We start from the raw sequence: 56,764 nt of genomic DNA, 5'->3' as shown, positions 1-56,764 counted from the left end.
TTCCTGGTGCCGCCCGACAACTGCGGCGAGGCGCTGGGTGCCGACAACGGCGGCATGCGCCTGGTGAAGGCCACGACCATGCACGCCGCCCTGGGGGCGATCCAGGACTGGGCCGCCGACCCCGGCGCCGACCTTCCTTCCTGCGAGGACGCCGCATGACGCTCGACAACCCCCCGGCCGACCCGCTGGACGCCGACCCGGCGCTGGCCTCGGCCGTGCTCGAGATCGAGGAGCACATCTCCGCGGCCGGCTGGGACCAGCCGGCCCGGCTCTACGCCCTGGTCGACACCGCCCAGCTGGTGGCCCACGAGCCCGCCCTCGCGGCGTCCATGGGCCTGGACGACACGTCCGAGCTGGGCTCGCTGACCGCGATCGAGCAGGACCAGCTCAGCCCCGAGGTCGAGCTCGAGCACGCGCTCGAGTCGATCACCTGGCCGCCCAACGTGCTCGGGTGCGCGGCCGTGGTCGAGCGCTTGGTGCTGCCGCCCGACGTCGACGACGCCATCCCCGACGACGCCGACGAGGCCCTGGAGTTCGCTCGCGAGCATCCGGACCGCCAGGAGGTCCGGATCGTGGCCGGCGCGACCCGCCACGGATCGACGTACTGCGCCCTCCGACTGCGCGCCCACGACGACGACCAGTCGGTCGTCGGCGGCATCGACCTCGTCCCCGGCCTGCTCGCGCTGCTCAGCGCGACACTGGTCGACGAACCTGCACCACAACCACAGGAGAACCCGTGAGCGAGCTTTTCGACAACGACCCGCGCGACCCGGCGCCGCCCGCGACCTCGCGGCGCTCCCGGGCGCTGGTGATCACGGCGGTCGTGCTGATCGTGGCGTTCTTCGGCCTGACGACGTTCGCGGCGATCTACACCGACCGCCTCTGGTACAGCTCGGCCGGCTACGGCAGCGTCTTCAGCACGCTCTTCTGGACCCGCACCGGTCTGTTCCTGGCGTTCGGCGCCACGATGGCCGTGATCGTCGCGGTCAACGTCGTGCTGGCCTACCGGTTCCGGCCGCTGTTCCGGCCCTCGTCGCCGGAGCAGGGCGGGCTCGATCGCTACCGCGACGCCGTCACGCCGATCCGGACCTGGATCGTGATCGGGGTCGCGCTGCTGCTGGGCCTCTTCGCCGGCACCTCGGGCGCGGGGGAGTGGCGCACGTTCCTGCTGTGGCGCAACTCCCAGGAGTTCGGCACCGAGGACGCCTACTTCAACCGTGACATCGGGTTCTACGTCTTCGACCTGCCCTGGTTCCACTTCGTCGTCGACTTCCTGATGGTCGCGATCGTGATCGCCCTGCTCGCCGCGGCGGTCACCCACTACCTCTACGGCGGCGTGCGCCTGCAGGCCACCCGCGACCGGCTGTCCGGCGCCGCGCAGGTGCAGCTCTCGGTGCTGCTGGGCCTGTTCGTGCTGCTCAAGGCGGGCGACTACTACCTCGACCGGTTCGACCTGGTCAACCAGTCGGGGCGGCTGATCACCGGGCTGACCTACACCGACGACCACGCCGTGCTCCCCGCCAAGAACATCCTGATGGGCATCGCGCTGATCTGCGCCGTGCTCTTCTTCCTCAACGTCTGGCGCCGCACCTGGATGCTGCCGTCGGTGGGCCTCGCGCTCCTCGCCCTGTCTGCCGTGCTGCTCGGCATGATCTGGCCCGGCATCGTCCAGCAGTTCCAGGTGAAGCCCTCCGAGGCGGACAAGGAGGAGCAGTACATCGCGGCCAACATCGAGGCCACGCGCGCGGCGTACGACCTCACCGACGTCGACAGCGAGCCGTACACCAGCAACGCGACTGCTGTGGCCAGCAGGCTGTCGGCCCTGACCGGCGAGACCTCCTCCATCCCACTGGTGGACCCGGCGCTCGTGCGCGAGACGTTCGAGCAGAACCAGCAGGGACGCAACTACTACTCCGTCGCCGACGTCCTGGACGTCGACCGCTACGAGATGAACGGCGTCGACCGCGCGCTGGTGCTGGGCGTGCGCGAGCTCGACCAGGCGGGCATCAACGAGGGTGACCAGAACTGGTCCAACCTCCACACCGTCTACACACACGGCAACGGCGTGATCGCCGCCTACGCCAACCAGCGCGGCGCCGACAACAACAGCCTCGACACCGAGATCCAGTGGGCCGAGGGCAACCAGGTCAACCCCGACGGCAGTCGTCAGGACGACCTGAGCGAGCTCACCGGCGGCTACGAGAGCCGGATCTACTTCGGTGAGGACAGCCCCGACTACTCGGTCGTGGGCAAGGAGAAGGACGACTCCGGCAGCGTCGAGCTGAGCCTGGCCAGCGGGACCGAGGACGAGGACGAGACCACGACCTACGACGGTGCCGGCGGCGTCGACATCGGGTCCACGTTGAACCAGCTCATGTACGCCGTGAAGTTCGGTGAGGCCAACTTCCTACTCTCCGGTCGCGTGCACGACAACAGCCAGGTGCTCTACAACCGGACCCCGCGTGAGCGGGTGGAGAAGGTCGCGCCCTGGCTCACGATCGACGACGACATCTACCCCGCGATCGTGGACAACAAGGTCGTGTGGATCGTCGACGGCTACACCACCACCGACCGCTACGCGAGTGCGGAGCGCGAGTCGTTCGAGGAGATGACCGACGACTCCCTCCAGGACGACAGCGGCCTGGCCACCCTGCCCACCGACGAGATCAACTACATGCGCAACGCGGTCAAGGCCACCGTCGACGCCTACGACGGCACCGTCACGCTCTACGAGTGGGACGAGGAGGACCCGATCCTGAAGGCCTGGATGAGTGCGTTCCCCGACACGGTCGTGGAGAAGTCGGAGATCTCCGACGAGCTGGAGCAGCACCTGCGCTACCCCGAGGACCTGTTCAAGGTGCAGCGCTACCAGTACGCCCGCTACCACATCACCGATGCGGCCGCGTGGTACCAGGGCAGCGACCGCTGGGAGGTCCCGGAGGACCCCAACAGCCGTGGCAGCAACCTGCAGCCGCCGTACCGTCTCTTCGTCGACGAGACCGCCGGGGACGAGGGTGCGACGCCCCAAGAGACCTGGTCACTGACCTCGACCTTCGTGCCCTACGGCAAGGACAACCTGGCATCGTTCGTCTCGGTCAACAGTGACGCGTCCTCGGACGACTACGGGAAGATCTCCGTGCGCGAGGTCTCCGACACCACGACCAAGGGGCCGGGCAACATCGCCAACGACTTCAGCTCCGACCCGGGGGTGCGCGATCTGCTGCGCGACTTCGAGACCGGGCAGTCGCCGCCGTTGTTCGGCAACATCCTCACGCTGCCGGTGGCCGACGGGCTCATTTACGTCGAGCCCGTCTACGCCGTGCGCGCCGGCTCCAGTGCGGCGTACCCGATCCTGCAGTACGTCCTGGTCTCCTACGGCGAAAACGTAGGCATCGGTGTCACCATGCTCGAGGCGCTGGCCGATGCCCTCGGTGTCGACCCCAACGCACCGGTCGAGCCGCCGCCGGTCGAGCCCGGTGACCCGGGTGGGCCGGACCAGCCGGCACTGACGCTCAACCAGAAGATCGCGCAGCAGCTGGCCCTCGCGCAGGACGCCTTCGACGCGGCCCAGGCCGCACTCGCCGCGGGTGACCTCGCGACGTACCAGGAGGAGAACGAGAAGGCAGCCACAGCCGTGGCCGAGGCGGTCCGGCTCGCCAACACCCGGCCCACTGGCGCCGGCAACGGTGGCACGGGAGAAGACAACGCAGGGTGAGCTGACGAGGGCTACGATCGCGCACACGGCGTAGAGCGGAGGGGCGCGGGTGGCGGGACCAGAGCTGAGGCTGCCCGCCGCGCCCCGACGCGAGCCCGAGTTCGGCCACGACGCCCTCGTGGTGTGCGACAACCTGGTGCGGATCTACCAGACCGAGAGCGTCGAGGTACAGGCCCTGCAGGGGCTCGACCTGCTGGTGCACCAGGGCGAGATGATCGCGATCGTCGGTGCTTCGGGGTCGGGCAAGTCCACGCTGCTGCAGGTGCTCGCGGGAGTCGACGCGCCGACGGCCGGGCGCGCCCAGGTCGCGGGCCACGACCTGGTGGACATGTCGCGCACCGAGCGCGTGCGCTACCGGCGGCACGTCGTGGGGTTCGTGCGCCAGCAGTCCACGCGCAACCTGGTGCCCTACCTGACCGCACGTCAGGTGGTGGACCTGCCGATGGCCATCGCCGGGGTGTCCCGCAAGGAGCGCCGGTCCCGCGCTGACGGCCTGCTCGAGACCCTGGGGGTGACGCACTGCGCCGACCGTCGGCCGGACCAGATGTCCGGCGGCGAGCAGCAGCGGGTGGCCATCGCCGTCGCGCTCGCCAACCGACCCAGCGTGGTCCTGGCCGACGAGCCGACCGGTGAGCTCGACAGCGAGACCGCCCTGGAGGTGTTCGCCGCGCTGCGCACCGCCAACCGCGAGCTGGACGCGACCGTCGTCGTCGTCACGCACGACAGTGCGGTGAGCGGGCAGGTCGCGCGCACCGTGTCGATCCGGGACGGGCGGACGAGCAGCGAGGTCCTGCGCAACGGGGAGACGGCGGACGCTCCGGGAGGGTCGGAGGAGTACGCCGTGATGGACCGCGCCGGCCGGGTCCAGGTGCCTCGCGAGTTCCGCGAGGCGCTGGCCCTCACCCGTCGGGTACGCCTCGCGCTGACCGAGGACCACGTCGAGATCCGGTCGGACCGCGGCGAGACACGGTGAGCGCCGTCGCCGAGCCGATGGTGGCTGTCCGGGGCCTCACGCGCACCTACGGCTCGGCCCCGACCACCGTGCACGCGCTGAGCGAGGTCTCCTTCGACATCGCGCCCGGCGAGCTGGTCGCGGTGGTGGGCCGCTCGGGCTCCGGCAAGACGACCCTGCTCAACCTCCTGGGCGGGCTGGACCGTCCGGACGCGGGGACGGTGCGGGTGGCCGGCACCGAGGTCACCGCCCTGGACGAGCAGGGACTCAGCCGGCTGCGGCGGGACACGATCTCCTACGTCTTCCAGACCTTCGGGCTGATCCCGGCGCTCACCGCCGCGGAGAACATCGGGGTGCCCCTGCGCCTACGTCGTACGCCGACGCACGAACGCGAGAGCCGGGTCGCCCTGCTGCTCGATCTGGTGGGGCTGCGCGATCACGCGCTGCAACGCCCCGCGGAGCTCTCGGGAGGCCAGCAGCAGCGGGTCGGCATCGCGCGGGCGCTGGCCGGCTCGCCCCGGCTGCTGCTGGCCGACGAGCCGACGGGACAGCTCGACGCCGAGACCGGGCTCGCGGTGATGGCGTTGCTGCGCGCGGTCGTCGAGTCCGAGGGCGTCACCGCGGTGGTGGCGACGCACGACACCGTGACAATGTCCCTCGCCGACCGGGTGCTGAGGATCGCTGACGGACGAGTCGACGGCTGAGATGGCGCACGCGTGCTGACCTTGGTCGTCCGGCGCGCTCTCGTGCAGCGGCGCCTGTTGACGGCCGTCGTGGTGCTGATCGCGGTCGCCGCCAGTCTCGTGGGCATCTGCTCGCTGCTGCTCGGCGTCACCGCCGACCGTGCCTTCCACGCTGAGATCGAGCGGTCGCAGCCGGAGGACGTCGACGTCACGGCGTACGTCGTCGGGGTCGCCGGCTCTGACGCGGTGGACGCGCGCGAGCAGGCGCGGAGCGTGGTCCGGGACGTCCTCGCCCCTATGCAGCCCACCGTCACCAGCACCGCGACGGCCCGGATGCGACGGCTCGGGGACAGCGACCGCCTGGCCTACCTGGAGACCGGCGACGACCTGGCGCAGCGTGCGGACCTGACCTCGGGACGGTGGCCCGACGACGCTGCCGCGGGGGCTGGCGAGGCCCTGGTGCCGGACACTGCAGCGCGCCTGCTTGACCTGAGCCTGGGGACCCGGGTCACGTTCGGGACGGAGATCGGCCTCGACGGGGTCGACAACCGGGTGGTCGTCGTGGTCGTCGGCACCTACCGCCCACACGATCGCGCCGGGTGGGAGACCGACCCGCTGGGCGGGGACGGGTTCGACCCGGCGTACAGCGACGGCACGGTGACCGCACCGGCCTACGGCCCGTTCCTGGTCGGTGACGCGGCGTTCCTGGCGTCCGGGTCGTCGGTCACCGGGCTGCGCGTCGTCGCCCATCCCACCCTCACCCTGGCCGAGGACTCCTCCCTTCGCGACGCCGTGGACTCGCTGGACCACGCCTCCGGCCTGCTGTCGGCGCGGGTCGACGACCGGGCGCGGATCACCCGGGTGGCCTCGGACCTCTCCCGGACGCTCGACCGGGTCCACGCACAGCAGGCCAGCACCCGAGCGGCCGTGCTCGTGGTCCTCCTGCTGGGTACGGCGCTCTCCCTCGCGGCCGCGCTGCTGGCCGGGTGGCTGGTCGCCGGCGTCCGTGACGACGAGCGGGCGTTGCTGGTGTCGTTGGGCCTCAGCCGCCGCCAGCAGGTCGGGGTCGCGCTCCTCGAGTCGTTGCTCCTCGCCGTCACCGCCGCACTGCTGGCCGTGCCGACCGCGGCGGTGGTCCACTCCCGCCTGACCCACCTTCCGGACCTCGAGGCGGCCGGGCTCACTCAGTCGCCCTCCGTCACCTGGGGACTGGTAGTCCCCGTCCTGGCAGGAGCCGTGCTGCTCGCCCTGGCCCTCGTGGTCACCGCCCTGGACACCGGGACGATGCGCACCCCGGTCGGTCGGCGCCGGGCGATCGCCCGCTCCGGCCTCGACCTGGCGCTGCTGGGTGTCGCCGGGGTCGCCTTCTGGCAGCTGCGCTCACAGCCCGCGACGACCGCCACCCCGGGCGACGTCACGCTGACGGTGGCGCCGGTGCTCTGCCTGGCGGCGGTGACCGTGGTGGCGGTGCGCCTGGTGCCGCTGCTCCTGGCCGCGTCCGCCCGGGTCGCCGCGCGGTCGCGGGCGTTGGTCCTGCCCCTGGCGGCGCAGCAGGCAGCCCGGCGCTCGCACGCCGGTACGGCGATGGTCCTGGTCGCCGCGGCGGTCGCGGCGTCGGTCTTCGGGCTCGCCCTGAGGACGACCTGGGAGCGCTCGCAGGACGACCAGGCGGCCTTGCGCGTCGGCACCGACCTGACGCTCACGCTCCCCGCCCCGGCCGGACCGCGTGAGGCCGCCGCGGTCCTCGCCGCGACCGGCGATATCTCGCACGGGCCAGTCGTCTCGGCCGTCATCGACCGACCGCTCGCGCTGGGTCGCTACGTCGGAGAGGCGGGCGCGCGACCGGTGCTCGTGGCGGTCGACACCCGGCACGCGGGAGCACTGCTGCGCGGGCGCCTCGATCCCGGCACCACCTGGGCAGAGGTCGCCGCCGACCTGGACCCGGGCTCACCGGTGGACGGCCTCGTGCTGCCCGATGCCGGCACCGGGCTCGAGCTCCAGGGCGTGCTCGAGGACGAGGCTCCGGCCGGCGTGGCCCTCACGGTGCAGCCCACCGTCGTCGTCCAGGACGCGGCCGGGCTGCGCAGCGCCGTGGCCGCGGAGCCGCTGCCCATGGACGGGCGGTCGCACCCGGTCGAGCTGCTGGAGCCGCTCGGGTCGGGGCTGCGCCTGGTCGGCGTACGCCTGGACCTGGACGGCGGCTCGGGTGTCGGCCCAGGCGTGTCGGCTCCCGAGGTGTCGGTGACCCTGCGGGTCCCAGGTGCGGAGGCGGACAGCGGCTCGTCCTGGGAGGTCAGGTCCCTGGGGCGCGACACCCCGGTCCGCGGCGCGAGGGTCTCGCTCGATCGGACCGATGCCGGCACCGAGGTGCGTACGACGGCGCGCCTCGACCTCACCTACCTCGCCTACACCGGTGCCGTCATCCTGACGACCGCGTTCGCGGCGCCGGCCGAGGTGCCCGTCGTCGTCTCCCAGGAGCTCGCCGACGTCGTCGGTGCCCAGGTCGGGGAGGAGATCTCGGCGATCGTCGGCAGCGCCGCCCTCGCGCTCCGGGTGACGGCGGTCGTGCCGACCGTGCCCTCGGCGCCCGGCCAGGTGGCGGTGCTCGCCGACGCCGACACGCTCACGCGTGCGCTGATCGGCGGCGGTCGGCTGGAGCCGGTGGTGGACGCCTGGTGGGTCGCCGACCCGACTCCGCAGACAGCCGACGCGTTGCGGGCGCTGGGGATCGGTGACGTCACGACCCGCCAGGACGTGGCCGAGGAGCTGGCCCAGGGACCGTTGCGGGTCACGGTGCCCTCCGCTCTGTCGACCCTCGTGGTCGCCGCCGTGCTGTTGCTCCTCGCCGGCGTCGGGCTCGTGCTGAGCGCCGACCGCCAGCGTCGGTCGGCGGAGGTGGCACGACTGCGGGCGCTGGGGCTCAGCCGGCGGGACGCGCGACGCCTGCTCTTCGTCGAGCACAGCGCCTTCCTCGTCCCGCTGGTGCTGCTGGGTGCGCTGGTGGGCCTGGTGGCGGCAGTGTTGCTCGGTCCACTCCTGATCCGGTCCGACCTGGGAGCCGCGCCGGTCCCGGACGCCGTCGTCGCGTGGCCGTGGGCGGCCGAGGGCCTCCTGGTCGGCGGGCTGCTGCTCGGCTCGCTGGCCATCACCGCGATCGTGACGGCGTTCCACGTCCGACGGTCGGATCCCGCTCATCTCCGGGCGGGTGACGACTGATGCCCCGCACCCGGATACACGGGGCGACGATCACCGGGCGCCTGCGCAGCGACCTGGGCCTCCTGCTGCTCATGGGGCTGGTCGTGGCGGTCACGGTCGCGATGACCGCAGCAGCGGCACCGCTCGCCGAGCGCACCGCCGACCGCGCGATCGAGACGACGGTGCGCGACGCCGGTCTGCGGGGTGCGGTCATCGCGACGATGCCGGAGTGGTTCTCCGACCCGCGTGCCAGGACGCGTGCCCCGAACACGCTCGTGGAGATCCGCCAGGACGCCGACTACGCCCAGGACGGGCTGCCTCCGCGGCTGGCCGCCGTACTCCGCCCGGGGGTCGCGACCGTCACCACTCCGGCCCTGCACCTGCTCGACGCCGGCGCGGGCCGCTACCTGCGGCTGGCCTTCGTCGACGCTCCCGACGGTGCGCCCGAGGTGACCTACACGGCCGGGAGCCCTCCGAGGGCCAGCGTGGGTGTCGACGGCGCCGAGCTCACGCTGCCGTCCGACGCGGGTCCCTGGCCGGTGCAGGTCGCTCTGTCGGAGGCCGCCGCCGACGCGCTCGGACTGAAGCCGGGTGACCGGGTCCCGGCCGAGGACGCGCAGCACCGCGCAGTGCTGCTCCGGATCAGCGGCGTCTACACCGCGGACGACGCGAACGACGACGCCTGGCAGCTCGTGACCGAGCTGCTCACGCCTTCGCAGGGCGTCACCGAGGGTCTCCTGCGCACCTCGGCGGCGGCGCTGGTCTCTGCCGAGTCCCTGCCCGACCTGCGCCTCGGCGTACCGGACGACGACCTCACCCGCCGCATCGTCTTCACGCCGCAGCCGCCGCTGATGACGTCGCGCCACTCCTCGGCACTGGAGCAGGAGGTCGTGTCGCTGCAGACCTCCGCCGGGCTGGCCCGGGGCGACATCTCCTGGGACAGCCTGCTCGACCGGGTGCTGGACGACGGGCGGACGCGGGTGTCCGCCGCTCGCGGCCAGGCGCAGGTGCTGCTCGTGGGGCTGCTCGCCTGCGCCCTGATGGTGCTCGTGCTGGCGGCACAGCTGCTGGTGCGTCGTCGTACCGGCTCGGTGACCATGGCCCGGGAGCGCGGGGCGTCGCTGCTCGGCATCGGGGCGGAGCTGCTCGTCGAGTCGGTGGCCGTCGCCGCGGCCGGAGCCGCGGTCGGCCTGGCCGTCGTCCGGCTGCTGGTCGGGAGCGTGGGCTGGTCCTGGCCGGTCCCGGTGCTCGTCGTGGCTGCCCTGGCCGCCCCGGTGCTCGGCGCCGTCACGGCAGGTCGCGCGGCCGGAGCCCGCCGGGTGCCGGCCAACCGCACCGCCCGCCGTACGGCGGCTCGCGCCGTCCGCTTGCGCAGGGTCGCACTCGAGCTGGGGGTCCTGGCCGTGGCCATGCTGGCGTTCGTGGCACTGCGCCAGCGGGGCGTCGTCGGGGGCGAGGACGGCGGCGACCTGACGGCCGCGAGCGCCGCCACGTGGTGGGCGGTCGCGGGCGCGCTGGTCGTGCTCCGTCTGCTGCCACCGGCCGTGCTGCTCTCGCTGCGCGCCGCCCGTCGCACGGCCGGTGGGATCCGGTTCCTCGTGTCGGCGCGGCTCATGGAGACCGCGGCGAGGGCCCTGCCGCTGCTCGTGGTGTCGGTGGCGACCGCCCAGCTCACGTTCGGTGTGGCGCTGGCCGCGACCGAGCGGGAGGGACAGGTAGCGGGAGCGCTGCTCAGCGTGGGTGGCGACGTGCGGCTCACCACCGCTCCCGACCCCGCGCTCGTGGGCACCACCCAGCGGGTCGCCGACGCGCCAGGAGTGCGCGCGGCAGCGTCCGCCCGGGTCGCGGACGGCGTACTGGCCGCGTCGCGCTCCAGCGCCGACCGGGTCCGGCTGGTCGTGGTCGACGCTGACGCCTACCAGCGCCTGCTCGACGAGAGTGCGCTGCCCGACGCGCCCCAGCTCGCACTTCTGGGTGCAGACGGGGGCGAGCGGGTGCCGGCCCTGCTGCTCGGGGGAGATGCCGGGCTGCGGGACGGTCTGGTACTGGCCTGGGACGACGTGCGCGTGCCCCTCGACGTGGTCGGCACCGCCCCGTCCGTGGGTCTGTCGGCGGATCCCGTGGTCGTCGTGGACACCCTCGCCTTCGCGGCCTCCGGGGCCCTCGCGCAGCCCGACACCGTGTGGGCGGTCGGACCGGGCGCCGCGAGCGCGGTCGAGGCGGCCTCGGGCGGGACCGGATCCGTGACCCGGTACGACGACGAGCTGGACGCGCGGCGCGACGCACCGCTGCCCTCGGGCCTGGTCCGGCTGGCCGTGGCGGCATCGCTGATGCTGCTGCTCTTCGCCGTCCTTGCGGTGGTCCTCGCGGCGGCCACGGAGGCGCCAGGGCGTGCGGAGTCGTTGGAACGGCTGCGTGCGCTCGGTCTCCGCGACCGTGACCTGCGCCGGATCCTGGTCGGTGAGCTGCTGACCCCGGTCGTCGTCGCCGCGCTTGCCGGTCTGGCCTTGGGCATCGGCAGCGCCCACGCGATGTTCGGCTCCCTGTCGCTCGAGCGGATCACCGGCCAGACCGGACCGCCCGAGATCGTCGTCCCGTGGTGGATCACGCTCGCGCCCGTCGCTCTCGTGCTCGCCGTCCTGGTGGTCTCCACCATCGAGTGGCGCCGCCTGCGCCGCCGTGTCCTGGCCCAGCTCCTGCGCAGCTGACCCGATTTGGAGCCGTCTCAGCCCATGCCGTAACGTTGTGTTCACCGACGCGGGGTGGAGCAGTTCGGTAGCTCGCTGGGCTCATAACCCAGAGGTCGCAGGTTCAAATCCTGCCCCCGCTACAAAGTAAAACTGCAGGTCAGAAGCGGTTTCCGGAGAGATCCGGGAACCGCTTTGACGTTCCCCGACCGCTGATTGTCCGCATCTGTAAGCAGTCGGCGCGCGCTAGGGCGGGCGCGGCGTCCAGCTGCTCGGCAGCGAGCTGAGCGCGCTGTCCTACACGAATCTGGATGCGCCGGGATATTCGGGCACGAATTGAGCCCTGCGTGGACGTCGTTCTGGCGGCGAAGTGACCACGACCTCTGGGTCAATGCGAAGCAAGTGCGCGCGGTCCTGGCTGCTGGATGACAGCGCGCGCCGGGCGATGGCTCGATGTCCACCGTGCCGGTGTTCGCCGGTGAGGTCGTGCAGCGCAGTTGCCTCAGGGCCGCCAGAGATTGGCATGGCGTACCGTGAACTTCTCGAAGGATGTCGGCTCGCGGCCGGTGACCTGGCGGACGTCGTTGGTGAGCCCGGCAGCTTTGCCTCTGCGGGCCGCGGTGTAGATCGCGGTGGTGACCGCGACCATTTCCCAGGGCATGGCGGGGACTGTGCTGGCCCAATCTTGGAGGCTGTTCAGCGACGTTCGGAGGGTCGCGGAGCGAGGCAACGGTGGACTTGGCCATCGTGCTCAGATGTCGTCCTGGGATGGAGCGCCTTCCTCATGGCAGAGCTCCAGGGTGAGTTGATCGGCAGCCGCGAACTCGCGTACGCGAAGTTGAACGGTCCGCTCACGTGTGACCGTCCTTCCAGACCGGGAAGGTCGCGGCATCTATGCCGACATCCTGAAGTTCATTCGGTTCCAGCTGACCAAGGCGCGGGGTTCGTGCTGATCTTCGTGATCGCGGGCGTCACGGGGCCGGCCGGCGGTGCGAGTTATTCTTAGAACTTTTCCGGCCTGAGTACGTCGACGTCGCTGACGAACAGGATCATGGCGTAGTTGTCGAAGTAGTGCTCCTGAACGTATGCGGCAATCGCTTCAGCCGTTTCTGTGTCGCACACGACCTCGATGCGGATGTTGCTGCTCGCATCCCAGCCGGCGTCGCGGACGCCGTGGGTCCCTCCGCCGCGGGCGTCGGTGATGGTGTATCCGTGGGCAGTCAACTGATCGAGATCCCGGACGAGGGTGCCCTCGAGTGCTGCTTCAGTGACAATGGTCAACAGCTTGCGCGTACGGTTTTGCATCGGTTTCATCCTTTCGCGAATGCGTGCGCCCACACGGCGAGTGCATGATAGATCGGGATGCCGACTAAAACATTGAAGGGGAAGGTGATCCCTAATGCTGCGGCCAGCGACAAGGTGGGGTTGGCCTCGGGCACCGAAATCCGCATGGCGGCCGGCACCGCGATGTAGGAAGCACTCGCTGCCAGGGTCGCAAGTATCACTGTTCCGCCGATAGAAAGGCCCAGCGCCCACCCCAGCCCGGTCCCCACCAGCGCCGAAAAGAGTGGCATCCCAATTCCAAAGGCCACCAGAAATGGTCCATACCGGCGCAGGGTTCCCACTTGTGTTGCCGTGAGCAACCCCATCTCCAGCAGAAAGATGGCGAGGATGCCCTTGAAGAGATCGAAGAACAAGGGCTCGATCGACGACAACCCCTCCGGCCCCGATGCCCAGCCGATGAGGAGCCCGCCCAGTAGCAGCACGATGCTTTTCCCCAGGAACACCTCATGGGCGATCGACCCCCAGCGCGTCTCGCGCGAGAGGCCTCGCGCGAGAACAATTCCAACAAGAATGGCCGGTACCTCCAGCATGACCAGAAGCAGCGGCATGTGCTCCTCGAAAGCGATCTGCCGGCTGCCGAGGTAGGCGACCGCCACGGCGTAGGTGCCCACGCTCACCGAGCCGTAGTGGGCGGCGATAGAGGCCGCATCCGCTCGCTTGAAGCGGCCCAGATAGCGCAGCACGGGGAAGGCGACCAGGGCGAGGAAGAAGCCCAGGGCTACCACGGCCAGCATTTGTGGCAGCAGGCTGCCGAAAGGCTGCTTGGCGAGTTCGATGCCGCCCTTGAGGCCGATGGCGAGCAGCAGCACGATGCTGACGAACTCGTAGATCGCAGCCGGTAGACGCAATTCTGAACGCAACAGGCCGGCGATGGCTCCGAGCAGAAAGAAAAGGATGACGGGATCGATCACATGGTGCCCTTCTGGTTCGTTTCTTTACGTAGTCAAAGGCGGCTGTCACCTGCCTCATCGGATCGCTGACCTGGTGATTGAGACGGGCCTCACCCTTGCCGCGGTCGACGTCTTTTTCCGAGGACGGTGCCTAAGACGACGGCCGCGGGCTCACTCGGTGTCGCGAGGTCGCCCGGTCGCTGACCGATCCCTCAGATTCCGCGGAAGCGGTTGATCCCGTCGATGTGTTTGGCGCGTTTCTCGGTGTCGCGGACACCGAGACCCTCTTCGGGCGCTAGGCAGAGAACGCCGACCTTGCCTTGGTGAAGGTTGTGGTGCACATCGAGTGTGGCCTGACCGGTGTCCTCGAGCCGGTAGACCTTTGACACGGTCGGGTGGATAAGGGCCTTGTCGATGAGCTTGTTGGCTTCCCACGACTCGCGGTAGTTCGCGAAATGCGAACTGAGGATCTTCTTGAGGTTCATCCACAAGTAGCGGTTGTCGTACTGGTGCATGTAGCCCGATGTCGAGGCACAAGTAACGATGGTGCCGCCCTTTCGCGCGACGAACACACTGGCGCCGAAGGTCTCGCGGCCCGGGTGCTCGAACACGATGTCCGGATCGTCGCCACCGGTGAGTTCGCGGATCTTGGCACCGAAGCGACGCCATTCTTTCGGGTCTTGGTTGTTCTCGTCCTTCCAGAATTTGTAGCCCTCGACCGAGCGGTCGATGATGTGTTCGGCGCCCATGCTGCGCACGATCTCGGCCTTTTCCGGTGACGAAACGACACAAACGGGCGTGGCGCCACCGTTTAGGGCGAACTGCGTTGCATACGAGCCGAGGCCACCCGAGGCGCCCCAGATCAGGACGGTGTCGCCCTGCTTCATGGCGGCGCCGTTCTTCGAGACGAGTTGTCGGTATGCGGTGGAGTTCACCAGGCCCGGGCTGGCGGCCTCTTCCCAGGTGAGGTGATCGGGCTTCGGCATCAACTGGTTGGCCTTGACGACGGCGAGGTGGGCGAGGCCGCCGAAGTTTGTCTGGTAGCCCCAGATGCGCTGCTCGGGATCCATCATCGTGTCGTCGTGGCCATCGGGGCTTTCGAGCTCCACTGATAAGCAGTGGGCGACGACTTCACGGCCCGGCTTCCAGTTGTTGACACCGGGACCGGTGCGCAGCACGACGCCGGCCAGATCGGAGCCGACGATGTGATACGGCAGATCGTGGCGCTTGGTGTACTCCGAGAGGCGCCCGTAGCGCTCGAGAAACTCGAAGGTCGACACCGGCTCGAAGATCGAGGTCCAGACCGTGTTGTAGTTGATCGAGCTCGCCATGACCGCCACGAGGGCTTCGCCGGGGGCGAGCTCGGGGATCGCAACGTCGTCGAGGTGCAGGCTCTTGCGGGGATCCTTGTCCTGGCTCGCCATGCCCTCGAACATGTCCACGTCCTCCTTGTGGACCGTGATGGCCTGGAAGGAGTCGGGCAGTTCGATAGTGGCGAATTCTTCGCTACTGGTATCTGCGGCCTGAATGGCATCGAGAATGTTTTGCACGTCGTCCTCAAAGGTAGTTGGTCGGTGAGATCCAGACTTTCGTCGGGTTTGCTGCCGGTGCTGGTGTGGTGCAGCTTGCAGCGCACGCCTGGAGTGCGGTTATCGGCGAGGGTCCACAGGTGGGTCCTGTGATGGGCGTCCTGTCAATGAGCCGGCGTGGGCTCGGGTGCTGGGGTCGCGGCGTACCTTCCAGATGCTCGCCAGGGTTGTCACGGTCAGTACCACCACGATGACCGCGAGGCTCAGGTTCGTGCTGATTTGCGGCACGCTGTCGGCGACGCCGTGTCCCCAGTGCAGCACCAGCTTGACGCCGATGAAGGCCAAGATCATCGCCAGGCCGGTCGAGAGATAGACCAGCCGGTCCAAGAGGCCCTTGACGAGGAAGAACAGTGGCCGAAGCCCCAGCAGAGCGAAGGCGTTGGCCGCGATCACGATGTAGGCCTCGTCGGTGACTCCGAAGATGGCGGGGATCGAGTCCAGCGCGAAGAGCAGGTCGGTGCTGCCGATGGCGAGCAGGACGATGAACAGCGGTGTGACCGCACGGCGTCCGGCACTCCGGGTGAACAGCCGCCCACCGTGGTAGCCGTCGGTGACATTGAGGGCCTTCCGCGCGAGGCGCACGACGCCGTTGTCTGCCACGTCGGGGTCGACGTCACGGTGCCGGTACAGCTGGACGGCCGTGATGACCAGGATCAGTCCGAAGATGAGGAACATGAACGAGAACAGCTCGAGCAGCGCCGCCCCCAAGATGATGAAGATCGCTCGCATCACCAGGGCCATCGCAATGCCGTAGATCAGCACCTTCTGCTGGTAGATCTGGGGCACAGCGAAGGTGGTCATGATGATGACGAACACGAACAGGTTGTCGACCGACAGGCTTTTCTCGACGATGTAACCGGCAAAGTACTGCGAACCGAACTCGGACCCGACCTGCGCGGTGAAGACGGCACCGAATGCGACCGCGACCGCGACGAAGAAGACCGAGGAGATGACGGCCTCGCGGAAACCTACGACGTGAGGTCGCAGCAACGCGAGGCCGAGGTCTAGTGCCAGCAGCGCGACGATCAGTCCGATCGTCAGGACCCACCGCTGCGTCGTGACCTCAAGCATCGTCGGCGACGGCGCGCGCACGTGCTGGCGCAGGGTGCACGATCACCACCGGAGTTACCAGGAGCGAGAGCGCCGGACACTGGGCCGAGACGACCACGATCTGAGCGCCGATATCCCGGCATGCCTGATCCACCGAATCCGCCATCGACTGTTGCCGATCCACAGAGGTTCCGTCGTCGCAGTAAAGGGCTGGCCTCGTACGCGCCGTCAAAGCGAAGCGGTCCAGCGTAGGACGCACCCGACCGGCGATGGCGGCCGCGTCCTGGTCTTCGTGCTCGATACGGTGTGCCCTGGTCCCTGACTGGGCAAGGGGCACGACAAGTACCAGCGGCTGACCGGAAGCATGGGCCAGCTCTGCGCCAGCTTGGGCCACCTTCACGGCCTCGGCGCTGTCAGGCAGGACGACGGCCACGTATGCGTTCGGCTCGGGTACGAGCTCGTCGGCCGACGACTGCGCCAGGTGTCGTTGGCCCTGATCGTGCAGCACGACGCCGCCTCGACGGCGGGCCAGCCGCTCCACCGCGGCGGTAGAGCGGCGCCGGCGCGTCGAGGCAAACCGACTCGACAGGTACCTCACCACGACCACCTCGGCGGTGACCCCAGTCCCCACGCACGAGTGCCGCACCATCCGCTCCACCTCGAGCACCTCCTCGTGCTCACGTGCGGCGACGCGGCGCGCGACGGCGGCGTCCGTGGTGAAACCTCGCCGGGGCAGGGTCAGCGCCACCATCAGGTGAGCGGCCTCCCGCCTGGCCCGCGGCACCGCAGCCGACAACTGCTCGGCCACCTCTGCGCTGCGCCCCACCATCACAAGGAACTCCGCAGACGGTTCCGCGGGAGACACGGTAGGGAGAGAGTGGGTGATCACGAGGGACCTTCCGATAGCCGGCGAAGCTGCTCAATGAGTGGCAGCCACAGCCATACATACGCTACCAGAGTAGCGAATCTAGCTTCGTATGTTTTCGCCGGCGCTATCGGAACCAGGGAGAGCCAAGAGCACATCTACGTCATGTCCAGCGTTGACGTCTTGACGAACGGACCGGTATTGACCGTGCGGGTGGCGTGACCACGGGTTCACATGCGCACCGACGACCTCAGCAATGATCCACGGACTTGTCGCCGAGGGCCTCGGCTGCACGCTCACCACGCAGACTGCGCTGGACACCAGGTTCGCAGTCGAGGTTCGCCCCACGATGCTGGCTGTTGGATGGCGGCTGCAGTCCGACCCGCTCCGGTATAGATCTCCTGCGGATGAGTCATCTGTCGGCTGAGATGCCGCTGCTCTCGGCCTGTTGCAGGCAAGCGGTCGGTGGCGGGTGCCAGTGACCAGTACAAGTTCGGCCCAAGGTTGCTTGCACGGACCGACGGATTAGGAGTCTGAAAGAAGCTCGTGGTCAGAGCCCGACCGGCTGTTCTTCTCGAGGGTCCACGCCCGACGAGAGTAGGTGCAGGTGATGAGTCCCGCGAGCAGCAGCAGAACGGCATCCAGCCACCCCGGCACTCCGCCCAAGGCTGCGACCACCGTGACCCCGTTGACCATCACTACGAGTCCGCCGACCAGCGTGCCCATCGGTGCATGCGGGAGGCGGCCGGCCAGCCGGGCTGCGATCGGGGCGATGATGACGCCGCCGATGACTAGGCCGATGACCGGCAGCCATGGGATCCCGTGCTGCGCGGCTCCGGTGAGGAAGCCGAGCGAGACAGATGCCGCGACCACGAACTCCGCGACGTTCACCGTGCCGACCACCTTTGCGCGGCTCGTGTCGGGTGACGGTCATCAGGCTAGGCGTGACGACGGGACCCCAGCCCCCGCCGCCGGTGGCGTCCACAAAGCCACCGAGGAGACCGATGGGGGACAGTCAGCGCGCGGTGTGGCCGGCCTGTGGTGTCGAGATCAGCCGGATCCCGAGGCCGAAGCGGGCAAAGATCACCAGACCGAAGAAGACCAGCAGCCCTGACATCCAAGGCTTCGACGAGGCGAGGCTGATGTTGGTGAGGACGACGGCGCCGAGGAAGCCGCCCACCGCGCCCGGTAGGGCGACGCGGAGCAGGACCGCTGTGTCGACGTTGCCCACGCGCCAGTGCGAGAGTCCGCTGATGAGCGTCGTGGGCAACTTCGCGGCGTGCGTGGCGGCACTGGCAGTGACCTGCGCGACACCCATGAACAGCAGAGCGGTGGCCGAGGTGACGCCGAAACCCATGCCCAGGGTGCCGCCCACGAGTTGGGCAAGTCCGCCGGCGAGGGCGAATGCGGCGACGATCCACATGAGTAGCCTCTACTGCCGATCCGGGGGCGCCGCCGCGTGCAGTCGAACGGCCACGGTGACTGCGTCTGACGCGTACTTGCGGGCGCACGACGGTGCAAACTGTTCAGTAGTTCCTGGGTCTTCCGGTGCGTCGCGGAGCGAATAGCCTTCTGAGTCTCGGTCGCGACGGACCCTGAAGGCTTCCAGTCCGGCGGATCTGACGAGCAGGTCGGGTCGAGAGCGCGACCCACGGCTGGAGGCGCGCCCGGACGCAGGAAGCACACGTCTCACGCGCGTGGCGGTGCGTGCGCGCTGGCAGCACGCTGAGCGATCTCCCATGACATCTACCCCGTCACGATGCCAAGGTCCCAGCAAAGATCTGCCACGCCAGTGCGGACTTCGCGGTGAGGCTGAGCAGGATGTAGATGCGTTCGCCGAAGAGATAGTCCGACCAGCGGCCGCGGGCGCGGTACTGCAGCCACTGGTTCATTGCGAAGACGTTGAAGAAGACGAACAGCGACGCGAAGATGCCGTAGACGAAGCCTGGCGGGGCCGCCGAGGACGTTGACCCCAGGGACAGCAGGTAGACCGCGATGGCGAGCCACGGCACGACCCCTGCCAGGCACCCGAAGAAGAACGGCAACCAGCCGCCTTCGCCGGGCGCCTCGTCGCGCTCCTGCAGCCAGCCGAACAGGATCATGGAGGCGTTGACACCGAACAAGGCAAGGAGTGCGGCCACGTCGGCGATGCCGACGAGCTGAGCGATGAGCACGATCATCAGCGAGGACGAGACCGAGTACTCCACCCACCGGGCTTGGTTGCGGTGTCGAGCCAGATCGGCGAGGTAGTGGGACCGCCAGGCTGTACCCACCAGGAGGTGGGCCAGAGCCGACAGGGCCAAGAAGCCGGCAACTGCGGCGCCGGTCGGGATGTCGAACAACACCTCGGGATCCGTGGCAGGGGTGCCGGGTGGTCCCTGGAGATAGGCGGCGGTCACCGGCAGCGCGAAGCTCGAGGCGAGGGCGAGCACTGCGGCCGCCTGGAGCAGGTGCACGAGAGCCGCGATCGTGTTGTCGCGCCGCAGGCGTGCTGCGATCGGTCCGGCGATGGCCGGCGTCTCAGCACTCAACGTCGTCTCCCGCGTCCTTGACAGCCGAACCGTACTTCGTGAATACTCTAGCGCACGAGGGGAGTACCCCACCTCGACGCATCGTCAGTTCGGTCGGCTGTGCCCGACCCGGTGCGCCGGCCGACCCGGACAACCGTGTCGGCGGGGGAGACCTCCAACGGAACCGCTGCGCGCGGGCACGCTGGAGGTAACTGACATGGATGTTCCGTTCTGGGCCTGGGCTGCGGTCCTGGCCGTGATCGTCGCGATGCTGGCGATCGATCTGTTCGCCCACCGCACTGCACACGTCGTCGGCGTGAAAGAGGCCGCCGCGTGGTCCGCGGCCTGGGTCAGCCTCGGGATCGCCTTCGGTGGCGTGATCTGGTGGGCCTACGGTGCGCAGGCCGGTGGCGAGTACTACGCGGGCTACCTGATCGAGAAGTCGTTGGCCGTCGACAACGTCTTCGTGTTCGCGCTGATCTTCACCTACTTCGCCGTCCCAAGGGAGTACCAGCACCGAGTGCTGTTCTACGGCGTCCTGGGCGCGCTGGTGTTCCGGGCGATCTTCATCGCCGGCGGTGCCGTGCTGATCGAGAACTTCGCCTGGATCCTCTACCTGTTCGGCGCATTCCTCGTCTACACAGGCTGGAAGATGTTCACCCACCGCAACGACGAGATGGACCTGTCCAGCAACCCGGTGCTGCGTTGGGTCAAGAAGCGGGTCCCCTCCACGGAGGAGTGCCACGGTCAGAAGTTCTGGGTGAGGAAGGCCGGCAAGTGGGTGGCCACCCCCTTGTTCTTCGTCTTGGTCATGGTCGAGACCACCGACATCATCTTCGCCGTCGATTCCATCCCCGCGATCTTCGCCGTCACCCAGGACCCGTTCCTGGTCTTCACCAGCAACGCGTTCGCCATTCTCGGCCTGCGCGCGATGTACTTCCTGCTCGCCGACCTCATCGACCGGTTCATCTACCTCAAGGCTGGCCTGGCCGCGATCCTCGTCTTCGTCGGTATCAAGATGCTGCTCCTCGACGTCTACAAGATGCCGATCTGGCTTTCGCTGAGCGTGATCACGGCCTGCCTCACCGTCGCGGTCGTGGCGAGTCTGCGAGCCACGCGCGACCTGGTGGCGCCGCGGCCCGCCGAGTCCAAGGAGCCCTCTGAGTCCTCCCCTCTGACGTCTCGGCGGCCCGCTGGCCTCGCCACTGGGGAGGGCGTCGACACGAGTGAGGGCACGACCGAGAGCGACGAGACTAAGGCGGCAGCTCGATGACGACGACCTTGGCGCGAGACGCGTCCCGGGACCGGAACCCATCGGACCAGCCGGAGCGTGGGGGTCTCCCGGGCATCTGGGTCGAGGAATCCACCAGGCAGCTGGGACGGCGCGCCGCCCGGCTGGTGCTGGACCCGCACTTCGTCCTCGACGAGGTCATCGCGCGTCTGATCCGGGGCGAGTTAGCCCGAGGCGGCACGGTACAGGTGGTACTCGTGCTGCCGCGACTTCGGTGGTCGCTCGCTGCGGTCGCCGTGGTCGCGCGTCGGGGACGGATCGACCAGGTGCGGAAGGAGCGGATCGTGGAACTTCTCCGCATCGCCGGCGACAGGTCGGCGCAGGTCACCATCAGGACGCAACGGTCCTGGTGCAGGCAGCCACCAGAGCGGGCTCTCAGCTCCTAGCAACCCCGCCACCACGACTCTGAGGAAACATCCATGACCCCGACACCTGCCCGCCCCCCGGTCGCGCTACGGCCGCGCGACGTGGCCGAACTCACCGTCACGTCCGGCCATCCCTGCATCTCGGTGCTGATGCCAACTCAACCTGGTCCCCGGATGACCCCCACGGACGTCCAGCGTTGCACACACTGATGGCTCAAGTAGACCGTGAGCTGAGTGAGCACGGAGTCACGAACCGGGCACCTCTCCTGCGCAAGCTCGCCGAGCAGGTATCGCGGGTCGCCGTCGGACCCACCGACCAGGGGTTGGTGATCTACGTCAGCCTGGCAGTGACCCGAAGTTTCCGGCTGCCCCAACCCGTACCGGCGCGTGCCGTGGTGGAGAAGACCTTCGCCACCCGCCCGCTGATCTCGGCCCTGTATCGGATGCCACCGCACGTTCTGCTCATGCTCCGTCCCACCTGCGCCCACCTCTACGCCGGGGCCGACGGGGGACTGCGGCCCGCAGGACAGCTCGACCCCTTCAAGGGCAAGAGTCCTATCCGGATGCCTCCCGCCGGATCGTCGGGCGCCACGGACGTGCGAGACGAGCTGGCAGAGTCCTACCTGCGAGGCGTCGACCGGATGCTCGGGGACTACCGCTCAAAACATCCCAGCGCTCTGGTCCTGGCGGGCCCGCCGCGACTCCTGGACCGCTTCTGCGCACTCAGCCGCGACCTCGAGCGGCTGGCAGGGCGACTCGACGCCAACCAGTACACCACCGCACTGGATCTCGCCCTGGCCAGTACAAACGCGATCCAGGACTCCTTGCGTACGCGCCGTGCGGACGCACTCGGCCAGCTGCACCAGGCGATGCGAGACCGACCCGGTGATGTCGCGACCGGGATCGACGGGTGCTGGCGGACCATGGGCGCGCGCAAGCCGGCCATGTTGCTGGTCGAGGAGAGCTTCATCAGCCCAGGCACCCATCGCCGTGCGAGCGTGAGCGAAGGCGCGAGCGAGTCGACGAACCGGCAGGCGGACCGGTGCGTGCATGACCTAGTGGCCGTAGGGCCAAGTCAATACGTCAAGGGCGCAGCCGTCAGTGTCGTCGGCGGTGTTCGTCGACGATGAGAGGGCCGGTCGGGCTGGCAGCGATGTGGTGGCGACGGGTCGCGGTGCGCTCACACTGACGTATGCGACCTCGGCGGGTCAGGTGGCCACGTTCGAGCTGCACAGGGGCGAAGGGCCGGGCGCCACACTAGATTCGGCGTAACCCATGACGGGTCCGCCATAGTCGAAAGGGCGTCTGGTCCGGCCCTTCGTCACCACCCAGCGTGCACCCGATCGGGAGCGGATGGAAGAGCTCGGGTCTGCTCAGCCCTCCCCGGGATCGGTGGCCCAGTCGCTGCCCAGTGCCGGGTGTCGTAGTTGGTCTGGTCGCGGACCATGGCGTAGGCGATGCGGTTGGCACGGTTGGCCATCGCGCAGCCGATGACACCACCCTTCTTGCCCCGGGCCCGTAGCCCGGCGGCATAGATCTTGGCGGACGGTTCGTTGAGCCACAGCCCGATGCCGAGGTCGATCAAGGCCCGGCGCAGGTCGACGCTGCCCTCGCGGCTGATCGCCCCGTCGCGGCGGTTCCCGGCCGACTCGTACTGCGCCGGGGACAGCCCCGATGCCCGGTAGACCTGCCGCGGTCCGGGCCACCGAGCCGGGTCGCCGACCGCGGCGCCATAGCCGGCCGCGCGGACCACAGCCCACCCAGGAACACTGGTCAGCACCGCGAACGGGCTCAATGGCAGCACTTGGGCAAGATGCTCCTCGGCGGCAGCGACCTGGCCCTCCAACACACCCAGCAGGGCCAGATCCTCGGTCAGCATCGTGCGCGCCACGGCCGCGTCGCGGGTGGGCAGGGCGTCCCTGGCCGCGGCGACCAGCCTGGCCGCGACCGGACCGCGCACCATGAGTCCACGGTGGGCGGCGAACCGGATGAACCGGGACTCGCCCAACGCGGCCAACCGGGCTGGGTCAGCGAAGTGCTCGGCGACCAGTCGACCGACCAAGGTCCCCAGCACATCGGGCAACGCCAACGTCAACCCGGGGAAGGCCCGGTCGAGCTGGCCCAGCAGCTGGTTCTTCGTCGAGGTCCGGGCCTCGACCCGGCGCCGCCGATGCGTCACCCAGGCTCCCAGCTCACCGAGGACTTCAGCCCGCGCAGTCACCGGCTGCCCTGACCGGACAGCACCAGCTCGGTGATCGCCTCCAGATCGACCGCGTCGGTCTTGACCCGGCGCCGACCCTGGACCCGACGCTGCTCGGCCACGTGACCCGGGTTGAGCTCCCGCAGCTCCCAACCAGCCGGCCACGAGGACGGCACCAACAACGGCTGGTGATAGTGACCAGCCGCCTCAACTCCGACACGGACCCGCGCCCGCGCCGGCACGACCGCCTCGATCTTGGTCACCGTCGCGGCCAGGCCCGGTCGGGTCATCGCGAAGTCCAACGGCCCCAACAACCGCCGACGCTGATCGGTCACCGACAACGCGACCGTGTTCTTCCCGACGTCGACAGCCACCACGACCATCTCGACCGGTCTTGCGACATCATGAACAGACACAACCCACCTCCGGGGGTCGCCAAGAAGAACCGGCGCAGCCACGCCAGTTCCTCGAAGGAATCGGACAGATCCCTTCTTGGCACCTCCGGAGGTGTCTTGTGAAGGACTACCGACCTATATCAGTCGACGACCTGATGGAGCAGGTCATCCTGCACGGCGGCCAGTTGGCACTCGTCCACGACGGTGACCTCGACGAGCACGACCGCATCGCCTTGCTCAGCCGGCGCGCAACTGATCGGCGGGCGCGCTCACGCCCACGCGGTGAAGTCGCCCGCCCGCCGGCGACCGACGCGATTGCGGACTCCGCTCGCCTTCAGGCCCGTGAGTTCTGTCGATCGGCACCCTGCGCCACCAGCTCGAGGAACGCACCCAGGGTGACTGCCGACTCCAGGTCATGACGGAAGTGTGCGTCCTGTGCCACGAAGTACCGGTTCCGACGCCCGACCTTCTCCTTGCGCAGATACCCCTGGTCCAAGAGTTCGCGCACGATGTGTTGCACCGCCCGCTCGGTGATCCCGACCGCGTCAGCGACATCGCGCATGCGCGCGTCCGGGTCCAGCGCCACCGAAACCAGGACATGTCCATGGTTCGACAAGAATGTCCACCCGCTACTCATGGGAAGCACGGTACGTGATTTCGATTTCGCAAGGGGATTGTGCAGACGACCCCGGCAAGTCTTGCCAAGTCGGGATCGTCTCCTCGCAGGTGTCTCGTCCCTCTGTTGCTGCGAGACCGTGGTGTGAGTGGACGGACCGGTGGCTGAAGCTTTGGGGCTCGTTGATGCCGGGCTGCGTTTTGTCTCGACGCACCGTCAGGCGCTGAAGTAGTCACCCTCGCCACCGCATGAACACGGCTAGAGGTCAGGACCTCGTCTGCGCGCAGCACGACCAGTCGATGCTTTTCCAGTGCAGCCTGCTCAGCTGCCCAGAGGACGGCTCGCTCGGCGTGGTCGGATCCGTCGACCCCGACGATGATGCTTCCTCGGGTGATGTGATCGCCAGTCATACCTACAGACTGCACCGATAGTCGCCTGATGCGACACGGTCTGACGTCTCGGGGGTTCTCCAGGGAACGGGACGGCCACAGGGCAGCGGAACCCACTTAGGTGTGGCAGCGGCAATGTATTCGACTGGTTGACATCCGAACCGTACTTCGTGAATACTGTAGCGCACGAGGGGAGTACCCCGCTTACGTTGTCACCGTCACCCCGGTCGGCTCTGCCCGACCCGGTGCTTCGGCCGCCCTGGCTCAAAGGGCGGTGGGAAAGACCTCCAACCGCCCGGCTGCGGCTGGGCACGCGGAGGTTTCCAGTGGATGATTCACAGTGGACCTGGCCCCTGGCCCTGCTCGGTGACCTTGCTGAGGTCGTCGCCCTGGTCGTGGTCCTCGGAGCGCTCGGCCTCCGGGTGCTGCCCTCGACCCGGAGGTGGGCGCCTCGAGGTAACGCAAGGCCCGCACGACCCGGATCAGCGACCAGAGTCAGCGAGCCTGGGAGTCCACAGGAACCGGCGCGGGGATTCCACCCCGCCCCTTCCGACGGACTGAGCCAGCGGGCCCATAGTTGGAGCCCCACACCGGCAATTCGTCCCTGACGATCAGGACTGGGTCATGGACGTTTCTCCCCTCGTGTGGGGGCTGACGATTGCTGGCATCGTGGGCCTGCTGCTCTTCGACTTCTACTTCCACGTACGCAAGGCCCACGTGCCCACGTTGCGTGAGGCGGCGATCTGGTCCTCGCTGTACGTGGGCATCGCGATCGTGTTCGGTCTCGGCGTGCTGGTGTTTGGCGGGGCCACACCGGGTGGGGAGTATTTCGCCGGCTACATCACCGAGAAGGCACTCTCGGTCGACAACCTGTTCGTCTTCCTCATCATCATGTCCAGCTTCCGGGTCCCGCGTGAGGACCAGCAGAAGGTGCTGCTGTTCGGCATCGCCTTTGCCCTGATAGCACGCACGGGCTTCATCTTCCTCGGCGCGGCGCTCATCAATTCCTTCGCTTGGGTCTTCTACCTCTTCGGGCTGATCCTGATCCTCACCGCGGGCAACATGCTCAAGTCGGAGGACGAGGAGTCCGAGACCGCCGACAACTTCGTGGTGCGGCTCTCGCGCAAGGTCATCCACACCACCGAGCACTACGACGGCGACAAACTCTTCACCGTTCACATCGGCAAGCGGGCCATGACCCCGATGCTGCTGGTCATGGTGGCCATCGGCGGCACCGACATCCTTTTCGCCCTCGACTCGATCCCGGCCATCTTTGGCCTGACCCAGGACACCTACCTAGTCTTCACCGCCGTGGCGTTCTCGCTGCTCGGACTGCGCCAGCTGTTCTTCCTCATCGAGGGGCTGCTGGACCGGTTGATCTACCTCTCGTACGGCCTCGCGGCCATCCTCGCCTTCATCGGCGTCAAGCTGATCCTGCACGCCCTGCACGAGAACAACCTCGGCTTCATCAACGACGGCGAGCCGATCCCGGTGACCGAGATCAGCACCAGCTTCTCGCTGAGCGTCATCCTTGGTGTCCTGGTCGTCACCGTCCTTGCCTCGCTCTACAGCCCGGCGGGCAAGGCCCAGAACGCCATCAGCAACGCCCGCCGTCACGCCAGTGCCTATCTCGACTCCGAGTACACCCAGGACCCCGCGGAGCGGGAGCGGATCTATGGGCTGCTGCTCTCCGAGCACGACCAGATCGTCGCGCTGGGGCCTAAGTACCGGCAAAGAGCGCGCGACGAGGAGCCGCTCATGGAGTTGCTGCAGCATGCGCGCGACAGCCACGACGCAGCCGTCGCCCGCGGCCAGGCCAAGCCCACGGGACCGTCGAAGCTGCTGTCGCCGCGCTCCTGACCCGGTCATCGTCTCGCCTGTAAGCAGCGTCCCCCAATCTGTCAGCCACCACCCCCGCGCGACCGTCCCAACTCGGCATGCTGCTGCTTTCGCTGTCGCAGCTTCGGACGCGCCTGCTGGTGGAGTCGGGCGTGACCCGATGCTCGAGTCGGCTGCGTCCCGCGGCATGACCGGTCCGCTCTTGGAGGTGCGCCATGAGCGCCCTGTTTGCCGGGCACGCCCCATGCTCCACCGATCAGCAAGATCCAACCGCCCAATCCAACGCCCCGACCGGCCTCGATGTCGAATCCGACCGAATCTACGTTGACCACGGCCTGTGAAGCGCCTGTAAGTGTTCGTGGAGGCTGGCCTGAGGCTGGCTGGCAGGGTTGACGGCGGTCCTCCGGATCGGGCGTGACTCGTGAAGCGCCTGACCCCTCGGGGTGTCTTGCCTGGGATCTGTCCGTCAGGTCCGGGGGCCGGCGTTGACCCTGGCCCACCACGATGGCTTGATGAGAAGCATCTCCAACCGGTGCCGCTGAAACGACTCTGGCTGTGACCCGTTACAGGCCTGCCTCGTAGTGATTTCACTCCCGGGCCGACGTCGGCAACGACGCCATCCCCCGGTTGAAGCGAAGGAGACATCGCAGTGCCCAGTGTGACAAACAAGAGCGCGCCGATCACCCCCGTGACGGTCGCGTACGTCCGCCGCGCGCCCACGCCTGCCTTGCCATTCTCGTCGGAATCGCGGCTTGTGCGGTCGTCGCGCTGACTTTCGTCTGACCGGGGGGTGTCACGTCGAGGGCAGAACGGGTCGCCCACGGGGGCGGGCATCGCCCGGTGCTGGCCGCTCGCTCTGTCTGCCGTTAGGAAAAGACGCCGATGCCTGCCGGGCCGCCTGTCAGGAGCTGGCTAGCCGCTTCAGTCGGCTTCCTCGGCGCCGCCGGCGTCCTTGGTGACGGTCGCGGTCTGGGGTGCGCTGTCGGTGGCGCTGACCTCGACTGTGAGGTCGAGGGCGTTTGGGTCGGTGTAGTAGAAGCTGTACTGGTTGACCGGGAAGTGGTCGGTAGCGCCGGTGTTGTCGAAGTGGATGACCCGGTTGTCGCCGCCTTCGATTACGAAGTCGGCCGGGAGCTGGGAGTAGTAGCTCTCGGTGTCGGAGGTCTTGGGGTCGGTGATCGTGTAGTAGACCTCGAACCCGGAGAGCTCGGTGGTGCCGGTGTTGGTGACGGCGATCTCGAGGTGGTCGTCGACGGCCTTGCCGGAGGGGTCCTCGTTGTTCTCGACCAGGACGCTGGCGATGGTCAGGGTCTGGGTGGTCGAGGTGTTGGTGATCGGGTTGCCGGTGACGGGCAGGACCGCGCCAGCCGACTGACCCGTCGAGGCTGCCGGTGTGCCGGAGGGATTGCCGCCGGTCCCGGTGGTGGTGGAGCCGCCGCAACCGGTGGCGAGGGCCAGGACGGCGGCGAGGCCGACTGTGGTGAGAGCGGCCCTGCTGGTGCGGCCGTGGCGGGGTGTCGGGATGTTCATGAGTTTCCTCCGGTTTCGATGGGCTGTTGACGGCTCAGAGTGCGGCGCAGGGCAGCGAAGAGCACCGCTGCGTAGGCGAGGAGCCATGCGATGTTGTTGCGGGTCTCGTTGAGGAGCCAGGACAGGCCGTATGGGCGGTAGCGCTCCTTGACGTCGGTCATGGCGAAGGCGAAGCGCTCGAAGTGCTTGGCGAGAGAGGCCTCCTCGATGCCGGTGCGGACGCGTTCGTAGCCGGTGAAGTGGGTGAGGACGGCCAGCTCTCCGTCGTGGTCGAGGCCCAGGGCTTGGAACAGCCCTCCGGGGAGCTGGTTGTCGGCGTCGAGGGTGTCCCCGATTTGAGGCAGGACGAGGACGACCACGAGCCAGATGCCCAGCGCGATGGTCAGTCCGTTCACAGGGACTTTGGCCCTGGCGGTTGCGATGGCGCCCAGGCAGTAGAAGGCGCTGAGGTAGAGCAGTGCGGCGAGGCAGGCCAGGGTCACACGCAACACTTGGATCGGGCTGATCCAGTCGTGGCCGATCAGACCGAGGGAGACGACGCCGACGAGCGCAGTGGCGACGATCAGCGTGGCGAAGATGCCGAGCGCGCCCAGATAGCTGCCGGTGGCGAGCTCGGCGCCGGTTAGCGGCCGGGACCGCATCAGGGGCAGGGTCCGGTTGACGCGTTCGCGGGAGACCGAGAGGTAGCCGAGGGTGATCGCGATGATCGCGCCAAGGATCTCGATGTACTCCAAAGCACCGCGAAGCAGTGCGAGCACGGCCAGCGGAGAGGGGGCGATACGGGTGAGCCCTTGGGCCTCGGCGGCCGCACGGTAGGTGTTGTAGTCGGCAAGCTGGGCGGCATAGTCGCTGGCGCCGATCAGCACCGAGCCGATGGTGGAGGCGACCAGGATGGCGATCAGGATGACCAGGACGCGGCTTCGCAGGGCAGCGCGGTACTCGTGGCGCGCCACCTGGGTGATCCGGCGGGTGGACTCACTCATCGCTGGCGCTCCTGGAGTAGTCGTGTCGCTGGATCCGCCAGAGCACGAGCAGCGCGAGGGTGGCGGCGGCGATGAGGGTGGGCAGCACGCTCAGGGCCGTCTCGGCGGCGGTGGTGGCGGGTGTCGTACGCAGGATGCTTGAGGCGGCGTCCTTATAGCCCTCGACGAGCGAGATCGGTTGGGCGAGGTGGGTGATGCGGAAGAAGCCCTGGGACAGGCCGGCGGGTTCGCTGAGAGGGTTCAGGGATTGGGTCGGGCGGAGCCCGGAGACGAACTGCGGCAGCACGAAGGTGACGACGATCCAGACCGCGATCGCCGAGAGTAGGGCCAGGGACCTGCGTCGGATGAGCAGCGCAGTGAGCATGCCGATCAGGGCGAAGACCACCAGGTAGGCCCAGGACAGGGCATAGAAGCCCGTGAGTCTGGCCAGGTCGGGTCCGTTGAGGGTGCGATTCACGATCAGTAGCGCGACCAGGCTGAGTGCCCAGCATCCTGCGAGGGCAGTGGCCAATAACCGGACCGCACTGAGGATCTTGCCCAGGGCGTACTGGGTGCGGGCGATGGGCCGGGTGAAGATGAGGCGCCCCATCCCGTTGGTCTGGTCCTCGGCCATGGCCAGGTGGCCGACCATGAGGGCGATCAGGGCCCCGATCAGGGGGATGTAGACCACCATGTTGGACAGCAGCGACAGGCTCGGTTTGAGCAGGAACGGGTTGGCCGGTGCGGGATTCCCGGCTGCGGCTTGCAGCTGGACGGCTTGGTCGAAGACCCGCACGATCGTGTGGTGGCTTGACCAGCCGAGGATGCCGGCCATGGCGGTGACCATGATCAGGGTCGCCACCCCGATCAGGCGGACTCGCTGACGTCGGAAGGTCAGGGCCTGCTGGGCCGAGACCGTGCCGATCACGGCCCGGCCGCTGGTGGAGGTGGCGGTCATGGTGTTGGGCCACCGACTCGGACGTAGATGTCTTCCAGTGACGATTCGTCGGGAAATCGGAGCGTGGTGTTCTCGATGCTGTCGTTGTAGATGAGCTCGCCGTGGTTGAGGACGCCGATGGTGGTGCACACCTTGGAGACCTCGCTGAGCAGGTGGGTGTTCATGAAGACCGTCATGCCGAGCTCGGCGTTGAGCTGGGTGATGGTGTTGCGGAGTTGGCGTACGCCCATGGGATCCAGGCCCGAGGTGGGTTCGTCGAGCAGCAGCACATGGGGTCGGTGCACGATCGCCTGTGCGATGCCGATGCGTTGCCGCATGCCGGTGGAGAAGGTGCCGACCCGGCGCTTGGCGAGGTCGGCGCACCCCAGGAACTCGAGTGCCTCCATGGCCGCGGCGCGCGCATCGGGTAGCCCGGAGAGCTTTGCGAGGAACTCAAGGTTCTCCAGGGCGCTCATGTGTCCGTACATGCGCACGTCGGCGGGGAGGTAGCCGATGCGTCGGGTCACCTCGCTGCGTTCGGTGACCACGTCGTACCCGCAGACCGCGGCCGTGCCGGCCGTGGGGGTGATCAGGGTGGTCAGGATGTTCATGGCGGTGGTCTTGCCGGCACCGTTGTGGCCGAGGAACCCGAAGACTTCTCCGTGCTCGATCCGCAGGTCCACGCCACGCAGGACGAGGTCGGTGTCGTAGCGGTGCTGAAGTCCGCGTAGCTCGATCGCGGGTTCGTTCATGACGTGGGTCCTCGCAATGCTCGGGGTGGGGACTAGCCCCATGGGCGCCCTGGGTGCTCCGGGCAGAGAGGTGGGGCCTGTTGCGGGTGGCAACAGGCCCCACCGTGGTGCCGACAGCTGCCGGCGAGTTCAGCGACCTGAACGGGGGACGAGTCGCTTACTCGGTCTCGCCGGACTCGTCGGCGTCCTGGTGGCCGGGCTCGTTGGGGTTGGCGTCCGGGCCCTGGTCGGCACCGTCGTTGGCTTCCTCGGCGCCCTCGGTCTCGCCGGACTCGTCGGCGTCCTGGTGACCGGGCTCGTTCGGGTTGGCGTCCGGGCCCTGGTCGGGACCGTCGTTGGCCTCCTCGGCACCCTCGGCGCCTTCAGGGCCCTCGGTCTCGCCGGACTCGTCGGCGTCCTGGTGGCCAGGCTCCTTGGGGTTGGCGTCCGGGCCCTGGTTGGCGCCGTCGTTGGCCTCATCGACCTCGGTGGCGTCGTCGACCTCACCGTCGCCATCGGACTGCTGCACGATCGGGGCCGGGTCATTGGTAGTGGCCTGGGCGGTGACTGCGCCGCCGATGCCGAGTGCGGCCAGGATCGCGGCGGCGCCGGTGATCGCGGCGTTGCGCTTGAGGTTCCTCATGCTGTGTCTCCTCGGTGGGTGGTCGCCGGTTGCGACCTCGTAACTAGAGAGTGCCCGGGGGCCACTGTGAGGAGGCTGAGGAATCCTGAGGACTCCCTCAGCACCAGCGCGGTCGCGGCTGCTGCATGGCTAATGGGACAGCTCGACGGAGTCGAAGAGCATGCCGGACTGGTCGATCGCGCGCAGCGTCAGGCGGTCGTCCTCGGCGAGGAGATCGACGTAGTGGAGGGTCGAGGTGCTGACTTCGGTGAAGTCCTCACGCCCGGTGGGGCGGAGCGTGGCCGCGCCGCCGGAGACCACGTAGGTGACACCATCGATCGGTTTGGACCGCTGGTAGTCATGGTCATGGCCCGCGAGCACCAGCGGGACGTCGTACTGCTCGAAGAGCGGCACCCATTGTCGCTGGATCTCTTGGTCTGAGCCGTGGTAGCCGGCGGAGTAGGCCGGCTTGTGCATCGCGACGATCGTCCAGGCAGCATCGGTCGGGGAGGCGAGCGTTTCCTGTAACCAGGTGGTCTGGGCGGGATTGTCGACCTGCTCGGTGTCGAGGACGAGGATGCGGACGATGCCGACCTTGTCGGCGTACCAGGTCTGCTCGCGCCCGACCTCGGTGAGGATGGCGGACGGTTCGTCGCTCAGGTAGTCGTGGTTGCCCAGCACTGGCACCAGGCGGGCACCACGACCGAGGATGGGCATGAAAACGTCGGTGATCCTGCTACGGGCCTGGTCCGCGTCGCCCTCGGGGTAGATCAGGTCGCCCAGCAGGACGAGCCCGTCGTAGCCACGCTGGCGACTCTGGTCGACCATGGTCTGGACGGTGTCCTCGATGGCGCTGCCTGGCCCGGTACCGGTATCGCCCGCCACGGCGATACGTGTGAGCGTCATTGTCGAGACCGCTGGGGCCGGGCTTCTCGGGAGTTCCCGGGCTGGGGTCGAGTCACCCACGATCCCGAACCCGAACAAGGCCGCTGCACCACATCCCGCGGCGACGACCCCTCCGACGAGGCCGATGATGGCGCGCCTCGTCACGTAACCGGGCCTATCACAAAGCGGCGTCCGGGACGCCCGCGTCCCGACATTGCGGAGCCCCTTCGCTCGGGAGGACATGAGTTGCCTCAGCATGCGCCCGATCGGCTGTGAGGAACCTGAGAAGGCCCTGCCCGAAGTGTCTTCACAGCGTGTCCTCAGCCGCGGCCCGCCAAGATGGGAGCTGACAGGGAAGGCAGGTCGACTGGTGCGGATACTGATGGTTGAGGACGAGGTCCGTCTCGCGGAGACCGTGAGACGGGGTCTGGTCGCCGAGGGCTTCGTCGTCGACCTCGTTCACGACGGGGCCGAGGGGCTCGAACACGCGCGGTCGCGCGACTACGACGTACTCGTCCTCGACATCATGCTGCCGTCCCTGAACGGCTACGACGTCTGTCGGAGCCTCCGGGAGGCCGGTGTCTGGACGCCGGTGCTGATGTTGACAGCCAAGGACGGCGAATACGACCAGGTCGATGCCTTCGATCTCGGTGCCGACGACTACCTGACCAAGCCGTTCTCCTTCGTGGTCCTCGTGGCACGGTTGCGGGCACTGGTGCGACGTGGTGCGCCCGAGCGTCCCACGGTCTTGAAGGTGGGGGACCTGACGCTGGACCCGGCGACCAGAATGGTGCACAGCGGCGTAACCGAGATCGACCTGACCCCGCGGGAGTTCGGATTGCTGCACTTCCTGATGCGCCACCCCGGGGACGTGGTCTCCAAGCTGGAGATTCTCCAGGCCGTGTGGGACCTGAACTACGAAGGCGACGAGAACGTCGTCGAGGTGTACGTCGGCTACCTCCGCCGCAAGATCGATCAGCCCTTCGGCCGGCAGTCGATCCAGACGGTTCGTGGCGTGGGCTACCGCCTGTCCGGGCAGGGGGCTAGTCAGCGATGAGGAGATTTCGCGGGGTGCGCTGGCGGACCACCGCGGCGGCCACCCTCGCCGTCGCGGTCTTCCTGGCTGTCGCAGCGCTGGCGTTCGCGTTCGCGCAGCGCCAGCAACTGGAAGCCTCCATCACCGAGGCCGCCCAACAGCAGGCCACCGACATCGCCGCGCAAGTCGTCCAGGACGGGGCCGGCGCGGACCTTGCCGCCGGCGCCGGGGACCAGTCGCTGGTACAGATCGTCGACGCAGACGGGAACGTCCTCGCCGCGAGTCCCTCCGTAGACGGCGAACCGGCAGTGGTCGACGCCCGACCAGACCCGGGATCGACCAGCACCATCCGCTCAGGGGCGCTGCCCATCGGTGAGGGTGAGGACTTCGTCGTGGTCGCCTTGGGAGTCACAGGGCCTGACGGCCCGGTGGTGGTCCTGGTCGCGCAAAGCCTCGAGTTGGTCGGGCAGTCCACCGCGGTGGTCGTCACCCTGTTGCTCATCGGCTATCCCGTGGTGCTGCTAGGGGTCGCCCTGACCTCCTACTGGCTGGCGGGTCGAGCCCTTGCCCCGGTGGAGGCCATCCGGACCCGGGTCGCCACGGTCCAGGGAACCACGGAGCTGGATGCGCGGGTGCCTGTGCCCGATGGCGACGACGAGATCTCCCGGCTGGCGGTCACGATGAACGCGATGCTAGAGCGGCTGGAGACCGGCAGTGACCGACAACGTCGATTCGTCGGGGACGCCTCGCACGAGCTGCGCAGCCCACTGGCCACCATCCGCGCCGCCCATGAGATCGCCGCCCTGCACCCTGAGACCCGCGACTTCACTGCGACCAGCCGCGACGTGCTCGCCGAGCTCGACCGCCTCGACCACCTGGTCGCGGACCTGCTCCTGCTCGCGCGCGTCGACGAACACGGACTCAGGGTCCGATCTGTCGACGTCGACGTCGACGACCTGGTCAACCAGGAGGCGGAGCGACTCCGCAAGCTCGGCACCGTGACGGTGACCGTGACGGCGCCGCCAGCGCGTATCCACGGTGACCCCGTCCAGCTCGCCCGGGCGTTGCGCAACCTGGCTGACAACGCCGCACGCCACGCCGAGGGTCACGTCGACCTCACCCTGCAGATCCGCGGCGACAACGTCGAGGTCGTGGTCGAGGACGACGGACCGGGCATCCCTGAGGCCGACCGCGAACGGGTCTTCGAACGCTTCGTGCGTCTGGATGAGAGCCGCACCCGCGCCAGTGGTGGCACTGGTCTGGGGTTGGCGATCGCCCGGGAGATCAGCACCGCGCACGACGGGAACCTCAACGTCGAGGTCGGCACGCGCGGAGCCCGTTTCGTGCTGGTGCTTCCCTATCAACGAAACGAGCGCGAGGCTGCCGACCAGTGAGGGGAGCAATCGCCCAGGCAGGCAAATCAGGACTCGTGCGGGCTACCGTGAGGCGTCCAGGCCGGGCCACTCAGCATGGTGGCCTACTGCGAAACGACGGGCCAGCGACGAGAGGCAGAGCGCGGTGAGAAACGAGGATGGCTCGGCACTCGCCCCCGCTCTGAACCGGGCCGCCATGTCGGTGGACCGAAACCTCCCGAGCCGCGACGGAGGGGAGTGCTGATGGCCGTCGTCGGGGTTTGCGAGGACGACGTGGCGCTGCGGGGGGTGCTGGTTGCGGCGTTGAAGGGTGCCGGGCACGAGGTCATCTCGACGAGCACTGGAGAGCAGGCGGTTCGCCTGCTGGGCAAGGACTCGGGTGTGCAGGTGTGCGTGCTCGACATCGGGCTGCCCGACGCGGACGGCCGGGATGTGTGCTTGGCGTTGCGGGCGGCGGGCCAGCCGGCGCCGGTGCTGTTCCTGACGGCACTGGGTGCGGTGCACGAGCGTTTGGCCGGGTTCCACGCCGGTGGCGACGACTACCTGACCAAACCGTTCGCGGTGAGCGAGCTGCTGGTCCGCCTCGATGCTCTGGCCCGACGAGGAACGACCCCGGTGGCGTCGGAGACGGGACTGCGGCTCGATGCCGGCAAGCACGCGATCACGTTCGGTGCCCAGGAGGTGCGGCTCTCGCCGACGGAGTTCCGGTTGTTCGCGACGATTGCTGGTCGCGACGGCGAGGTGGTGCGGCGGGGCACGTTGGTGGCGGCCGGTTGGCCGGACGGGGCGATGGTCAGCGACAACACCCTGGACTCCTACATCCGACGGCTGCGAACCAAGCTGGAGGGCATCGAGGCCCCGGTCGGGATCGAGACGGTCCGTGGCGTCGGGTACACACTGCGATGACCACCGACTCGCACCCGGGCGGGGCACCGCAGGCGGCACCAGACCACGCATCATCCGAGGCGCCTGAGACATCATCAGGGGTTGGGCTGATCCTCGGGTCCCGGCTGCGGCAGCAGGTGGTGGGGACGACGGTGGCGCTCACCCTGATCGCGATGGCGGCGTTGACGTTGTTGGTCCACGAGGTCCTGGCCTCCACGGTCGAGGGCGATGTCAGCGGGCTGCTGCAGGATCGGGCGGACGCCGTGACCTCGACCCTGATCGTGCGGGACGGACAGGTGGTGGCCCAGGAAACCCCCACCGAGACCCTCGACCGGTCCACCTGGGTCTACGACGACACCGGGCGTCTGGTCGAGGGGGCGCCGGCTGAGGGCGCGCTGCGCCGCACGGTCGAGGAGCTGTCGACCAGCCAGCAGCGGTCCACCGCGAGCGTCGATGATGAGTATCGGCTGCTCGCGGTGCCGGTGCAGCTGGGGGCTGCTGGCGAGGTGTCGGCGGTGGTGGTGGTCGCGGTCAACCTGGCGCCGTATGAGCGGACCGAGCACTATGCGCTGTTGGTGACCCTGGCCCTCGGGTTCGTCGTCGTACTCGGGAGCGCGGGCGTGGCGGCGTGGAGCCTGCACCGCGCCCTGAAACCGGTCTCGTTGATGGCGGCCCGGGCCCGGGAGTGGAGCGAGCAGGACCTGGACCGGCGTTTCGCCCTGGGCGAGCCAAACGATGAGATCTCCAGCCTGGCCACCACCTTTGACACCCTGCTGGGCCGGGTCGCGGAGGTGATCCGCTCCGAGCAGCGGTTGTCCCAGGAGATGGCGCACGAGCTGCGCACCCCGCTGACCACCGTGCGCGCCGAGGCCGAGATCGCGGCCCTGCATCCGGACCTCCCCGAGGAGCCACGAGCGGCCCTGACCCGGATCGTCGCGGCCTGCGACACCATGTCGGATGCGATCACGGCGCTGATGGACCTGGCTCGCACCGGTGGCGTGGTCGGTCGCAGCACGCCGGGTGACGTGCTCGCGCCCCTGCTCGAAGAGTCGCAGCTGCGCCCCGGTGCGCGAGTCACGGTGACCTCGGTGCCCGACGGGGTGCTGATCGCCGGGCCCTTGGACCTCGTGCAGCGCGCCCTGTCCCCGTTGCTGGACAACGCGGTCCGCCACGCTGCTTCCCGAGTCACGCTGCGCGTGGTGGCACGCGGTGCGCTGGTCGAGTTCCACGTCGAGGACGACGGCCCGGGTGTCGAGCCCGGCGAGGTCGAACGACTCTTCGTACCCGGCCACCGGGGCGCGACCAGTGACGGCGCCGGCCTGGGTCTGCCGCTGGCGCGTCGGGTGGCGCGCTCCCTCGGTGGCGACGTGGAGGCCGTGGCGCGCCTCGACAGTCGGCCGGGTGGCGGGCACTTCGTGCTGACCCTGCCCTCGGTCCCGAAAGGACCGGCCCGGTCACCCGAGCAACCGGAGTAGCCCTTCGGTAGTCAGGTTGTCGGCAGGCCGCCTGAGTCACGATCCCTTCAATCGACGCACACGACTTGAAGGGACACATCAGATGAGCGCCATCACCCGAGGGATGACGGGGGACCGTCGAGATATCGCCAAGGCGATGCTCAACAAGGTCCCCGAGGTCACCTTGTTCTTCTGGATCGTCAAGATCCTGGCCACCACCGTGGGCGAGACCGCCGCGGACTTCCTGGCCACCAACCTCAACCTCGGCCTCACCACCACCAGCCTGATCATGGCCGGCCTGCTCGCCGTGGTCCTGACCGTCCAGTTCCGCACCCGCCGCTACGTGCCCTCGGTGTACTGGCTGGCGGTGGTGCTGATCAGCATCGTCGGCACCCTGATCACCGACAACCTGGTCGACAACTTCGGCGTCAGCCTGGTCACCACCACCGTGGTGTTCGCCGCCGCCCTGGCCGCCACCTTCGCCGCCTGGTACGCCAAGGAGCGGACGCTGTCGATCCACACCATCGTCACCTCACGCCGTGAGGGCTTCTACTGGCTGGCGATCCTCTTCACCTTCGCCCTCGGCACCGCCGCCGGCGACCTGGTCGCCGAAGGATTCGCCCTCGGGTTCGGCGTCTCGGCACTGATGTTCGGCGCCCTGATCGGCGTGATCACCCTGTCCTACTACAAGTTCGGCACCAACGCCGTGCTGGCCTTCTGGATCGCCTACATCCTGACCCGGCCCCTGGGTGCCTCGATCGGCGACCTGCTCTCCCAGCCGACCAGCGCCGGTGGCCTGGGCCTAGGGACCACGGTCACCAGCGGCCTCTTCCTGACCACCATCCTCGCGGTCGTCATCGGGTTCTCCCGGAGCGAGAAGCACCGTCAGCCGGCCGAATCCGACACCGACGCCCAGGCTGCCGCGGCCTGAGGCACCCCCGACGGTGGGGCGGGTCGAGATCCCCCGACCGGCCCGTCCCACCCCACCGCATCACCCGCCACCACCCCGCAGTGACCCGACAGTGACCTGAGAGAGAGGAGACAGTGAGATGACGACGACCCTGGCCCACCCGATACCCACCCCCGAGTCCGCGCGGGCCAGGGGGAGTCGCCCCGCCCGCCGCACGGTGAGTGAACGCGGACTGCTCACCGTGGTCCTCGCTGGCACTGCGGCCGTCCTGGGACTGTGGTGGCACGACACCACGATCCTGGCCGGCCTGGGGGAGTGGCTCACCTCGGCCGGGCGGCTCACCGGTCTGCTCGGCGGCTACGCCGTCGCAGTCATCCTGCTGTTGATGAGCCGTGCACCCTGGATCGAGCACGGCCTTGGCTCGGACCGGCTGGCCCGCTGGCACGCCATGGGCGGCCGCTACCTGCTCAGCCTGCTGATCGCGCACGCCGTGTTGATCACCTGGGGCTACGCCATCACCGCCCAGACCGGGTTCCTTGCGGAGGCCTCGACCCTGTTGGTCGCGGTCCCCAACGTCTTGCTCGCCACCATCGGGCTCGGCCTGCTCGTCGTGGTCGGGGCCATCTCGGCCCGCACGGTGCGCCGCCGGGTCAGCTACGAGACCTGGTACCTGATCCATCTGCTCACCTATATCGCCGTGGCGTTGAGCTTCCTGCACGTGCTCTCCGCCGGCGCTGACTTCCAGACCGGCTGGGCCAAGGCCGCCTGGATCGCCCTGTACGCCGCGGTCGGCGCCGCCCTGTTGTGGTACCGGTGGCTGGTCCCGGTCCGCGACGCCCTGCGGCACCGGCTGCGGGTCGCCTCGGTGACCACCGAGGCACCCGGCGTGGTCTCGATCACCGTCGCCGGTGAGGGCCTGGACCGGCTCGGCGCCCAACCCGGACAGTTCTTCCGGTGGCGGTTCCTCACCCCGTCCGGCTGGTGGCAGTCCCACCCCTTCTCCCTGTCCGCGACACCGACCGACACCGAGCTGCGGATCACCGTCAAGGACCTCGGCGACCACAGCCGCGACCTGCAGCGCCTGCGTCCCGGCACCAAAGTGATCGCCGAAGGACCCTACGGGGCCTTCACCCCGGCACGCCGACGCGGCCACGGCGTGCTCCTGCTAGCCGGCGGCATCGGGATCACCCCGCTGCGCACCATGCTCGAGCACCACGCCCACGACACGGGCGCTGACACCGAGCTCGATGCTGGTCCAGTGACGTTGCTCTACCGCGCCAACCACGCCGAGGAGATCATCCTCGCCCATGAGCTCGACACCCTCGCCCGAGCCGAGCACATCGAGGTGCACTACGTCCTCGGTGCACCCGGCAGCGACACCGACGTCCTCGTCGACCACCGCCTGCGCCACCTGATCCCCGACCTGGAGGACCGCGACGCCTTCGTCTGCGGCCCACCCCGATTCATGGACGCCGCCCGCGACAGCCTGCTGCGCTGCGGCGTCCCAGCCCGACACATCCACACCGAACAGTTCACGTTCTAAGAAGGCGGAAGAGCCATGAACCGTCCCGCACTGGCCACCGCCGGCACCGTCCTCGGACTGCTGCTGCTGATCGGCGGGAAGGCCGCCACCTCGGCCGACCCGCTCGCGTTCGGCGGCCAGTCCAACGTCGCGCTGGCCCCGACCGCGCAGGGCACCGTGACCGGACCGTTGATCACCACCCGCTACGGACCGGTCCAGGTCCGCGTCACAGTGAAGGGTGGGAAGCTGACCGACGTCCAGGCCGTCGCTCTGCCCACCGGTGGGAAGTCGGGCAGCATCGCCGACTACTCCGCCCCCATCTTGCGCCGCGAGGCGCTGGCCGCCCAAGGGGCCGGCATCCACGCCGTCTCCGGTGCCACCTACACCAGCGAGGGCTACGCGAGCTCGCTGCAGGCGGCTTTGGACCAGTTCGCCAACCAGCCAGCCCAGGCCGCGCAGACGGGCCAGGGCGCATGATCCCCCCGACGACCTCACCACCGGCCTCACCCCCGGCACCGGCAAGAGCCTCTGGGCCGCCTGTCGACCGCATCCAGGGCACCCGTCGGATCGTCGAGGTGATGGGCACCGTGTTCACCCTCGATGTGCGCGACCTCGACCCCGCCGCGGCTGCGGTCGATGAGGTGGTGGCCGGGTGGCAGTGGGTGGACGACACCTTCAGCACCTACCGACCCGACAGCCAGATCACCCGGCTGGCCAACGGCTCACTGCTCCTGGACGAGTGCGCACCGGAGGTGCGGCACGTGCTCGACCTGTGCCAGCAAGCCGCCACAGCCAGCGGCGGCTACTTCACCGACCACCCCGGAGGACGGCTCGACCCCTCCGGCATGGTCAAGGGGTGGAGTGTCGAGGTGGCCAGCAACCTGCTGCTTCGTGCTGGTTCCGAGCACCACTGCATCACCGCCGGCGGTGATGTGCAGTGCGTTGGAGTCCCCGGACCCGGTGATGCCTGGCGGATCGGCATCGTCGACCCCTCCGACCGGCACCGGCTGCTCGCCGTGGCCAGCCCGTCGGCGCAACACGCTCGCCTGGCCGTGGCCACCTCGGGGACAGCCGAACGCGGCCCGCACATCATCGATCCCGTCGCCGGCACGTTCGCCAGCGAGCTCGCCTCCATCACCGTCGTTGGGACCGACCTCACCCTCGTCGACTGGGCCGCGACCGCCGCCTTCGCCATGGGGCACAACTCCCGGCCATGGCTGGACGGGCTCGACGGCGTTGATGCCTACGCAGTCACCCCAGACGGCGAGTACTGGTGCACCGACGGGTTCGAGGCCCTGGCACAGATCCTGACCGACCCTCTCGGTCGCTGAGGGGCGCGGGTCGCCATCCGAGCCCGTGCTGGTGGAAACCCGGCGGCCCCGGATCACCACCCACCGCACCCATCGGTGCGCGACCTCGCCCCCGACTGCCCCGACTCCGGTCGCCCCCGTGAGCGCTGAGGTCGTGGATCGACGACATGGTCAGCGTGGCCCCGGGCCCTCGACCAGTTGAGGCCAGGGACTTGCGAACCAGGGTGAGGGGAGTTCAGCGTGACTTCAGCCATCGGCTGACACTCTGGACACCATCGATCACCAGGAGCCGACATGAACCGGAAGACCAAGACAGCAATCGCGGCAGGAGTGCTCGTGGTCGCGACCGGCGCAACCACGGGGGTCGCCGTCGCCACGGGCGGCGACGACACCGAAGGCCCGATCACCGGTGACGCCCTGAAGCAGGCCAGCGACGCAGCCCTCGAGTTCACCGGCGGCGGCAAGGTCACCGGCACCGAGGTCGGCGATGAGGAGAGCTACTACGAGGTCGAGGTCACCCTGGGCAACGGCGACCAGGTCGATGTCCAACTCGACAAGGCCTTCCAGGTCGTCGACTCGAAGAACGAAGGTTCCGAGGACCCGGCCGACGACTGACACGACCCGGGCAGGACTGCGCCTCTGACGACCGAGCCGCAGCTTCGGTGCCCGCTCCCAGACTCGACACGGCGCCTTTGACCTGCCCTCACGACCCTGAGGCGGTCGTGGTGCCGTCGCCATCCAGCGCCGCGGCAGGCAGCCATCCAAGCGTGCAGTTTCGACCGCTGGCCGAGGGCTGGCCCACGGAGCGACCCCACCCGGGAGCAACCCACCTCCGCTCCGATCCAACGAGCCACCGGCTCCGGGTCGGTGCCCCCGCGATACCGGGTGGTGCCGCTGATGGGTCGCGATGTGCGCCGCGCTGCAAATGCGCCGAGGTGTGCGGCGACGTGTGCGGCGCGACGCACTCCGTGGTGTCCCGTGTGGTGTCCGCCCGGGTTGGACGCTGGGGCTGGATGCTTCAGTCAGGTGATCGGCAGGTGACCGCGCCTACCGTCCGAGTCATGATCGCCGCCCTGACACCCTTCCTGCTCGTCCTCGGTCCGGTCGCACTGCTGGTCGCGATGGGCATCGTGTTCGCCGAGACCGGGCTGTTGGTCGGGTTCTTCCTGCCGGGTGACTCGCTGCTGTTCACCCTCGGCGTCCTGGCCGCCGGGGGGCTACTGCACCTCCCGTTCTGGCTGGTCGCGGCGGGCCTGCTGCTGGCCGCGGTGGCCGGCGACCAGGTCGGATACCTCCTCGGGCGCCGGTTCGGTCCCCGGGTGTTCTCCCGCACCGAGTCGCGGTTCTTCTCCCGGTCCCATGCCGAACGAGCCCAGGCGTTCTTCGCCAAGCACGGGCCCAAGGCGGTGGTGCTGGCCCGGTTCGTACCCGTGGTCCGAACCTTCACCCCGGTGGTCGCCGGCGTCGCCCGCATGCCCCGGCGCCAGTTCACCGCCTACAACCTCCTCGGCGCCATCGCCTGGACCACCGGCTTGTTGACTGTGGGGTTCTACCTCGGCGGGGTCCCACTGATCGCGGCGCACGTGGAGCTGTTCGCGATCGGCATGGTCGCCCTGTCCCTGATTCCCGCGGCCATGGGGCTCGCCCGGAGCCGCAGGACCCGGGCCCAGCAGACGTCGCCGACGCTGGAGCACACCAGCCCCAAGGTCGCGGCATGATGCCCCGGCGGACCGCCGTCGCGGTGTCGCTCGCCGGACTTTTCGCTGGACTGCTCGCCCTCCCGCTGTCGGCACTGCTCAACACTTCAGAGCCGACCACGCGAACCGTCAAGACGGCGCCCAGCAACGCGGTCGTCACCGCGCGATCATCGCGGCCCGCGAACGTGATGGTCATCGCGCACCGCGGATTCTCCGACATCGCGCCCGAGAACACCGTGCCGGCCATGCGCGCGGCGGCCACCGCGGGCGCCGACCTTGTCGAGTTCGATATCCAACGCACCGCCGACGGGCACCTCATCGTGATCCACGACCCCACGTTCGCCCGCACGACCGACGTCGCGACGGTCTTCCCCGGCCGCGAGGCGGACCCTGTCGGCAACTTCACTCTCGCGGAGGTCTGGCAACTGGACGCGGGCTCGTGGAAAGGCCCCCAGTTCGCGGGCACCGGCGTCCCGACACTGGACGAGCTGCTGACCGCCGTCCAACCCACCGGCTGCGGGTTGCTCCTCGAGCTCAAAGACCCCGCTCTGTATCCCGGCTACGAACGCCAAGTCGCCCAGGCGCTCTCCCAGCACGGCTTCATCGGCTCCGGCCGGATCTACGTGCACAGCTTCGACGCGTCCTCGCTGACCGCCTTCCACCAGGCGGCGCCTTCGGTGCCACTGGGCCTGATCACCGAGGACGGCACCAGCGCCGGCACTACCGGCCAGGACACCTGGCTCCGCACCGTCAACACGGCCACCGGCTCGATCACCGACGCAGGCGTCGACGGCGCCCAGGCCCTGCACCTGAAGGTGTTCGCGTGGCCACTGGATCCCAGCCAGAGCAGCGCTGCCCAGGTCGAACGACTCGTCGACGACGGGGTCGACGGCATCATCACCGACAACCCGATCCTGGTCCGCCACGAGATCGCCGCAGCCGGGTCGACCACGACGTAGCGCCCGCGGCAGCAAGGCAGGATGTGCCCGCGAGTAGCACGCCGAACCGCCACGGTGTCCGGCAGCCAAAGCCGGAACCGGCGCACCACGCCTCGCGGCGGCCACCGGCGGCATCCTCATGGTTGGGCCAAGAAGGGCCTGGCGGACCTGACGTGGTTTGCGTCTCTTCGTTCAGGGTGGCTTCAGGTCCCGGGGCGCAGGATGAACGCATCCACACTTTCAACCGACGGGATACGACCATGAGGAAGCAAGCCAAGTACCTGGCAGCCGGTGGCGCCATCGCCGTCGTGTTGGGTGGCGCAGGGATGGCCACCGCGACCGGTGGCGCTGACGACGACGCCAGCGACACCCCGATCAGCGGGACCGCTCTCGAGGAGGCTTCCGAGGCCGCGCTGGCGCACACCGGTGAGGGCAAGGTCACCGAGACAGAGGTCGGCGACGAGGAGAGCTACTACGAGGTCGAGGTCACGCTCGATGACGGCTCCGAGGTCGATGTGCAGCTCGACAAGGGTTTCAACGTCGTCGGCTCCGAGTCTGACTCCGGCTCTGAATCCGAAGGCTCCGGCGACGACTGACCTCGGTCTAGATCGTCTGCCAGAACCGCTTCTACCGGCCTCTGGATGTACCGGCCCCTGAATCATTTGGCGTCGCGCGTCGTAGCAGCCCTAGATGCACCTCGCCACCCCGGCGGCCCGCTTCCTACCCCCAAAGGAAGCGGGCCGCCGGCGCCTTTTCCGGTTCGCCGGGCACTCCGCACCCTGTGGATATCTCGTCGCCCGAAGGGCGCACTCGACCCCTCGGGGCCGGGGGTCTTGGGGAGCACTGGGTACGCACAACAACGAGAAGCGACGGCTGACGCTGGAAGGCGTTGACAGACCTTTCCGCAGCCGACGCTTTCGGCAACTACTGAGGGGGTCGAGAACCCCGAATTCAGATGTCGTAGTAGAGCTCGAACCCGCTCGCGGTTGCCATGCGCGCCTCATCCCTCGCCGGGTCCCTGAGTCATGGGTCCCTTCGTGTCTGGACACGCGTAAGCGCATCGAGATTGCGTTGGTCGGTGTCGGGGAGGGTGTGGAGGTACTTCTGGGTGGTCTGGATCTGGGAGTGGCCCATGCGTTCCATGACCGACATCAGGTCGGCGCCGCCGGCCAGGAGCCACGAGGCGTGGGCGTGCCTGAGGTCGTGGACCCGGACAGGGAAGTCGACCCCGCTGGCTTTGACCGCGGGCAGCCAGATCCGGGTCCGGAAGGTGTTCCGCGAGATCGGGGGTGCCTGCCTTGGTGGGGAACAGTAGGTCGTCGTGCCCGATGCCGTTGGCTTTGATGTGCTCGGCGACCGCGTCGAGCCAGGTTTGGCGGACGCCGAAGGTGCGGGGTTCGTTGTCCTTGGGGTACGGCTTCGCGAGGTAGCGCTGGCCGGTGGGGGAGTGCTTCTTGGAGACCTCCACGATGGTCTCCTCCACGGTCAGGGTGCGGCGGAGGAAGTCGATGTGGCGGGGTTTGAGGGCGACGAGCTCGCCCCATCGCAGTCCGGCCTCGATCAGGGTCTCGATCATCAACCGGTGCTGGTCGGGGAGCGCCGGAAGGAGGCGCTCGTACTCGCCCGGAGCGAGGGTGCGGGCCTTGCCGGTGATCACCTTGGGTAGCTCGGTGTGGTCACACGGGTTGTAGACCAGGACCCCGTCCTTGACCGCGCGGACGAAGACCGAGGACAAGAAGACGTGGTACGTGCGGATCGAGCGGGGTGCGAGGCCGTCGGCCTTGGCCTGGGTGACCCAGTCCTGGACCAGCGAGGGGGAGATCTTGTTGAGGCGACGGTGTCCGAAGAAGGGGTGGAAGTGCTTGTCGAGGTAGGAGATGTAGGCCGCTCGCGTACTGGCCTCGACGTGCTTGTTGGCAACCACTCCTTCTCGACGTAGGCACGAAACGTGATGTCGCCGTGGGCGTTGTCGTGCCAGGCCCCGGCGAGCACCTTCTGCTCCTCACGGTTGGCCGCGCGCTGTAGGAGCGATGACCGGGACAAGGTTTCTGGGTCACAAAACCGCGACACATCGGTCGTGGGAGGCAGAGTCATGGTGAACGGGCCAATCAACGGTCAGTTGCGACATCGTGGCGATGGGTCGAATCGTCGATTGCACCCGGATTTGGCGTTCTGAGTCAGCGCACGACCCGGCCACAGCCCGCGAGAACTTCGGGCGCATCCCTCGCCGCCTACGGCGGTGTCTTCGTCGCCGGCTCCCTGGCCTGGGGATGGCGCTCGACGGGTCCCGGTCGGACCGCTACGACATCGGGGGAGCACTGATCTGTCTACTCGGAGTCGCGGTGATCATGTACTCGCCCCGGCCCGCGTGAACACGCTTGACGCAAGCGCGACAAACTCGGATATCATCGCTAAATGGCGATAAATATGACGAACGTCGATAGCGCCCTACCCGACGAGAGCGCCGCCCTGACGGCAGCAGCATGCCTGTTCCACGGGTTCTCCGACCCGTCCCGGCTGGCAATCGTTCGGCACCTCGCGCTGGGCGAGCGCCGGGTGGTGGACCTGACCGCTCACCTCGGGCTGGCGCAGTCCACCGTCTCGAAGCACCTGGCCTGCCTGAAGGACTGCGGCCTCGTGACCTCTCGCCCGGAAGGTCGGGCCTCGATGTGGTCACTGAACCACCCCGAAACCGTCATGGAACTGCTCGCCGCGGCCGAGCGACTGCTCGCGCTGACCGGTGACGCCGTCACGCTGTGCCCGAACTTCGGCGCAGCCACCCTCGAAGGCGCCTCATGAGCACCCACGTCCACACTCACGCGAATCTCGACGCGACCGAGAAGGCCAGGCTCGGCCGACGGGCGCAACTGCTGGCCGCTGCCTCGGTTTCGTACAACGTCATTGAGGCGATCATCGCGATCACCGCCGGCATCGTTGCCGGATCCGTCGCCCTGGTCGGATTCGGCCTGGACTCAGTGGTCGAGGTCTCCAGCGGGCTGATCATCCTGTGGCAGTTCCGCCACAAGCTCCCCGAGTCGCGGGAACAGCAGGCACTGCGACTGATGGCGTTCTCGTTCTTCGCGCTCGCCGCCTACGTGACGTTCGAATCGATCCGAGCCCTGGTGAGCGCGCACGACCCCGACCCCTCTCCGGTCGGCATCGGGCTGGCAGCGGCCTCGCTGGTGATCATGCCGTTCCTGTCCTGGGCACAGCGCCGCACCGGCAAGGCGCTGGGGTCCAACGCGGTCGTGGCCGACTCCACCCAGACCCTGCTGTGCACCTACCTCTCGGCCGTGCTGCTCGTCGGCCTGGTCCTCAACGCGACACTCGGCTGGTCATGGGCCGACCCGATCGCCGGACTGGTCATCGCCGCGATCGCGATCAAGGAGGGCCGCGAGGCGTGGCGCGGCGAGGGCTGCTGCGCGCCCACTACGAATTCCCACGCACACACCCCCGTCGTCGATACCTCTGCCGCCTGCGGTGACGGCTGCTGCAGCAACGACGACAGCACGCTGCTGCAGATCTCGACCGGCAAGCCAGAGGAGCACAACCGTGAACTCGGCTGAGCTGCGTCGGGTGCCACCCTTGGGATGGCTGGCGTTCGGGCTGCTGGCGCGCAGAAGTTGCTGCCCGGCGGCCGTCGCCCGAGCCGCACATCACGCGGCCTTGCCAGGATGATCGTCGCGTTGAGTCTCGGGCTCCTGGCCTGGGCCGTGACCGCCTTTCGGCGCCACGAGACAACCGTCGACCCGCTCGCCCCGGAGCGCGCCAGCCGCCTGGTCAGCGACGGGCCGTTCCAGGTCACGCGGAACCCGATGTGCGTGGCGATGGCCGGCGTACTGGTGGCTCACGCGATCGCCAGGCGCTCGCCCGCTGGCCTCATCTCCGCAGCCGGCTTCGTCCTCCTCATCAACAAGGCACAGATCGAAGCCGAGGAGCGCGCGATGGCCGCCAGATTCGGCCCGGAATGGGACCAGTACGTTGCAGCCACACCCCGATGGCTGAGCCTCCGCTCGCTCCCGCACCGGAAGTCGTGTGCATGAAACGCCCCTCGTACGCCGCCCTCGCACTCACCACGCTCATTGGTCTCAGCGGCTGCGCCAACGACCCCGACCCCATCGACCCCAGGTCAGATCCGAGGATGTCGACACCCAGCTCCAACGGCGCTGCGACAGTCGACGACACCTCGATGCCGCCGTGGCCGGCGCCTACCGACGTGTCCGCCCGCGCGGCAGCCGCCGGACTCGACCTGGGCCCGATGGGAACCGCCGAGCACTACCACCCCCAGCTCCGCATCATCATCGACGGCACCGACGTACCGATCCCGCCCAACATCGGCGCCGACCCCAGCACCGGTGCCATGTCAGCGCTGCACACCCACGAGGGCGATGGAACCCTCCACATCGAGGCCGACTCAGTGGGCGAGGTGTTCACCCTGGGCCAGTTGTTCACCCAGTGGGGCGTGGCGCTGAACCGGCAGCAGATCGGCGGCGCACGTGCGAAACCCGGGGAACAAGTCCAGCTCACCAGCAACGGCGCCAAGGTCACCGGCGACCCGGCCGACCTCCGCCTGGAGCCGAACCAGCACATCGTGCTGACGCTGCGATGAGGTCCTCGAGATTCGAGCTGTGGCGGCATCGGACGCAGATCGCTTAGTCGAAGGAGGCCGCTGCCTGGCGGGTTCAAGCTCGGCCCCAATTGCAACCGAGGACTTCGGCCGCGGGGTTCGACCAGGGCTCGTTAAGGCTGGAGATTGGCGATCACGAACGAGATCTCCGTGGGGGCGCTGGGTGTTGACTTGGTCTCGATGTCTGTGAAGCCTGCGTCGAGCAGCCACGTCTCCACGTCGTTGGTGGTCACGGATCGGTAGATCGTCGGGTCGAGGCGCCCAGGTAGCGGATGCTCGCGACCGCGGAAGACCAGGAGGACCCGGCCGCCGGGTCGAAGTACTCGGGCGATCTCGTCGATCGTGGTGCGCGGCTCGGCCCAGAAATAGACGTTGTGCACGGACATGACAGCGTCGACTGAGTCGTTCGGTAGGGGGATGGTCGCGCCGTCGCTGACGCAGAGTCTTAGAGCCCCGGTCCGGATCTGGTCACGGTTGCGTTGGCCGGCCAGCGTCACCATCGCCTCGGAGACATCAATGCCGGTGGCGGTGGCCCCTCGCGAACTGATCATGCCGAGGGCTCGTCCAGGGCCGAAGCCGATCTCGAGGATGTGCTCACCGTGGGTCGGAGCGAGAAGAGCGATTGCCGCATCGTTAACGGTTGCGGTCTCGGTGATCCACAAGCGACCGATGAGCCGACCACCGATCCCGCGCGGACGAGCAGCCTGCTCCGAGAGGTACCGCTTGAGCGGCCGAGCCGCGGCGGTGGCGGCGCGCTGCGGCAGTGGGCGACGGTCAATGGGGCACTGGCGTACGGCAACTCTCATGACGGGTACCTCTCGTCGAGCGCGGTGGACCGCGCGATCAGGGCTGCCGTGGTGGCAGCCAGGCTGTCGTCGCTCGGCTTGGGTCGGGCGGCTGGGGCGGGGTCGAACTGGTAGTGCACCGCCCACAGGACGCAGAGCTCGACAATCGTTCGCGCCACGATGGGGGTCGGCCCGGGCATGGTCAGCAAGCCGGCTGATTGTCGTGAGTCGAGGTAGCCCTCCATCGCGGACATCTGGGTGCTGCGCCCGGTTTCGAACCAGACCCGCGCGAGTTCGGGAAGCTCGGGAGCGCACCGGTCGACCAGCTTGATCGCGACCCGGTGCCGGGCGAGGCGGTGGAACAGATCGGTGACGATGCTCGCCAGCTCGGCCGAGGCCTCCTCCGGGCTGGCCGGGAGGCTCGCCCGTTGCAGCGCACGGGTAAGCGCCAGGTTGGGCAGTTCGGCCGCAAGTCGTGAGGTCACCAGATCCGCCAGCTCGCCTTCGCTGGCTGCAGGCAGGGGAAGCTCGCTCAGGGCGGGGAGGGGTTCCAAAGCATCCCCCCACCGAACCGCCGCTGCAAACAGCGCGTCCTTGGAGGCCGCGTAGCCGTACAGGGTGCCCTTTGCCAAGCCCAGGACATCGGCCACGTCTTGCATCTGGGCCCGCCGGAACCCGTGGGTGACGAAGACCTGGGCCGCCGCGTCAATGACCGCAGGGAGTCGTTTGGGAGGAATGGAGCGCGCCATCCTCAGATGATAACTGACTGACTGGGTCAGTCAAACATGAATCATCAGGCGGTTCGCCTCTCCGGTCCGTGGGTCTCGTACATCCGCACCGCGACGAGCAGGCCTGAAGCTGCGGTGATGGCCGCGACGATCCAGATAGCCGGACGGATTCCCCAGGCATCCGCTAGCACTCCGGTCAGCAGTGCGCCGACGGCGAAGCCAAGGTCGCGCCAGAGGCGGTAGACGCCGACCGCGCGGGCGCGCCAGGCGGGATGGGCGACGTCGCCGATGACGGCGAGCAGTGTCGGATAGACGAGCGCGGTACCGATGCCCAGGGCAGCGGCTGCTGCTGCCCACGCGCCGAACGTGTCAAGAGCCGCAATCCCGGCGAGCGCGATGGCCTGGATCAGCATTCCTGCGGTGATCAGGTGCTTGCGTCCCCAGTGGTCCGAGAGGCCGCCGGTGACCAGTTGGCCGATTCCCCAGACCGCGGGGTAGATCGCAACCAGTACGCCGGTCTGGGTGAGGGTGAGGCCGGCCGCGGTGAACAGGACCGGGAAAAGGCCCCAGGCCAGGCCGTCGTTGAGGTTGTTGACCAGGCCGGCCTGGCTCGCGGAGGAGAGTGCGGGTTCGCGGAGACTGGTCCGCGCGAAGACTTCACGAGGTGTCAGCTCTCGTTCGTCGGGCAGCAGGCTCGCTTCGTGGTCGGCGTGATGGCGGGTCTCCCGCACGGCGAGGGTGGAGAGCCCCAGCCCCAATGCTGCATAGGCGAGGCCGATGAGGAACGGCTCGGGTCGCAGACCGCTGTTGGCCGCGACGTACCCCGTCAGCAGCGCGGTGCCCGCGACCGCCAGGTAGCCCGAGGACTCGTTGAAACCGAGCGCCAAGCCGCGCCGTTCGGGTCCGACGAGGTCGATCTTCATGATCACGGTCGTCGACCAGGTGAGGCCCTGGCTGATTCCCAGCAGCACGTTGGTCGCGACCACGATCCACCAGTGCGGCGCCCAGATCAGCAGCAGAGGAACCGGAATCGCGATCAGCCAGCCGGCCACCAGCACGGGCTTGCGGCCGTACCTCTCCGACCAGGCTCCGGCGACGTAGTTGGTCAGGGCCTTGGCGATGCCGAACGCGAGGATGTAGGCGAGTGCAGCGGTGTATGACGCCAGCCCGAAGACGTCAGTTGCCAGCAACGGGAGGACGGTGCGCTCTTGCCCGAGCATGCCGCCGACCAGTCCGTTGACCGCGACGAGCAGGGTGAACTGGGCGATGTTGGGCCGCAGGCCGAGTGCCGTTGGGGATCGAGTCCGGCCCGTCACCGACCCCGCTCCATCTCGAGGTCCAGGGCGCGGGCGACGTCGTCGGGTCCGCCATCGAGGACCCGGACGTCGGCTGCGCCGGCGCGGGCCAGCAGGCTGGCCGCGCTCATCGCTCGTTCGCCGTGACCGCACATGACGACAACCGGGCCATCGGCGTACGCCGCAGCGTGCTCGGCGACGTCGCCGAGTTCCAGGTGGGCGGCACCCGGCAGGTGTCCCGCGGCGTACTCACCCTCCTGCCGGATGTCGAGCACCCGCACGCCGGACACGTCGGTGGGGGAGAGGAGGTCGATCGCTGCGGTCGGAAGGCCAGCCGTCTGCCACGCGTCGATGCCGCCGGCGATCTCCCCGACGATGTTGGCGTAGCCGATCTTGAGGGCCTGCCACAGGATCTCCGCGGCGTCCTGATCTGCTTCTCGGAGTACGACGAGGGGTCGGTCGTCCGGGGCGAGCCAGCCCAGCCAGGAGGCGAACGCGGGACGCAGTGGGATGGACAGGGCGCCGGCCGGATGCGCTTGCGCGAACGACGTCACCGGTCGTACGTCCACGATCTCTGCGCCCGCGGCGACGAGGTCCGCAACAACCGTGGGCTGGATCCCCTCGAGAGCTGGGTCGTCGGCAAGGACTTCCGGGCCGCGACGGTTCATCTCGCCGAGGCGGTGGAAGTACGGAGGGTGGCTCCCGAGCGACCCGAGGAGCAGCCTCACAAACGTGTCCTCGTCGGGTGCCCGCAGGAGCTCGTTGGCGGCGAGCTCGTCGCCGATCGTGGTGGTGGCGCCCACCGGCGCCGCCGCGGTGGAGCAGAACGAGCCGCCACCGTGGGTGGGCCAGAGAGCGGTGGCGGGATCGAGCGCGGCGAGCCGGTGCAGCGAGCGGTACTGCGCCCGGGCGAGCTCCTCGGTCCGTTCGGATGCGACGAGGTCGACGCGGGCCGCCGAGCCCGCGATCAGGGAGCCGCCGCTGAAGACGCCAATCTCGCGAGATCCGTCGAGCAGCAGGAAGGCCAGGTGCTCGTCGGTGTGCCCCGGGGTGTCGATCGCGCGCAGGGTGAGCCCGCCGAGGTTGACCTCCTCGCCTTCCTCGAGCCCGCGGTGCGGGAACTCCCGACCACCGGCTCGCGATGCGAGCACTTGGGCGCCGTCGGTGGCCGCGAGTTGGACCGCGCCGGAGAGGAAGTCTGCGTGGAGGTGGGTGTCAGCGGCGTAGGCGACGTGCAGGCCCCGGGCCTCGGTGGACCTACGCAGCGAGCGGAGGTCGCGGCTCGCGTCGACAGCCAGGGCGCGGCCGTCGCCGAGGTCCAGGAGGTACGCCGAGTTGCCGAGCCCGGCGTCCGGGACGACGGAGAGAAGCGGATCACCCACGGGCGCCCGCGGCCTCGACAGCAGCCTGCAGTGCCGCAAGGGATGTCGGCACCTCGGTCCTGATGAGCTGGCGCTGGCGAATCCGGCCCAGCAGCACGCGCCGCCAGAAGGTCTGCGGGTTGAGGGTCCACGTCACTGTGACCTCGCATCCTCCCGGTGCCTCGGCGACGGTCCAGGTCCACTCAGCGTAGGACGGGTTGCCGTCGTCGGTGGCGGAGCGGTAGCTGAAACGCCGGGCGTCCCGGTCGAACGCGATCAACCGCGAGCGGCTCGACCAGGTCTGCCCCAGGGCGGACATCTCCACGACCCACTCGTCGCCGACCGTCAGTGGGGTGGGTACGTCGAGGACCCGGGTGATGGCCGTGTTCCAGCTGGGCAGTGCGTGGACGTCGGCGATGAAGCGCAGGGCGTCATCGGGTGGGACGGAGAGGTGCCGCGTCAAGGAGTGAGGCTTCATGGGGATCTCCTGTGTCTGGGGCGACTTCCAGCTTTGCCGCGACGGCTTCAAATATTCAATGGAGTCCTTGAATATGACACCTGATGCTAACCTCTTGTCAAGAAACTTCTTGAATATGGCTGATTGGGAGGTTCGGAGCATGGCGGATCACGCGGCGAAGCAAGCACTCTTCGATGCGCTGGCCGAGTCCGCGAAGGCGCTGGCGAATGGTCGTCGTGCCGAGCTGATCGACGTCCTTATGCAGGGTGAGCGGTCCGTCGAGGACCTTGCGTTGGAAATCGACCAGACGGTCGCGAACACCTCCCAGCACCTGCAGCGGTTGCTCCGGGCGGGCTTGGTGCGCACGCGTCGCGACGGCACCCGCATCTTCTACGACCTCTCGAGCCCGCTCGTATCCACGCTGTGGCGGACGATGCGACGGGTTGCCGAGGCGCACGTCGAGGGGCTCGAGCGGCTGGCCACGGCCTACGTCGGAGACCGGTCAGGTCTCGACACGATGACCAGGGACCAGCTTCGCGAACGACTCCGGGCAGGTGACGTCGTGGTCCTTGATGTGAGGCCGCCCGCCGAGTACGCCGCCGGGCACATCCGGGGGGCGGTATCGGTGCCGCTCGGTGACCTGCGGGCCCGGCTGCGGGACATCGACAGTGGCGCCCGGGTGGTCGCCTACTGCCGCGGCTCCTACTGCGTGTATGCCGACGAAGCCGTGCGACTCCTGACCGCGGCCGGTCGCGACGCTGCGCGGTTGGAGGACGGGTTCCCCGAATGGGCGTCGGCTCGTCTGCCGGTGGAGCGCGGGGTCTGAGCGACGGTGACCTTGGCAACGGAGAACGCAACATCCCTCCCGCCGGGACCTCGGTGGCCGGATGCGATCCGGGCTTACCTGCTGATGCAGAGCCGGCCCACGATCATGCGGCGCCTGCAGAAGCACCGGGTTGCCGTACCGCGGCTGCGCTCCCGCTGAAGCGGCCTATTCAAGAACACTCTTGACAAGCAGGGCGGCCCTGCGCTACACCTTCCTCAAGAAAAGTCTTGAATATGCCGAGGAGGCAGCCATGACGGAAACAGCGAACCCGAACAAGGCACTGTGGGAGAAGGGCGACTTCACCCGGGTCGCCGAAACCATGCGCGCCAGCGGAGAGGCTCTGGTCGCCCGTCTCGGCGTCACCCCGGGACTCAAGGTTCTTGATGTTGGTTGTGGTGACGGCACCACTGCGCTTCCTGAGGCCCGGCTCGGCGCCGATGTTCTCGGCGTCGACATCGCCAGCAACCTCGTGGCCGCGGGCACTCGCCGCGCCGAAGCCGAGGGCTTGACGAACTGTCGCTTCCAGGAAGGCGACGCCTCACACCTCGACGACCTCGCCGACGACACGTTCGACCTCGTCGTGAGCATCTTCGGAGCGATGTTCGCGCCGCGTCCGTTCGACGTGGCCAAGGAGCTGGTGCGCGTGAGCCGTCCCGGCGGACGCATCGTCATGGGCAACTGGATCCCAGGGGACCCGACCCTGGTTGCCCAGCTCCTCAAGATCTCCGGCTCCTACTCATCGCCTCCGCCGGAGGGCTTCATCAGCCCGGTGACCTGGGGAGTGGAGGAGAACGTGATCGAGCGGTTGGGGCAGGCCGGCATCCCAGCAGACAAGATCAGCTTCTCGCGCGAGACCTACGCCTTCGAATACCCGGGACCCCCCAGGGAGCTGCTCGCCGTATTCCGCGACTACTACGGCCCCACCATGAATGCATTCGCCGCGGCGGCGGCCAATGACAAGACTGAGCAGCTCCAGAAGGAGCTGGATGATCTCTTCACCAGCCAGAACACGAGCTCGGACCCACAGAGGACCTCTGTCGCGGCCACGTTCCTCCAGGTCACCGTCAACGTCTGACGAGGCGCATCGGTCGGCACCGACGACCAGGCGTCGCCCGCTGGTCCTGGAGATCCGGAACAGGTCGTCGGCCTGGCCGATGCGACCAACCGGGATTCGACACGTCATCGAATAGTCATCGGAAACGACGGGCAAGCGTACCGAGACGTTCCGATAGAGTTGACGCTGTCCGATGGGGAACCTCCTCAACAACCCGAGGTTTCCAGAGGGACCCGAAGTTTGAGGTAGTGCGATCAGGCCCCGATCTTGCCCAGAGGTCGCAGGTGCAAATCCTGCCCCCGCTACAAATCGAAACACCAGGTCAGAGGTGATTTCCGGAGAGATCCGGGAGCCGCCTTTGGCGTTCCCGGCCGAAACTTCTCAGCACGTGTAGGCAGCCGGAACGCGGCTCGCAGCTCGCGGGGCCGTGGAGGGGACGCACGCCACAACCTGGAGGACCTGCGACAGGCAGGGACGAGGTGGGTCCTGCGTGGACGTCGCCCTGTCGACGGATTGGCCACGACCTCCGTCAGCCAGAGGTTCGAGGTGGGCAGTCGGGGGTCGTGCGCCGCGACATCCGCTCCAGCATCGGCTCGGCCGACGGGAGTGCCGGAGGATTCCCGTTCAAGATGGTCTTCGCTCTGGTCGACGCAGCGAGCGAGAAGCCGGTGAAGGGCCTGGCTCTATATGCCTGGCACTGCACCCGAGGCGGCACGTACTCGATGTACTCGGAGGGCGTCGAGGACGAGAATTTCTTGCGCGGCGTGCAGGTCAGCGACAGCTTGGGCAAGGTGCGGTTACCAGCATCTTCCCGGGCTGCTACTCCGGTCGGTGGCCGCACGTGCACTTCGAGGTCTATCGCAGCCGCAAGGACGCTACGTCCGGCGGAGAGATCCTGGCGACGTCCCAGCTCGCGCTGCCGCGTGCCGCGTGTGCCGCCGTCTACCGGACCCAGAGCGGCTACGGCGCCTCGACGAACCTGAACCGGGTCAGCATCTCCTCCGACGGTGTCTTCGGCAAGGACGACGGGGTCCGGCAGATCGCCACTATGCGCGGTGGTGTCGCCAAGGGGTTCTACAAGGCGAAGCTCGTCGTCCCCGTCGACCTGTAGCGACCCGCGTGACTTCCTTCGGGCCGGTTGGTCGAGGCTCAGCCGAGGAAGCGGATCGCCTGCTCCAGCGAGGCTCGGCCTTCAGGGATCGGGAGCATCGACCAGTCGTGGATCATCCCGGCGGCGATGCGGAGGTCGACCTCGGTCCCGTCGACCCCCTCGGCGGCCGCGAGGTCGGCGAGCTGGCAGCACTGCGCGAGGAACATCTCACGGGTCCCTACCCAGACCTGAACCGGCCCGAGACCTGAGAGATCGCCGAAGATCGGTGACAGCAGCGGGTCGGCCAGGTCGCGGCCCGCGGCGTAGAGGTCGGCGGCGCCGCGCAGCCCGGGCAGCGAGAGCACCGGGTCGTGCCGGGCGGACTCAACTGTCACCGGGTCGCTCATCACCAGGTCGATCCAGGGGGAGAAGAGCACCGCTCGACCGGCGCGGGTCAGTGCGAGGTCGCGGATCTGCTGGAGGACGACCAACGCGAGCCCGCCGCCCGCGGAGTCGCCCAGGACGTCGACTGGTCCGGAGGCGCCGTCGGTCACGCTCCGCCAGGCGTCGAGGACCATCGGGACGGTCTCTGCGACGGTGTGCTCGGGCGCCAGCGGGTAGTCGACCAGGGAGACCGTCCACCCGCGGTCCAGCAGCGGCTCGGCCACGCTCCAGTGCGTCAGGCCCAGCGTGTAGGCCCCGCCGTGCAGGTAGAACGCGTGCCGTGACGAACCAGCGGAGCGGGGCCGGGCGGTCGCGACGCGCCCGGCCCCGATCTCGGTGACGTCGACTTCGTACCGCTCGGCGACCGACGGCGCCACCAGCGGCATCAGCTCCCAGCGCCGCGAGGGCTTGGCCAGGGTGCGTGCGACCACTCGGTCCGGTACGGCGCCGGCGATCGCTGCGACGGCCCGGGCCTGCCAGCTCGGGCTCATACGCTGAGCACTAGCGCCGGCATGAGGAACGTCGTGAAGGCCTTCTCCAACGAGTCACGGTCGTCGATGTCGACCGACACGCTCGGGACACTGACGAAGGAGACGACCAGGCGCATGACCCACTCCGCCGCCGCCTCGAGGTCGAGGTCGGGCCGTAGCTCGCCGGAGGCGACTGCTTGCTCGAGCTGGTGCTGCCAGAACCACGACATGCCGGGGATGATGTCCTCGACGTAGGTGCC

At 68.6% G+C, this 56,764-nt stretch carries 56 protein-coding genes, 1 tRNA gene and 2 pseudogenes (2 of these 59 cut by a window edge); 31 read left to right on the top strand and 28 right to left on the bottom strand.

All coding sequences use genetic code 11. The annotated features are described in order from the left end of the window. The 8 genes from BLR90_RS17635 to BLR90_RS17600 all read left to right on the top strand — a co-directional run. Positions 1-159, top strand: the 3' end of a protein-coding gene (locus tag BLR90_RS17635; protein WP_091026540.1) for a YlbL family protein. The gene continues 930 nt to the left of window position 1, outside the view; the window shows 159 of its 1,089 coding nt (coding positions 931-1,089); the start codon falls outside the window, past its left edge; its stop codon occupies positions 157-159. Further along, positions 156-740: a PPA1309 family protein gene (locus BLR90_RS17630; protein ID WP_091026539.1), complete on the top strand. Its 585-nt coding sequence runs from the start codon at positions 156-158 to the stop codon at positions 738-740. Before BLR90_RS17635 ends, BLR90_RS17630 begins: the two co-directional genes overlap by 4 nt. After that, on the top strand, positions 737-3,715 hold the full coding sequence (locus BLR90_RS17625; RefSeq protein ID WP_091026538.1) for a UPF0182 family membrane protein: 2,979 nt from the start codon (positions 737-739) through the stop codon (positions 3,713-3,715). The genes BLR90_RS17630 and BLR90_RS17625 overlap by 4 nt, the downstream gene beginning before the upstream one ends. Before the next feature lie 49 nt (positions 3,716-3,764). Then, complete coding sequence (locus BLR90_RS17620) at positions 3,765-4,688, top strand: ATP-binding cassette domain-containing protein (protein WP_091026537.1); 924 nt, start codon at positions 3,765-3,767, stop codon at positions 4,686-4,688. Then, positions 4,685-5,371, top strand: coding sequence for an ABC transporter ATP-binding protein (locus BLR90_RS17615; RefSeq protein WP_218029441.1), 687 nt, complete (start codon positions 4,685-4,687; stop codon positions 5,369-5,371). Before BLR90_RS17620 ends, BLR90_RS17615 begins: the two co-directional genes overlap by 4 nt. A gap of 12 nt (positions 5,372-5,383) precedes the next feature. Next, on the top strand, positions 5,384-8,566 hold the full coding sequence (locus BLR90_RS17610) for an FtsX-like permease family protein (RefSeq protein ID WP_091026536.1): 3,183 nt from the start codon (positions 5,384-5,386) through the stop codon (positions 8,564-8,566). Beyond that, the gene (locus BLR90_RS17605; RefSeq protein WP_091026535.1) at positions 8,566-11,253 is read left to right on the top strand and encodes an FtsX-like permease family protein; all 2,688 of its coding nucleotides are present in this window, start codon (positions 8,566-8,568) and stop codon (positions 11,251-11,253) included. The genes BLR90_RS17610 and BLR90_RS17605 overlap by 1 nt, the downstream gene beginning before the upstream one ends. 48 nt (positions 11,254-11,301) lie before the next feature. Next, positions 11,302-11,375 (top strand) — tRNA-Met (locus tag BLR90_RS17600). 359 nt (positions 11,376-11,734) lie between these two features. Here BLR90_RS17600 and BLR90_RS21140 read toward each other — a convergent pair. From BLR90_RS21140 to heR, 9 genes are all read right to left on the bottom strand, one after another. Further along, positions 11,735-11,893 (bottom strand): hypothetical protein, encoded by a 159-nt coding sequence (locus tag BLR90_RS21140; protein ID WP_170254362.1) that lies wholly within the window; start codon positions 11,891-11,893, stop codon positions 11,735-11,737. A gap of 341 nt (positions 11,894-12,234) precedes the next feature. After that, positions 12,235-12,537 carry a P-II family nitrogen regulator gene (locus BLR90_RS17595; protein WP_091026534.1) on the bottom strand — a complete coding sequence of 101 codons (303 nt, stop codon included), beginning with the start codon at positions 12,535-12,537 and terminating at the stop codon, positions 12,235-12,237. A gap of 5 nt (positions 12,538-12,542) precedes the next feature. Then, positions 12,543-13,487 carry a sodium-dependent bicarbonate transport family permease gene (locus BLR90_RS17590; RefSeq protein WP_091026533.1) on the bottom strand — a complete coding sequence of 315 codons (945 nt, stop codon included), beginning with the start codon at positions 13,485-13,487 and terminating at the stop codon, positions 12,543-12,545. Positions 13,488-13,678: 191 nt separating this feature from the next. Further along, on the bottom strand, positions 13,679-15,016 hold the full coding sequence (gene ccrA, locus BLR90_RS17585; protein ID WP_091026532.1) for a crotonyl-CoA carboxylase/reductase: 1,338 nt from the start codon (positions 15,014-15,016) through the stop codon (positions 13,679-13,681). Between the two features lie 99 nt (positions 15,017-15,115). Next, positions 15,116-16,147, bottom strand: coding sequence for a TerC/Alx family metal homeostasis membrane protein (locus tag BLR90_RS17580; RefSeq protein ID WP_245715375.1), 1,032 nt, complete (start codon positions 16,145-16,147; stop codon positions 15,116-15,118). Then, positions 16,119-16,994 (bottom strand): hypothetical protein, encoded by an 876-nt coding sequence (locus tag BLR90_RS17575; RefSeq protein WP_091026531.1) that lies wholly within the window; start codon positions 16,992-16,994, stop codon positions 16,119-16,121. The genes BLR90_RS17580 and BLR90_RS17575 overlap by 29 nt, the downstream gene beginning before the upstream one ends. Before the next feature lie 501 nt (positions 16,995-17,495). Further along, positions 17,496-17,861: a hypothetical protein gene (locus BLR90_RS17570; RefSeq protein WP_143016256.1), complete on the bottom strand. Its 366-nt coding sequence runs from the start codon at positions 17,859-17,861 to the stop codon at positions 17,496-17,498. 124 nt (positions 17,862-17,985) lie between these two features. Next, on the bottom strand, positions 17,986-18,393 hold the full coding sequence (locus tag BLR90_RS17565; protein WP_091026529.1) for a TSUP family transporter: 408 nt from the start codon (positions 18,391-18,393) through the stop codon (positions 17,986-17,988). A gap of 331 nt (positions 18,394-18,724) precedes the next feature. Next, a complete protein-coding gene (heR, locus tag BLR90_RS17560; protein ID WP_281245422.1) occupies positions 18,725-19,573 on the bottom strand; it encodes a heliorhodopsin HeR in 849 nt (282 codons plus the stop codon). A gap of 124 nt (positions 19,574-19,697) precedes the next feature. On the opposite strand from heR, the gene BLR90_RS17555 reads away from it, so the two are divergent. After that, the gene (locus BLR90_RS17555; RefSeq protein ID WP_091026528.1) at positions 19,698-20,753 is read left to right on the top strand and encodes a TerC family protein; all 1,056 of its coding nucleotides are present in this window, start codon (positions 19,698-19,700) and stop codon (positions 20,751-20,753) included. 592 nt (positions 20,754-21,345) lie between these two features. Continuing rightward, the gene (locus BLR90_RS17545) at positions 21,346-22,266 is read left to right on the top strand and encodes a baeRF3 domain-containing protein (RefSeq protein WP_091026526.1); all 921 of its coding nucleotides are present in this window, start codon (positions 21,346-21,348) and stop codon (positions 22,264-22,266) included. 191 nt (positions 22,267-22,457) lie between these two features. Here BLR90_RS17545 and BLR90_RS21335 read toward each other — a convergent pair whose 3' ends face one another. The 4 genes from BLR90_RS21335 to BLR90_RS21795 all read right to left on the bottom strand — a co-directional run bounded on the left by BLR90_RS21335 (position 22,458) and on the right by BLR90_RS21795 (position 24,757). After that, positions 22,458-23,315 (bottom strand): transposase, encoded by an 858-nt coding sequence (locus tag BLR90_RS21335; RefSeq protein WP_218029439.1) that lies wholly within the window; start codon positions 23,313-23,315, stop codon positions 22,458-22,460. 38 nt (positions 23,316-23,353) lie between these two features. Further along, positions 23,354-23,719, bottom strand: coding sequence for an IS110 family transposase (locus BLR90_RS21330; RefSeq protein ID WP_245715381.1), 366 nt, complete (start codon positions 23,717-23,719; stop codon positions 23,354-23,356). 346 nt (positions 23,720-24,065) lie between these two features. Continuing rightward, positions 24,066-24,317 carry a helix-turn-helix transcriptional regulator gene (locus BLR90_RS17535; protein ID WP_218029437.1) on the bottom strand — a complete coding sequence of 84 codons (252 nt, stop codon included), beginning with the start codon at positions 24,315-24,317 and terminating at the stop codon, positions 24,066-24,068. Positions 24,318-24,364: 47 nt separating this feature from the next. Next, positions 24,365-24,757: a universal stress protein gene (locus BLR90_RS21795; RefSeq protein WP_091026524.1), complete on the bottom strand. Its 393-nt coding sequence runs from the start codon at positions 24,755-24,757 to the stop codon at positions 24,365-24,367. 603 nt (positions 24,758-25,360) lie between these two features. Between BLR90_RS21795 and BLR90_RS17525 the strand changes: the two genes are divergently transcribed. After that, positions 25,361-26,596, top strand: a complete 1,236-nt coding sequence (locus tag BLR90_RS17525; protein WP_091026523.1) for a TerC family protein — start codon at positions 25,361-25,363, stop codon at positions 26,594-26,596. Positions 26,597-27,496: 900 nt separating this feature from the next. Here BLR90_RS17525 and BLR90_RS17520 read toward each other — a convergent pair. The 6 genes from BLR90_RS17520 to BLR90_RS17495 form a co-directional block, all read right to left on the bottom strand. Further along, a complete protein-coding gene (locus tag BLR90_RS17520; RefSeq protein WP_091026522.1) occupies positions 27,497-28,105 on the bottom strand; it encodes a hypothetical protein in 609 nt (202 codons plus the stop codon). Further along, positions 28,102-29,088 (bottom strand): ABC transporter permease, encoded by a 987-nt coding sequence (locus BLR90_RS17515; RefSeq protein WP_091026521.1) that lies wholly within the window; start codon positions 29,086-29,088, stop codon positions 28,102-28,104. The genes BLR90_RS17520 and BLR90_RS17515 overlap by 4 nt, the downstream gene beginning before the upstream one ends. Further along, complete coding sequence (locus BLR90_RS17510) at positions 29,081-30,025, bottom strand: ABC transporter permease (RefSeq protein WP_091026520.1); 945 nt, start codon at positions 30,023-30,025, stop codon at positions 29,081-29,083. Before BLR90_RS17510 ends, BLR90_RS17515 begins: the two co-directional genes overlap by 8 nt. Beyond that, entirely contained in the window at positions 30,022-30,756 is a 735-nt protein-coding gene (locus BLR90_RS17505) for an ABC transporter ATP-binding protein (protein WP_091026519.1), read from the bottom strand. Before BLR90_RS17505 ends, BLR90_RS17510 begins: the two co-directional genes overlap by 4 nt. Before the next feature lie 157 nt (positions 30,757-30,913). Next, positions 30,914-31,378 carry a hypothetical protein gene (locus BLR90_RS17500; RefSeq protein WP_091026518.1) on the bottom strand — a complete coding sequence of 155 codons (465 nt, stop codon included), beginning with the start codon at positions 31,376-31,378 and terminating at the stop codon, positions 30,914-30,916. A gap of 129 nt (positions 31,379-31,507) precedes the next feature. Further along, entirely contained in the window at positions 31,508-32,323 is an 816-nt protein-coding gene (locus tag BLR90_RS17495; RefSeq protein WP_170254360.1) for a metallophosphoesterase family protein, read from the bottom strand. A 175-nt stretch (positions 32,324-32,498) separates the two neighbouring features. Here BLR90_RS17495 and BLR90_RS17490 point away from each other — a divergent pair, with 175 nt between their 5' ends. From BLR90_RS17490 to BLR90_RS17435, 12 genes are all read left to right on the top strand, one after another. Next, positions 32,499-33,299 carry a response regulator transcription factor gene (locus tag BLR90_RS17490; RefSeq protein WP_174812379.1) on the top strand — a complete coding sequence of 267 codons (801 nt, stop codon included), beginning with the start codon at positions 32,499-32,501 and terminating at the stop codon, positions 33,297-33,299. Positions 33,300-33,313: 14 nt separating this feature from the next. Further along, entirely contained in the window at positions 33,314-34,672 is a 1,359-nt protein-coding gene (locus tag BLR90_RS17485) for a sensor histidine kinase (protein ID WP_143016255.1), read from the top strand. 222 nt (positions 34,673-34,894) lie between these two features. Further along, a complete protein-coding gene (locus BLR90_RS17480) occupies positions 34,895-35,557 on the top strand; it encodes a response regulator transcription factor (protein ID WP_091026621.1) in 663 nt (220 codons plus the stop codon). A gap of 131 nt (positions 35,558-35,688) precedes the next feature. Then, positions 35,689-37,011 (top strand): sensor histidine kinase, encoded by a 1,323-nt coding sequence (locus BLR90_RS17475; protein ID WP_170254359.1) that lies wholly within the window; start codon positions 35,689-35,691, stop codon positions 37,009-37,011. A gap of 82 nt (positions 37,012-37,093) precedes the next feature. Continuing rightward, the gene (locus tag BLR90_RS17470) at positions 37,094-37,921 is read left to right on the top strand and encodes a COG4705 family protein (protein ID WP_091026513.1); all 828 of its coding nucleotides are present in this window, start codon (positions 37,094-37,096) and stop codon (positions 37,919-37,921) included. 118 nt (positions 37,922-38,039) lie between these two features. Further along, positions 38,040-39,443 (top strand): ferredoxin reductase family protein, encoded by a 1,404-nt coding sequence (locus BLR90_RS17465; RefSeq protein ID WP_091026512.1) that lies wholly within the window; start codon positions 38,040-38,042, stop codon positions 39,441-39,443. Between the two features lie 15 nt (positions 39,444-39,458). Continuing rightward, positions 39,459-39,899 (top strand): FMN-binding protein, encoded by a 441-nt coding sequence (locus BLR90_RS17460; protein ID WP_091026511.1) that lies wholly within the window; start codon positions 39,459-39,461, stop codon positions 39,897-39,899. Between the two features lie 101 nt (positions 39,900-40,000). Then, positions 40,001-40,753, top strand: coding sequence for an FAD:protein FMN transferase (locus tag BLR90_RS17455; protein ID WP_091026510.1), 753 nt, complete (start codon positions 40,001-40,003; stop codon positions 40,751-40,753). A gap of 273 nt (positions 40,754-41,026) precedes the next feature. Continuing rightward, positions 41,027-41,347: a PepSY domain-containing protein gene (locus BLR90_RS17450; protein WP_091026509.1), complete on the top strand. Its 321-nt coding sequence runs from the start codon at positions 41,027-41,029 to the stop codon at positions 41,345-41,347. A gap of 446 nt (positions 41,348-41,793) precedes the next feature. After that, complete coding sequence (locus BLR90_RS17445) at positions 41,794-42,450, top strand: DedA family protein (protein WP_091026508.1); 657 nt, start codon at positions 41,794-41,796, stop codon at positions 42,448-42,450. After that, complete coding sequence (locus BLR90_RS17440; RefSeq protein WP_091026507.1) at positions 42,447-43,388, top strand: glycerophosphodiester phosphodiesterase; 942 nt, start codon at positions 42,447-42,449, stop codon at positions 43,386-43,388. Before BLR90_RS17445 ends, BLR90_RS17440 begins: the two co-directional genes overlap by 4 nt. Before the next feature lie 239 nt (positions 43,389-43,627). Next, positions 43,628-43,963, top strand: a complete 336-nt coding sequence (locus tag BLR90_RS17435; protein ID WP_091026506.1) for a PepSY domain-containing protein — start codon at positions 43,628-43,630, stop codon at positions 43,961-43,963. A 427-nt stretch (positions 43,964-44,390) separates the two neighbouring features. Here the strand turns inward: BLR90_RS17435 and BLR90_RS21695 are convergent, their stop codons facing one another. Both BLR90_RS21695 and BLR90_RS21790 read right to left on the bottom strand, forming a co-directional pair. Further along, the gene (locus tag BLR90_RS21695) at positions 44,391-44,651 is read right to left on the bottom strand and encodes a tyrosine-type recombinase/integrase (RefSeq protein ID WP_281245425.1); all 261 of its coding nucleotides are present in this window, start codon (positions 44,649-44,651) and stop codon (positions 44,391-44,393) included. A 562-nt stretch (positions 44,652-45,213) separates the two neighbouring features. Continuing rightward, positions 45,214-45,291, bottom strand: a pseudogene (locus BLR90_RS21790) (hypothetical protein); the annotation flags it as partial. Positions 45,292-45,563: 272 nt separating this feature from the next. Here BLR90_RS21790 and BLR90_RS21550 point away from each other — a divergent pair. The 5 genes and pseudogenes from BLR90_RS21550 to BLR90_RS17400 all read left to right on the top strand — a co-directional run. Then, positions 45,564-45,739, top strand: a pseudogene (locus tag BLR90_RS21550) (YnfA family protein); the annotation flags it as partial. 43 nt (positions 45,740-45,782) lie between these two features. Next, complete coding sequence (locus BLR90_RS17415; protein WP_245715374.1) at positions 45,783-46,166, top strand: ArsR/SmtB family transcription factor; 384 nt, start codon at positions 45,783-45,785, stop codon at positions 46,164-46,166. Then, a complete protein-coding gene (locus BLR90_RS17410; protein ID WP_091026505.1) occupies positions 46,163-46,933 on the top strand; it encodes a cation diffusion facilitator family transporter in 771 nt (256 codons plus the stop codon). Before BLR90_RS17415 ends, BLR90_RS17410 begins: the two co-directional genes overlap by 4 nt. A 108-nt stretch (positions 46,934-47,041) precedes the next feature. After that, positions 47,042-47,410 (top strand): methyltransferase family protein, encoded by a 369-nt coding sequence (locus BLR90_RS17405; RefSeq protein WP_170254358.1) that lies wholly within the window; start codon positions 47,042-47,044, stop codon positions 47,408-47,410. Next, positions 47,407-47,976 (top strand): hypothetical protein, encoded by a 570-nt coding sequence (locus tag BLR90_RS17400; RefSeq protein WP_091026503.1) that lies wholly within the window; start codon positions 47,407-47,409, stop codon positions 47,974-47,976. The genes BLR90_RS17405 and BLR90_RS17400 overlap by 4 nt, the downstream gene beginning before the upstream one ends. 131 nt (positions 47,977-48,107) lie before the next feature. On the opposite strand, the gene BLR90_RS17395 is transcribed toward BLR90_RS17400, so the two are convergent. The 5 genes from BLR90_RS17395 to BLR90_RS17375 all read right to left on the bottom strand — a co-directional run bounded on the left by BLR90_RS17395 (position 48,108) and on the right by BLR90_RS17375 (position 52,641). Beyond that, positions 48,108-48,656: a class I SAM-dependent methyltransferase gene (locus tag BLR90_RS17395; RefSeq protein WP_176943983.1), complete on the bottom strand. Its 549-nt coding sequence runs from the start codon at positions 48,654-48,656 to the stop codon at positions 48,108-48,110. Positions 48,657-48,796: 140 nt separating this feature from the next. Continuing rightward, positions 48,797-49,528, bottom strand: coding sequence for a TetR/AcrR family transcriptional regulator (locus tag BLR90_RS17390; RefSeq protein ID WP_091026501.1), 732 nt, complete (start codon positions 49,526-49,528; stop codon positions 48,797-48,799). A 44-nt stretch (positions 49,529-49,572) separates the two neighbouring features. Beyond that, the gene (locus BLR90_RS17385; RefSeq protein WP_218029436.1) at positions 49,573-50,823 is read right to left on the bottom strand and encodes an MFS transporter; all 1,251 of its coding nucleotides are present in this window, start codon (positions 50,821-50,823) and stop codon (positions 49,573-49,575) included. Continuing rightward, a complete protein-coding gene (locus tag BLR90_RS17380) occupies positions 50,820-52,184 on the bottom strand; it encodes an MBL fold metallo-hydrolase (RefSeq protein ID WP_091026500.1) in 1,365 nt (454 codons plus the stop codon). Before BLR90_RS17380 ends, BLR90_RS17385 begins: the two co-directional genes overlap by 4 nt. Beyond that, positions 52,177-52,641, bottom strand: a complete 465-nt coding sequence (locus tag BLR90_RS17375; protein ID WP_170254357.1) for an SRPBCC family protein — start codon at positions 52,639-52,641, stop codon at positions 52,177-52,179. The genes BLR90_RS17380 and BLR90_RS17375 overlap by 8 nt, the downstream gene beginning before the upstream one ends. 139 nt (positions 52,642-52,780) lie before the next feature. On the opposite strand from BLR90_RS17375, the gene BLR90_RS17370 reads away from it, so the two are divergent. From BLR90_RS17370 to BLR90_RS17360, 3 genes are all read left to right on the top strand, one after another. Next, on the top strand, positions 52,781-53,446 hold the full coding sequence (locus BLR90_RS17370; protein WP_091026498.1) for an ArsR/SmtB family transcription factor: 666 nt from the start codon (positions 52,781-52,783) through the stop codon (positions 53,444-53,446). 181 nt (positions 53,447-53,627) lie between these two features. Beyond that, complete coding sequence (locus BLR90_RS17365) at positions 53,628-54,521, top strand: class I SAM-dependent methyltransferase (RefSeq protein ID WP_218029435.1); 894 nt, start codon at positions 53,628-53,630, stop codon at positions 54,519-54,521. Positions 54,522-55,341: 820 nt separating this feature from the next. Beyond that, positions 55,342-55,611, top strand: coding sequence for a peptidase associated/transthyretin-like domain-containing protein (locus BLR90_RS17360; RefSeq protein WP_091026496.1), 270 nt, complete (start codon positions 55,342-55,344; stop codon positions 55,609-55,611). A 38-nt stretch (positions 55,612-55,649) separates the two neighbouring features. Here the strand turns inward: BLR90_RS17360 and BLR90_RS17355 are convergent, their stop codons facing one another. Further along, complete coding sequence (locus tag BLR90_RS17355) at positions 55,650-56,525, bottom strand: alpha/beta hydrolase fold domain-containing protein (RefSeq protein WP_091026495.1); 876 nt, start codon at positions 56,523-56,525, stop codon at positions 55,650-55,652. Next, positions 56,522-56,764: the 3' end of a TetR/AcrR family transcriptional regulator gene (locus tag BLR90_RS17350; protein ID WP_170254356.1), read on the bottom strand. The gene runs 354 nt beyond the window's last position; the window shows 243 of its 597 coding nt (coding positions 355-597); its start codon lies beyond the right edge, outside the window; the stop codon is at positions 56,522-56,524. Before BLR90_RS17350 ends, BLR90_RS17355 begins: the two co-directional genes overlap by 4 nt.

Origin of the sequence: Nocardioides szechwanensis, assembly GCF_900103935.1 — a bacterium.
Classification (GTDB): Bacteria; Actinomycetota; Actinomycetes; order Propionibacteriales; family Nocardioidaceae; genus Nocardioides; species Nocardioides szechwanensis.
The sequence above is the reverse complement of the archived record's forward strand: the minus strand, read 5'-3'. Positions and strand labels throughout refer to the sequence as shown.

Excerpts from the sequence above, each read along its gene's own strand:
- BLR90_RS17630 (WP_091026539.1), top strand. The coding sequence starts at position 156 with ATGACGCTCGACAACCCCCCGGCCGACCCGCTGGACGCCGACCCGGCG.
- BLR90_RS17605 (WP_091026535.1), top strand. The coding sequence starts at position 8,566 with ATGCCCCGCACCCGGATACACGGGGCGACGATCACCGGGCGCCTGCGC.
- BLR90_RS21140 (WP_170254362.1), bottom strand. The coding sequence starts at position 11,893 with ATGCCCTGGGAAATGGTCGCGGTCACCACCGCGATCTACACCGCGGCC.
- BLR90_RS17595 (WP_091026534.1), bottom strand. The coding sequence starts at position 12,537 with ATGCAAAACCGTACGCGCAAGCTGTTGACCATTGTCACTGAAGCAGCA.
- BLR90_RS17565 (WP_091026529.1), bottom strand. The coding sequence starts at position 18,393 with ATGTGGATCGTCGCCGCATTCGCCCTCGCCGGCGGACTTGCCCAACTC.
- BLR90_RS17555 (WP_091026528.1), top strand. The coding sequence starts at position 19,698 with ATGGATGTTCCGTTCTGGGCCTGGGCTGCGGTCCTGGCCGTGATCGTC.
- BLR90_RS17545 (WP_091026526.1), top strand. The coding sequence starts at position 21,346 with ATGGCTCAAGTAGACCGTGAGCTGAGTGAGCACGGAGTCACGAACCGG.
- BLR90_RS21330 (WP_245715381.1), bottom strand. The coding sequence starts at position 23,719 with ATGGTCGTGGTGGCTGTCGACGTCGGGAAGAACACGGTCGCGTTGTCG.
- BLR90_RS21795 (WP_091026524.1), bottom strand. The coding sequence starts at position 24,757 with ATGACTGGCGATCACATCACCCGAGGAAGCATCATCGTCGGGGTCGAC.
- BLR90_RS17525 (WP_091026523.1), top strand. The coding sequence starts at position 25,361 with ATGGACGTTTCTCCCCTCGTGTGGGGGCTGACGATTGCTGGCATCGTG.
- BLR90_RS17520 (WP_091026522.1), bottom strand. The coding sequence starts at position 28,105 with ATGAACATCCCGACACCCCGCCACGGCCGCACCAGCAGGGCCGCTCTC.
- BLR90_RS17515 (WP_091026521.1), bottom strand. The coding sequence starts at position 29,088 with ATGAGTGAGTCCACCCGCCGGATCACCCAGGTGGCGCGCCACGAGTAC.
- BLR90_RS17510 (WP_091026520.1), bottom strand. The coding sequence starts at position 30,025 with ATGACCGCCACCTCCACCAGCGGCCGGGCCGTGATCGGCACGGTCTCG.
- BLR90_RS17505 (WP_091026519.1), bottom strand. The coding sequence starts at position 30,756 with ATGAACGAACCCGCGATCGAGCTACGCGGACTTCAGCACCGCTACGAC.
- BLR90_RS17500 (WP_091026518.1), bottom strand. The coding sequence starts at position 31,378 with ATGAGGAACCTCAAGCGCAACGCCGCGATCACCGGCGCCGCCGCGATC.
- BLR90_RS17490 (WP_174812379.1), top strand. The coding sequence starts at position 32,499 with ATGCGCCCGATCGGCTGTGAGGAACCTGAGAAGGCCCTGCCCGAAGTG.
- BLR90_RS17480 (WP_091026621.1), top strand. The coding sequence starts at position 34,895 with ATGGCCGTCGTCGGGGTTTGCGAGGACGACGTGGCGCTGCGGGGGGTG.
- BLR90_RS17470 (WP_091026513.1), top strand. The coding sequence starts at position 37,094 with ATGAGCGCCATCACCCGAGGGATGACGGGGGACCGTCGAGATATCGCC.
- BLR90_RS17465 (WP_091026512.1), top strand. The coding sequence starts at position 38,040 with ATGACGACGACCCTGGCCCACCCGATACCCACCCCCGAGTCCGCGCGG.
- BLR90_RS17460 (WP_091026511.1), top strand. The coding sequence starts at position 39,459 with ATGAACCGTCCCGCACTGGCCACCGCCGGCACCGTCCTCGGACTGCTG.
- BLR90_RS17455 (WP_091026510.1), top strand. The coding sequence starts at position 40,001 with ATGGGCACCGTGTTCACCCTCGATGTGCGCGACCTCGACCCCGCCGCG.
- BLR90_RS17450 (WP_091026509.1), top strand. The coding sequence starts at position 41,027 with ATGAACCGGAAGACCAAGACAGCAATCGCGGCAGGAGTGCTCGTGGTC.
- BLR90_RS17445 (WP_091026508.1), top strand. The coding sequence starts at position 41,794 with ATGATCGCCGCCCTGACACCCTTCCTGCTCGTCCTCGGTCCGGTCGCA.
- BLR90_RS17440 (WP_091026507.1), top strand. The coding sequence starts at position 42,447 with ATGATGCCCCGGCGGACCGCCGTCGCGGTGTCGCTCGCCGGACTTTTC.
- BLR90_RS17435 (WP_091026506.1), top strand. The coding sequence starts at position 43,628 with ATGAGGAAGCAAGCCAAGTACCTGGCAGCCGGTGGCGCCATCGCCGTC.
- BLR90_RS17415 (WP_245715374.1), top strand. The coding sequence starts at position 45,783 with ATGGCGATAAATATGACGAACGTCGATAGCGCCCTACCCGACGAGAGC.
- BLR90_RS17410 (WP_091026505.1), top strand. The coding sequence starts at position 46,163 with ATGAGCACCCACGTCCACACTCACGCGAATCTCGACGCGACCGAGAAG.
- BLR90_RS17405 (WP_170254358.1), top strand. The coding sequence starts at position 47,042 with ATGATCGTCGCGTTGAGTCTCGGGCTCCTGGCCTGGGCCGTGACCGCC.
- BLR90_RS17400 (WP_091026503.1), top strand. The coding sequence starts at position 47,407 with ATGAAACGCCCCTCGTACGCCGCCCTCGCACTCACCACGCTCATTGGT.
- BLR90_RS17390 (WP_091026501.1), bottom strand. The coding sequence starts at position 49,528 with ATGGCGCGCTCCATTCCTCCCAAACGACTCCCTGCGGTCATTGACGCG.
- BLR90_RS17375 (WP_170254357.1), bottom strand. The coding sequence starts at position 52,641 with ATGAAGCCTCACTCCTTGACGCGGCACCTCTCCGTCCCACCCGATGAC.
- BLR90_RS17370 (WP_091026498.1), top strand. The coding sequence starts at position 52,781 with ATGGCGGATCACGCGGCGAAGCAAGCACTCTTCGATGCGCTGGCCGAG.
- BLR90_RS17355 (WP_091026495.1), bottom strand. The coding sequence starts at position 56,525 with ATGAGCCCGAGCTGGCAGGCCCGGGCCGTCGCAGCGATCGCCGGCGCC.